The sequence below is a fragment of the Amycolatopsis ponsaeliensis genome (genome assembly GCF_030182635.1).
Classification (GTDB): Bacteria; Actinomycetota; Actinomycetes; order Mycobacteriales; family Pseudonocardiaceae; genus Amycolatopsis; species Amycolatopsis ponsaeliensis.
The window spans coordinates 1-55155 of the sequence record NZ_JAPZLD010000023.1; the positions used below are offsets into that span (position 1 = coordinate 1).

Here is a 55155-nt window from a genome sequence, read left to right on the forward strand (position 1 = left end):
CTACGTCTCCACCGTCGGCAAGAACGGCCTCAACGTCATCACCGCACTCCGCGACGCCATCACCGGAAACCCCTGGCTTCCAACCAGCCCCGCAACCACCTGACTAGTTACCACTGTTTCTCACTCACGACTCGCGTTGCCCGAGGTGTGTCTGTCTACTGTGGATCGCTACCGATCAGGAGGCGACGCCGAGGTCGCGGATCAGCTTCGCCACGTGCCCGGTCGCGCGGACGTTGTAGAAGGCGTGGGCGATCTTGCCCTCGGCGTCGACGACGAACGTCGAGCGGATCACACCCATATACGTCTTGCCGTAGTTCTTCTTCTCGCCGTACGCGCCCCACGCCTCGATGACGCCTTTGTCGGGGTCGCCCAGCATCGGGAACGTCAGCTTCTCGTTCTCGACGAACTTCGCGAGCTTCGCCTGCTTGTCCGGCGAAATGCCGATCACCTGGTAGCCCGCGTCGTTCAGCTCGGCGAGGTTGTCGCGGAAGTCGCAGGCCTGCTTGGTGCAGCCCGGGGTGCTCGCCGCCGGGTAGAAGTACACGACGACGGACTTGCCGCGGAAGTCGCGCAGCGAGACGTCCTTGCCCTCGCTGTCGGGCAGGGTGAAGTCCGGGGCTTCGTCGCCGGGGGAAAGTCGCTCGGTCATGGACCGAGCCTAACGTCAGGCCGGACCGCAGTAGGTGACGGCGGCGGCCTCGGTCGCGCTCGGGCGGATCTGCAGCCGCAGCTGCGTCGGCTCCTGCGGTACCGCGAACGCGAGGGTGACGTGCACCGTGCGGCCGGGCGGGACGTCCTTGCCCGCGTCGGCGATGCCGGTGAACCCCTGGGTCGTGTCCACGACCTGCTTGACCGGGGCACCCGCCGCGGTGGCGGTGACGGTGAGGCCCGAGAGCTTGTACGTCGTCGCGCCGTCGTTCGTCAGCTCCACGTCGAACGCCGCGCCGCGCGGGCCGCGTGGGTACGCCGAGGCGCTGGGCTTGAACGACTCCGGTGAGCCGACCGAGATGGTGACGCCGCTGGCGAACCGGTGGTCGGCGCCGAACTTGAGGTCGTTGCCCGCCTGCGCCGCGCTGGCGCCCGCCTGCCCGCCGCCCGCCCCTAGGGCCGCGGTGCCCTCCTGCGCCGAAGGGACCCCGCACGCCACCGCCAGGGAAAGCAGTCCTGTGGTGAACATGATCTTGCACGTGCGCGCGAGCGCCATCGCGGGTACTCCAGTCGGCGGGTCGGGGGTGCCGTTCGGCAACGGGGCGTGCCGGGCGAACCCGCTCCACTCTGGCCGTGATCGCGCGTGGTTACGAGCGGACACGGGGGGTTGTCGCGCACCTGGTGCCGCGCCGTGGCCAATCCGTGACCGGAAAGGCACGGGTGGTGACAATCACCGTCGATATGCCACTTAAACCGCGAGGGCGAACAGCAGGATGAAGATCGCCACGCCGACCACCCACGACGCCATCAACCAGCCGAAATCCCGGATCGGGTCGACCGCGCGGCTCTCCTCGCCGGGCACGTAGACGCCGCGCTCCTCGAACCAGTCGGCCCAGCGGGTGAACCAGCTCAACGGGTTGCGCGACGACATGCTTCACCTCCGGGCACCGGCTTCCCCGTCACAGTACGGGTACGGCAGCGCACACGGAAAGGCGCGTGACCGCTCACCGCCCGTGACACAACGTGCCACGGGCGAGTGAACGACGACGTCGCTCGTGTAGATCTTCAGCGCACTCCGTTGCGCTGCAGGATCGAGACCGCGCGGACGGTCGCGTAGCCACGCCATTCGAGCTCCGCCGCGGGCGAATAACTGGCGTAGTCGACCCGCCAGCCGCCGTCGTCCTGCTGCCCGTCGGCGAGCCGCCGCAGCTCCGCGTCGATCACGGCGTCCTTGAACAACGCGCGGGCCGGGCGGTCCGGCAGCGGCGCGAAGTCCAGTGCCCGCAACGTTTCCCCGTCCGAACCGCCGGCCACCGGGACGAGGCCGTCGGGCGAGACGTACGCGGCCAGCCGGTCCAGGAGCGGGGCCGCCTCCGCGTGGAAGTCGTGGGCCGCGTCCACGGCGCCCACCGCGAAGGACAGCGCGATCGCGTGCGGCGCCTCGGTGAGGGCGCGGATCTCGCGGAAGCAGTACTCCGTCGCCGCGGCGAGCCACGGGTGTTCGCGCACCGCCTGGTCGGTGCGGGCGACGCGCAGGGCGACGCCGGTGGCGAACGCCGTGCTCTGCAGCGTGGCCACCGCCGGGTCGGCCTGGACCCAGAAGGGCGCGCAGCCCGCCGGGTCCGCCACGGGCAGGGCGAAGGGCAGGCCGCCGTCCGGTGTGGACACCGAGGCCAGCCAGTCGCAGAGCAGGGCCGCGTGCGGGGTGGGCCCGGTCTCTTCGAACACCTCGAAGGCGTGGAGGGCGCCACCGGGCTGGCTCTCCGGCGCTCGCAGGTCGGGCTCGAGGCCCCAGCCGTAGCCCCCGTCGGGATTGCGGTAGCCGTCGACGGCGGCCAGCACGGCGTCGGCGTTCGTCGCGCCGCTGAGCAGCTCGAAGCGGCGTCGGTCGAGGAGCCGGGCGTGCGTCGCCATGAACGACGCCGCCGCGGAAAGGTTCACAGCCATGCGCCCAGCGTCGCACCGCCGCGGCCGCGGGTCTTGAACGGATCGGACCTCACGGCAGCCGTGGCCCGGCGGGGGCGGCGGCCGCACGCAGCCGCGCCGCGTCCTGGCCGGGCGGGGCGCCGAACAGGCGGCGGTACTCGCGGTTGAACTGCGACGGGCTGTCGTAGCCGACGAGGTGCCCGACGCCCGCGATGTCGCCCGCGTCGGCCAGCAGCAGCGAGCGGGCCTCCTGCAGGCGGATGCGCTTCTGGAACTGCAGCGGGCTCATCGCCGTGACCGCGCGGAAGTGCCGGTGGAACGCCGACGGGCTCATCCCGCTCAGCTTCGCGAGCTCGTCGACCCGCATCGGCTCGGCGTGGTTCTCGCGGATCCACCGGATCGCCCGGCCGACGTGGGCCAGCCCGCTGTCCGCCAGGCCGATCTGCCGGACCAGGCCGCCGTGCGGGCCGGTCAGCAGCCGCCAGAGGATCTCCCGCTCGATCAGCGGCGCGAGCACGCGCGCGTCGGCGGGGTGAGCGAGCAGCCGCACCAGCCGGACGACGGCGTCGAGCAGCTCGGGGCTCGCGTCGCCGGTCGCGATCGGCGACGCCGGCGGCGTGCGCGAGAACCGGCCGGGCGGGGCTTCGAGCAGCAGCGGGGCGATGGCCGCGGGCCGCAGGGCCAGTCCCACGCCCAGCGCGGGCGTCTCCGGCGTCGCGCCGACGAAGTGGCCGGTCACCGGCAGATCGGTGCTGACCAGCAGGTACTGCCCGGCGCGGTACTCGTGCACCTGCTCGCCGAGCAGCAGGCGCTTGCCGCCCTGGGCCATCACGACCAGGAGCGGCTCGGCCAGCGAGTGGTGCGGCTCGCTGGTGTCCACTTCGGACAGCAGCAGGCCCGGGATCGGCGTGCGCAGGTCGGCGCGTACGTGGGTGGCGACGAGGTCGCGGAGCTCGGTCAGCACTTCTCAAGAAAAGCACAGCGGTTTGCCCGTGACAATCGAAGTCGGGAGGATCGTGCAAGAGGTAGCGTCGATCGATCTACCGTCGAGCTGGGGTTCCGCGGTTTCCTGGTGGTGGTCAATCCGACACCTGAGGAGAGTTCCATGCCACTCGACCACTACGTCACCCTCGGCCGCTCCGGGCTGCGCGTCAGCCCGTTCGCGCTCGGCGCGATGACCTTCGGCGAGGACCCCGGCGGCGCCGGCTGCGGCGTCGAGGAGTCCGAGAAGATCCTGCAGACCTACCTCGACGGCGGCGGGAACTTCGTCGACACGGCCAACTTCTACACGAACGGCCACTCGGAGAAGATCCTCGGCGACTTCTTCGCGGCGCGGCCGGGCCTGCGTTCGCACGTGGTGCTCGCGTCGAAGTTCTTCGGCAACATGCACCCGGGCGACCCCAACGGCGGCGGCGCGGGCCGCGCGTCGATCATCGCCCAGCTCGACGAGTCCCTGCGGCGGCTGCGGACCGACCACCTCGACCTGTACTGGCTGCACAACTGGGACCGCCACACACCGATCGAGGAGACCCTGCGCACCCTCGACGACCTCGTGCGCGCGGGCAAGATCCGGTACGTCGGCTTCTCGAACACCCCGGCGTGGGTCACGGCGCAGGCCCAGACGACGGCGCTGCTGCGGGGCTGGACGCCGCTGGTCGCGCTGCAGGTCGAGTACTCGCTGCTGGCGCGGACGGTGGAGGGGGAGCTGGCGCCGTTCGCGCTCGACCAGGGCATCGCGCTGACGCCGTGGAGCCCGCTGAAGAACGGCTTCCTGTCGGGCAAGTACCGGCGTGACGCCGCCACGCCGGACTCGGCCCGCGCGGCCTTCGTGGGCGGACCTTCCGACGAGGAGTACGCCGTCATCGACGTCGTCGCCTCGATCGCTTCGGCGCTGGAGACGACTTCGGCGGCGGTTTCCCTGGCGTGGCTGCGGGCGCGACCCGGCACGGTGGTCCCGATCGTCGGCGCCCGGCGGCTGGAGCACCTGACCGGAAACCTGGCCGGCCTGGACGTGACGCTCTCGGCGTCGGACCTCGCGCGCCTGGACGAGGTTTCGGCCCCGACGCTGGACTACCCGGCCCCGATGCACGGCGCCCAGCGCGCGATGCTCCAGTTCGCGGGCACGACGGTCGACGGCGAACCGTCCACTGTGTACCCGCCGCTGCTGCAGAGCGACGTGCGCTACTGACCTTCGAGGCGGGCGAGGACCTCGTCGAGGCCGCGCTCGGTGGGGATGTCCCGCAGGGTGGCCCGGAACTGCTCGTTGATGCCGCCGGGCGTCATGTGCTTGGCGGCGAGCTCCTCGAGGGTCCCGTCGTGGCGGGCGAGGGTGCGGCCGAGTTCGCCGTAGACGTGGGCGATGTAGGCGTCGGCGTCCGCCGGGTCGACGCCGTGCCCGGCCATCCAGCCCGCGATGGCGGCGAGCTGCCCGAGGTGCGCGGCGAAGGTGGCGGTCGCGGCGCTGAAGGTGTCGAGGGTCGCTTCGTCCGCGGGGACGACGACGTCACCGACGCTCTCGAAGAGCGCCCGCGCGGAGGCGTCGCCGGGGTACATCGCGGTCCGGCTGGCCCGGCGGCTCGCGGTCGGCAGCGGAATGGACCGGACGATCCGCGTGGCCGGGGCGACCCAGGCCGCGAGCCGGTCGAGGTGGACACCGGCGACCGCGCTCACGACGACGTGTTCGGGGCGGAAAGCCAGTTCCGCCAGGACATCCCGGGCGACCTGCGGGCGCACGGCGACGACGACGGTGGTCGCGTTGTCGAGCACTTCCTGGTTGCCGCGGCAGACCTCGGCGTTCGGGAACCGCGCGGCGAGATCGTGCGCGATGTCGTGGTTGCGCGGCGAGAGGAAGACGGCGGGCGGCTCGGCGACGTCCGCGCTGAGGCCTTCGACGATGGCGGCGGTGAGCTCGCCGGTGCCCACGAACCCGTACGACTGCATGGCGAACCCTAACCGCGGAAGGTGCGCCGATAGGTATCCGGGGGCACGCCGACCGTCCGGTTGAAGTGCCTGCGCAACGTGGTCGCCGTGCCCATGCCGACCGCCGCCGCGATCGTGTCGATCCCCGAGTCCGTCCGCTCCAACAGGTCCTGCGCGCGGCGGATCCGCTGGACCAGCAGCCACTGCAGCGGGGTCGTGCCCGTCGCCGCGTGGAAGTGGCGGGTCAGGTGGCGGGTGCTGACCTTCGCCTGGCGGGCCAGGTCCTCCACCGTCAGCGGCTGGTCGAGCCGGGCCGTGATCCACGGGAGCAGGGCGGCGAGCGGGTGGTCGTCGCGGGCGGGGACCGGGGCCGACACGTACTGGGCCTGGCCGCCCGCCCGGTGCGGCGGCACCACCAGGCGGCGGGCGACCGCGTTGGCCGCCGCCGGGCCGTGGTCGGCGCGGACCAGGTGCAGGCACAGGTCCATCGCCGCGGCCTTGCCCGCCGACGTCAGCACGCTGCCGTTGTCCACGTACAGCACGTCCGGGTCCACCGTGACCTGCGGGAACCGGGCGGCGAGGACGCCGGTGTGCGCCCAGTGCGTCGTCGCGCGGAGGCCGTCCAGCAGACCGGCCGCGGCCAGCACGAACGCGCCCGTGCAGAGGGACGCCACCCGCGCACCGGCCGCGTGGGCCGCCTGCACCGCTTCGACCAGGTCGGCCGGTGGGTCCGCGTCGACGTCGGCCCAGCCGGGCACGAGCACAGTGCCCGCGCGCGCCAGCCGGTCGAGCCCGTCGTCGGGTTCCAGGAGGAACCGGCCGACCCGCACCGGGCCGGCGCCGCACACGGCGAAGTCGTACCGCGGATCCTCGCCGAAGACCTCGGACGCGATCGTCAGCTCGAACGACAGCATCCCGTCGGTGGCGGCCAGCGCGACTGCGTGCATGTCCGAAAGTGTACGCATCACGTCGTTCCGGACACTGTCGCCGGCGCGAAACCGTCGCGAGGATGGCTTCATGACTTCGGTACTGGTGTACGGCGCCTACGGGCACACAGGGCGTTTCGTCGTGGCTGAGCTGCGCAGACGCGGCTTCGAACCCATCCTGTCCGGCCGCGACGCGGCCCGGCTGCCGGGCGGACGGCCGGCGTCGGTCGACGACCCGGCGTCGCTCGACCGCGCGCTGGACGGCGTCGCGGCCGTGATCAACTGCGCGGGCCCGTTCGCGGAGACGGCCATCCCGGTGATCGAGGCCGCGGCCCGCGCCGGCGTCCCGTACGTGGACGTCGCGGCCGAGATCGAAGCCAACCTCGACACCTTCGCGCTGGACGTGGACACCGTGGTGGTGCCCGCGATGGCGTTCTTCGGCGGCCTGGGCGACCTGCTGGCCACCGCGGCGATGGGCGGCTGGACGGCGGCCGAGGAGATCCACGTCGCGTACGGGCTGAGCGGCTGGCACCCGACGCCCGGAACCCTCGCGGCGGGGCGCGTGTCCCGGGAACGCCGGGGCAGCAAGCGCATCCGGTTCGCGGGCGGCCGGCTGGAGCACCGCGACGACGCCCTGCCGACGCTGGAGTGGACGTTCCCCGAGCCGCTCGGCGTCCGGCCGGTGCTCGGCGAGTTCTCGATGGCCGACATCGTGACGATCCCGCGTCACCTGGCGGTTCCGTCCGTGACGTCGTACATGACGGTCGATGCGGTGAAAGGCCTGACGGCGGCCGCCGAGCGCGACTCGGCCGAGAGCTTCGTGGTCGACGTCGTGGTGCGTGCCGGCGGCGAAGAGCGCCGGGCCATCGCCCGCGGGCAGGACATCTACGCGGTCAGCGCGCCGCTCGCCGTCGAAGCGGTGGACCGGATCCTGAGTGGACGGACGACGGCGAAGGGCGTCGCGACGGCGGGGGAGATCTTCGACGCGGCCGACTTCCTGCGCGCGCTGGCACCGCACATCGAGGTCGAACTCAGCTGAGCGTGGCGCCGCGGTAGCCACCAGGAGTCGTCGCGTACTCGCGCCGGAAGGCTTTGGCGAAGGCGAACGCCGACCCATAGCCGACGGCCGTGGCCACTTGCGCCAGCGGCTTGTCGGTGTCGCGAAGCAGCCGCGCGGCGGTCGTCATCCGCCACCGAGTGAGGTAGGTCAGCGGCGGCTCGCCGACCAGGCTGGTGAACCGCCGGGCGAAGGCGGCCCGCGACAGCCCGGCGGCGGCCCCGAGCTGCTCGACGGTCCAGGCCCGGGCCGGCTCACCGTGGATGGCGGCAAGCGCCCGGGCGGTCACGGGATCGGCGAGCGCACCCGACCACCCAGGCGCCCCGGCGGTCTCGCTCAGCCAGGCACGGAGCATGTAGACGAGCAGGGCATCGACGAGCGAGGGCGCCACCACAGCGGCCCCGGGCGGACGCGCATCGATCTCGTCGCCGAGGAGCTGAACCATCGCACGCAGCCCGGGATGCCGCCCCGGCACGGCGGGCAGATGCACGACCTCAGGCAGGTCCCGCAGGAGCGGATGCGGCCGATGCCGCCGCAACCGATAAGCCCCGCAGACAATGGTCGAGCGGGCGCCAGAACCAGGAAGCGAGACGCGCCCGAAGGGCGTGGCGGGCGAAGGACGCGCAGGCCGAAAGTCGACCAGAGCAGTACCAGGCGCAGAGGTCATGGCATGCGGAACCCCACGACCGAGCAGGACAACATCACCCGCCCCGAGCTCAACCGGCTCGAACGAGGGACCCCCAGCCAGCGGAGTCAGCCAGGAGGTACCGGCCAGCACAACGTGAAAGGCGGCACCGGTGGTGTGATCGAACCGCAGCCCCCAAGGAGCAAAGGCCTCGGTATGAGCGGCAACGGGCATACCGGCCCGCAGAGCGCCAAGGACATCCGCAAGCACATCCACAGGCCCACCCTACCGAGACGCTGGGACAACACAACGCGCGTTTGAGCCATTCACCGTCTCGTCAACCATCCCTAACTTGAAGAAATGACAGTGTGGATCGAAGGAGCAACAGGCAAGGCCGGCCGCCGTGTAGCAGAGGCACTGACGGCGGCAGAGGTACCGATCCGGGCAGCAAGCCGCCACCCAGGCAAGCCAACCGGCTCAGCAACCCCGGTGCGGTTCGACTGGTACGACAAGAAGACATGGGCACCAGCGGTGGGCAACGCGGAGGCGGTGTTCCTCAAGGGCCTGGACAGCGACGACAAGGCAGCGGCAATCATCACAAGCTTCCTGGCCACGATCCCGCAGGTGAGCCACGTGGTCCTGATGTCAGCGGTAGGCGTCGACCGAACACCGGACCAAGCACCCCGCCGAGCGGTGGAGCTGGCAGTACAGAACTCAGGCAGGAGGTGGACAATCCTGCGCCCAAGCTGGTTCTTGCAGAACTTCAACGAGGACGAGTGGGTCTTCGCAAAGGCACTACGCGAGAACAACGAGCTCTACGCGGGCAGCGGCAAGACGAGGGTCGGTTTCACGGACACCCGCGACCTGGCAGACGCGGCGGTCAAGGTCCTGACCGAAGAAGGCCACGAGGGCGGCAGCTACACGATCACGGGCCCAGAGAACCTGACATTCACCGAGGTAGCAGAGGTCTTGGCAGAAGCATCAGGCCGCCCAATCCACCACATAGACGCAACAGAGGAAGAGCACCGCAACCACTTCGCAAGGTCAGGCCGCCCCGAGGCCTGGGTAAACCACATGCTGCACCTGTTCAGCCTGGTCCGAGCAGGAGTATTCAGCCCACTAACGAACGACTTCGAGCACCTGACGGGCAAAAGACCCCGCACGCTGAAGTCCTACGCCTACGAAAACTGGCAGCCGACGAACAAAAGTTGACCCCGACGGGGGTCCGGGGGCGGAGCCCGCCGGGCGGGGTCTGGGGGTTGCACCCCCAGAAGAGACGACGAAGCAAGAAGTCCGGCGGAGGCGCGAAGCGCCGAGCAGGACTGATGCGAGTGGGCCCGGAGAGACTCGAACTCTCACTGGCACGGACCTAAACCGTGTGCCTCTGCCAATTGGGCTACGGGCCCTCAGCATCCGGAAGCGTAGCGTGCGGCGTGGCCGGTGCGGCGGCGGTGGGGCGGTCGACTAAGTTGGGTTGTGGAAGTCCCTGCGGCGAGGAGGACACGTGGCCCGCGATCCCGAGACGATCGAGCGTGAGATCGAGCAGGCCAGGACGGCCTTGGCCGCGACGCTCGATCAGCTGACCGTCAAGGCCGACCCGAAGAAGCTGGCGGAGTCGGCGAAGGATGGCCTGCGTGCCAAGTTGGACAATCCGAAGGTCAAGTACCCGCTGATCGGCGGGGGCATCCTCGTGCTCGTCCTGTTGGTGCGCAAGCTGCTGAAGTAGCGCTAGGCGCGGGCCTCGGCCGCTTTCTCGGCGGCTGGGGCCGGCTCGGCGGCCGGTTTGCTCTCCTCGACTGCTTTGGGGAGCTGTTTGCTCGGGGGCAGCGCGGGCTTCTTCTCGGCGGCGGGCGGGGCCGGCGCCGGAGCGGTGTCCGGGGCCTTCTCGGTGGTCTGCTGCTTCGGCACGCTGCCGGGCGGCGGGACCTCGAGTGGTGCCTGCTTCGGGAGTGTCAGCCGGGCGGTCATGTATGTCTGGGTGAAGTCGAGCGCGCTGCCGTTGAGCAGGTGCACGACGGTGTTCCTGCCTTCGCCGCCGAGTTCCTCGACGAGCTGGTCGGCTCGGTCCCGCGCGGCGATGATGCCGGGTGCGCGGGCGGTCAGCTCCTTGCCGCGGCCGCTGACCGTGATCGCCCAGTCGGCGTCCTCCTGGACGTATGTCGCCGTGACTGCTTCCACCATCTGTCTCACGCCCCTCTCCATGCCTACACAACCGTGACGCGGTCGTCGCGATTCCATGACGCTGCTTTTCGGAACCGCGCTGCCGCGCCCCCTCTCGGCCGTGAAGGTCCAGCACACTTTCTACCGTGTCTTGAGTACCGTAGAGCAACTGTGTGTCACACGACACGACAGCGCTGAGTAACGACCGAATGGCCTAATGCACGCGCAGGTTACCGTGCACGGTGCCGGAGGCCGCTCCACAGCACGTCCATGGCGTATTCGGTGGCCATTTCGGGGCTCACCTCATCGTGTCGCTCGCACCAGATTGCGAGCCGTTCGCAGGCTCCGACCACGAATTCCGCGGCCGCTTCGGCCCGTAGGTCGTCGCCGCTGTCGAAGTGGCCGCTCATCAGGGCGGCGATCAGGTCGGTCTGCTGGCGCCGGGTCTCCTCGACTTCGTCGGCGGCCGGCGTGCCGATCAGCGCCATTTCGTGTCGCAGGAGTGACCACGCCTCGCGCCGTTCCCGGATGAAGACGAAGAAGGCCCGCAGGCCGCGGCGCAGTGCGTCCTCGGCGGTCTCCGCGCCGACCGTGGCCTGCTCGGTGACCTCGCGCAGGACTGATCGCGACTCGCGGATGCAGGCCAGGAGGAGGCCTTCCTTCGAGTTGAAGTACTCGTAGAGCATCGGCTTCGAGACGCCCACCAGTTCGGCGATCTCGTCCATGGACGCGGCCGCGTAGCCGCGCGCCGAAAACACCTGCTCGGCGACCTCGACCATCTGCCGCATCCGCTCGGCCCGGGGCATGCGCTTGCGCTTCGCGGTGGTCACGGGCGACACTCTACCGGTAGTAACCTACTCTGAGTAAGCTGGACGACGAGTAACAGGCAACCAGGAGGCGCGATGGGCAACCGCACGGAGACCGGGGTCGTCATCGTCGGGACCGGGTTCTCCGGTCTCGGCATGGCGATCCAGCTGCGCAAGGAGGGTCGCGACGACTTCGTCATCCTCGAAAAGGCGCACGACGTCGGCGGCACGTGGCGGGACAACAGCTACCCCGGATGTGCCTGCGACATCCCGTCGCACATGTACTCGTTCTCCTTCGAGCAGAACCCGGGCTGGTCGCGGGCGTACTCGCCGCAGCCGGAGATCTGGCGGTACATGCGCGAGGTCGCCGACAAGCACGACCTGCGGAAGTTCGTCCGCTTCGGCCAGGAGATGACCGGCGCCCGCTGGGACGCCGACGAGAACCGCTGGCACGTCGCCACGAGGGGCGGCGACGAGTTCGTGGCGGGCGCGCTGGTCGCCGGGGTCGGGGCGCTGCACCTGCCGCAGGTCCCGGAGCTGCCGGGGATCGAGAACTTCGCCGGCCCGGCGTTCCACTCGGCGCGGTGGCGCCACGATGTCGACCTGAAGGGCAAGAAGGTCGCAGTCATCGGCACCGGCGCCAGCGCGGTCCAGTTCGTGCCGAAGATCGCGCCGGAGGCGGGGGAGCTGACGCTGTTCCAGCGCACGCCGCCGTGGATCATGCCGAAGGCCGACCACGAGATGTCCGGGCGCACGCGTGCCCTGTTCAAGGCGTTCCCGCCGGCCCAGCGCGCCTACCGGAACCTGCTCTACTGGCTGCTCGAAGCGCGTGCGATCGGCTTCAACGGCCAGTCGTGGGTGATGAAGCTCGGGCAGCGCCTGGCCAAGCGCAACATCGACCGCGCGATCACCGACCCGGCGCTGCGGCGCAAGGTCACCCCGGACTACACCATGGGCTGCAAGCGCGTGCTCATCTCCAACGACTACTACCCGGCGCTGGCCCGGGACAACGTCGACGTCGTCACCGACGGCGTCAAGGAGGTCCGCGAGCACAGCGTCGTCGACGCCGCGGGCGTCGAGCACGAGGCCGACGTCATCGTCTACGGCACCGGCTTCCACGTCACCGACGCCTTCGACGACCTGGAGATCGTCGGGCGCGACGGGCGCAACCTGGGCAAGGAATGGGCGACCGAGGGGATGCGGACGCACCTCGGGATCACCGTCGCCGGCTTCCCGAACCTGTTCTTCCTGCTGGGTCCGAACACCGGCCTCGGGCACAACTCCGTCGTGTTCATGATCGAGGCGCAGATCTCCTACGTCGCCGAGGCGCTGCGGCTGGCCCGAGGGAAGGCCATCGAGCCGAAGCCCGAGGTGCAGGAGCGGTTCAACGTCGCCATCCAGCGCAAGCTGGCGAAGGGCATTTGGACGCGCGGGGGCTGCAAGAGCTGGTACCTGGACGCGAAGGGCGTCAACCGGACGATCTGGCCGGGCTTCACCTGGCGGTACTGGCTGGACACGCGGAAGGTGCGGCGCGAGGACTTCCTGGTCGGCTGACCCGGGTCGCGGGCGAGAGCGGGCCCGGCTCAGCCGCTCCCGGGCAGAGCGCGCAGGCTGGCGGTGTCTTGAATGAGTCATTCAGGGCGCGCGAGGTCCTGAATGACTCATTCAAGACGTTTGCCGAGCCGGGAGCCCAAGAGCCATGAGGGTGCCCTTCATGGCATCCCGGTGGGTCCCCACCGGCGGAGGAGGCCGGTGGGGACCGCGGGGATCAGCGGGAGACGTACCGGCGGAGGCGGCCGATCAGGTCCACGGTCGGCAGCCCGCACAGTTCGGCCATGCGCTCCAGGGCGGGCAGGTCGAGGGCGACCTCGGCGGCCCCGTGCTCGCCGGCCTGGCGCAGCCGGTCCTCGGCCCAGCGGCGCAGCGGCAGCAGCTCGGGGCAAGCGTCGGCGACGACCTTGCGCAGGTCGACGCGGACCCGGCCGGGCTCGTCGACGAACACCCGGCGGTGCACCTTGGCCAGCAGGTCCTGGGGCAGCTCGTCCATCGCGACGCACAGCTCGACCAGGCGCACCACGGAACACTGTCTGGTGCCCAGTTCGTAGGTGGCCAGCGTCTGCAGCGAGATCTCGCTCTGCAGGTGCTGGTTCAGCTCCTTGCGCGTCCACCCGCGGCTGCGCCTGAGCTTGCGGAGCTCGTCTCCGAGAATCCGCTGATAGTCCTCAGCGTCGATCAGCACATCAATGTCCCCTGCCGTGCTCTCCCACGGCACCCGCACGGTGGTGATGACATTCCCGTGCAGGTGCACCCTCTCCCGTATGTAAGTGCGCAGGAGCCCGGCCCTTACGCGATTCCGGGCATGTCTTTGATACCGATTGCGCGAGTTAGGCCGATCGGGTTAACGGCAGGTGACCACGTCTGCAAATTGCACTTTGCAGGCACCAAAAACAGTCTCAGTGTCCCTGATGGACGGTCGGGACCGGGCGGCTCAGTTGACGCAGGGAACGCCTTCGGCGGTGATCGGCTTGTCCTCGTCGGCGGCCGGCGGCGGGGCGGCCGCCTGCGACGACGAACCCGCGGCCGCGCCGGACCCGGCGCCCGCGTCGGAGGTCGTGCCCTCGTAGTCCGAGCCGAGGAACACCATCACGTGGCCCGCCTTGACGCTCTTGTCCTCCTGGACCGTCGGCGAGCCGCCGAGCGCGTCGGCGACGGCCTGGCCCTTGTCCTTGCCGCCCTTGGGCACCCAGATGACCGTCGTCTTGCGCGAGGTCGCGTTCGCCGTGTCGCCGGAGGTGAAGCCCTTGCCTTCGAGGGTCTTGGCGACGCTCGCGGCCAGGCCCGTCTTGCCGGAGGCGTTGCGGACGTCGACCGTGGTCGCCTTGTTCGCGGGGTCGGCCTGCTCGGCAGGCGGCGCCGTCTGGCCCGGCTGCGGCCCGGCGAGGCTCTGGACGAACTGCTTCACCTCGGCCGGGTCGACCTGGATGGCGACGCCGTCTTCGGGGGTCTTGTACTCGACGTTCTTCACCGGGATGGTGCGGAACTGGAGCTGGCCGCCGGTCAGGCCCTTCATCTGCTGGGCGAACCCGAAGATGTCCCAGTTCTGGTTGAGCACGACCGACTTCTTGATGGCGTCGATCAGGTCGGACAGCTTGCCGGGGTTGGTCAGCGTGCCGGCCGAGAGCACCTTGCGGGCCATGCCGGCCATGAACACCTGCTGGCGGACGACCCGGTCGAGGTCGCCGTTGGGCAGGCCGTGGCGCTGCCGGACGAACTCGAGCGCCTGGACGCCGGAGATCGTGTGCTGGCCCTTGGTGAAGTCCGCGCCGGAGTACTGGTCCTTGACGTTGTTGTTGAGGCAGACGTCGACGCCGCCGATGGCCTTCGTGATGTCGCTGAAGCCGAGCAGGTTGACCGCGGCGTAGTTGTCGATGGTGGACCCGGTGAGCTTCTCGATGGTCTCGATGAGCTCCTTCGCCCCGGCCTGGTTGGCCTTGACGTCGAGCTCCTTCGGGTCGGTGATGCCCTGCTTCTGCAGGTCCTTGCGGGCCTGCAGCATCGCGCGGGCGTAGGCGGAGTTGATCTTGTGCTTGCCGTAGCCGGGGATGTCGACGTAGGAGTCGCGCGGCAGCGACATCGCGACGGCCTTGCTGCCGTCGTTCGGGATGTGCACGAAGATCAGCGAGTCGGTGTTGAGCTCGCCGTCGGAGTCGCCGGCGCGCAGCTCGTCGAGCACCTCGCGCGAGAGCGGGTTGCCCTGGGCGTCGGTCCGGCTGTCGAGGCCGACGAGCAGGATGTCGCGGGCGCCGTCGGCGGGCTTGTCGCCCCCGCCGCCGTCACTGATCACGTTCGCGTAGTTCAGCCCGTTGACCAGGCCCTGCATGGCGGCCCACGCGTACCCGGTCAGGCCCATCACCAGCAGGGACACGACGGCCAGCGCGATCTTCGCGCCGCGGAAGGAGTTGCGGCGGGCCCGCGGGGCCGGGCGCGCTTCAGGACGGCGGGACGGCGGTGCGGTGCGGCGCGCGTCCACCGGCTCGCGGCGGGGCGCCGGGCGGCGCGGTGGCGGGGTACGCCGGCCTGGCTCGTCCTGCCGAGGCCGGGCGGGGCGGCGGTCGCCTTGCCCGTTCCGAGGCGGGTGATCCACGCGGGCGACTCCTCACTGCTTCGATCCGTACTGCCAAGGGATGGGACGCATGGTGCCTCCCCCGGGTTGCCGTAGCGTTACACATCCCCCTGTGAATGTGTCACGCACCACCCAGTTTCCCGCAGGTCCGCCGGTTTCGCCTGGTCAGGACGTCGCGTTCGCCGGCCTACGGGCCGGCAACAGGGTGCCCGCCGTCGCGAGCAGGGCGAACCCGGCCGTCGCCGCGTGGAGCGTGACGCCGAGGAGCTCCGACGTGCCGCCGCCGTCGGCGAACAGGAGCGAGGGTGCGCAGGCCAGCGCCGTGGTGAGCCAGGTGCCGGTCGCCGCGCCGGCCCCGAGCCGGATCGTGTGCAGCAGGAACACCCCGAGCAGCAGGTGCACCAGGCTCTGGATCGGGTCGAGCCGCAGGCCCAGCAGGTCGGCGTCGGCGGCCACCCCGCCGAAGCGGGTCAGCGCGAAGCCGAACACGCCGAGCGTCGCGTAGCCGATGCCGAACCCGGCCGCGGCCCTGGTCAGCAGCACCGTCCGGCGGCCGGGGAGCTCGGCCGCGCGGGGCCGGCTCCCGTGGTGGCCGTGCCGTTCGAACCACCAGAACACCAGCGTCGCGGGCACGGCGAGCAGCCCGACCGCGACCAGGGTGCGCGGCCGGATCAGCCAGCTCAGCCCGTCGGCGATCCGGCCGGGGAGGTAGACGACGGCGACGAGCAGCAGCATCGCGGCGAGGAACGCCAGGTAGAGGCTCATCGGCGCGCGCACGACGAACCGGCACGCGGCGGCGACGCGCGGCCGGTCGCCGAGCCTGCCGAGCGGGCCGGCCAGGAGCCCGAGCACGCCGAGCTGGACCAGGCCGAGCAGCAGCACACCCCACGGCGGCGCCGAGAACGCCGCCGGGGCGCCCGGGCTGCCGAGCAGGACGGGCGGCCCGTCCCGCAGGACACTCGCCACGGCGAGGCCCGCGACACCGGTCGCGGCGGCCGCGGCGAGCAGCCGTCGTGACGGGCGTACGCCGTCAGCGTGCGCGAAGGCGAGCTGCTGGGCGAGGAGCGCGAGAGCGAACGTCGCGGCGAAGCGGGGCAGCGGCGAGCCGGTCATGTCGGCGGCGACTTCGCCTGCGACGACCAACGCCAGCAGCCCGGCCGCCGCGCTCACCGGGGCGCGGCGGTGCAGGGCCAGCAGCGGGGGCGCGCAGACGATCGTCAGCAGGTAGACGCCGAGCAGCCACAGCGGGTGCAAGGCGATCCGCATGACCGTCGCGTTGGTCCCGGCCGGGATGCCGAGGAGCTCGAGCGCGAGCGGCGTCAGGAGGGCGACGACCGCGAAGATCAACGCCGGGCGCAGCAGCGGGCTGGCGCGTTCGGCCAGGTAGTGGCGGTAGCCGCCGCCGTGGTCCTGTTCGGTGCGCCAGCCGGCCGCGTTGGCGTGGCCGCCGGCGAAGAAGATCAGCGGGGCGAGCTGGGCGAGCCAGGTCAGCGGCCAGAGCGACTTCTCAGGTGCCCCGGCCCAGTGCGCGAGCGCCGTCACCGACTCGCCGACGAGCAGGAGGACGACCGCGCCGGCGCCGAGCAGCGCCCACCGGCCGACCGGCGCCGCGACGGTGGCGGGCGCCGGGACCCGCGGCTCGCGGCGGGCGCGCAGCCAGCCGCGCAGCCGGACCACCAGCAGGCAGGCGATGACGAGCACGCCGGCGACCATGGGGCCGATCGGGTCGCCGACCGGCGGGCCCCAGCGCTGGTGCCACGAGTTGACGACCAGGCCGGCCGAGTAGAAGGACGCGACGACCCGGCAGGTGCCCGCGGAGTCCATCGGGTTGAGGTCGCAGGCGTGGTGCATGTCGTAGGAGAGCTGGTTGTCGAGGGCTTCGCGGACCTCCGGGTCGAGCGGGTGGCCCTTGCGGTCGGCGTAGCGCAGCAGGTCGTAGCCGAGGTCGTGGGCCTTGCACGGCACGGCGTAGTCCCACTTCGTGTTGTCGTCGCCCCACGGCGTCGAGCAGCCGCCGTCGACGTGGACGGCGCGGACCGTGCCGTCGCGGGCCGGCATCGCGCCGGGGGTGACGCCGCTGAGCGCGGTGAAGTCCTTCGGCAGCCGCGCGAGCGCGTCCGGGTGCGGGCCGGGGTGGACCAGCGCCTCGATGGCGTTCTGCGCGGCGAGCACGTCCCCGGTGGGCGGCCCCTGGTCCGGCGGGGACGGCGGGCGCGAGGCGATCAGGCCGAAGGCGAACACGACGAGCAGGACCAGCAGCAGCCAGCCGGACGTCGACCAGGGTCGGCGGACACGAGACGGCTCGGTCGGGGCTGGCATGGACTCAAGGGTGCCAGCCCCGCCACGGCGGCGACACGGGGCTAACCCCCGGGATCCCGCTGCCCGATCGGGTGGCGCGCGGGGCTGCCCCTTCTTACGTTCCGCGACGGGCGTGCGGCGGCGAGAATCGGCTGCGGGGGTGCGGCGGACCAGGAGGGCGTGCAGTGGGCTCGACGGATCCCGGCCGGCGTCCGGCGCCCGTGGAAAACACGGTGTGCGCGTTGCGGCGGCTGGCTCCGGGTGCGGCGTTGCGGCCGGTCTCGCCCGAGCTGGCGGTGCTGGCCCGGGCGTTGCGTGAGTGTTCGCCCGCGGAGCTGGCCGTCCGTTGTCCCGCGGCGGTCGTGCGGGTGGTGCTGGCCGCGCAGCTGCGGGCGCTCGACCGGGCGATGACGGGGGTGTTCGGCCCGGAGGTCCGAGGTCCGGAGGCGGCCCGGCTGGTCCGGGCGGCCCGGTTCAGCGGACGGCGGCGTGGCGCGCTGCTCGGCAGGCTGAGAGCGGAACCGGGCCTGCGGGCGGCGGCGCTGGGCTGGGCTGAGGTCGTGGGGGCCCGGCTGCTCGCGGCCGAGCTGGGCGGGGTGCCGCCGGTCCCGGACGGTGAAGACGGCCACCGGGCGGCGGAGCTGGTGGTGGCGGCGTTGCTGCCGCGACCGGAGCTCGGCGAGGGTGGCCGCGAGGTGCTGCCGCGGCGGAGCCCGGCCGGGAGTGGCTTCCTCGAGGTCCGCTCGGTGCGCGTCGGTGAGCGGGGTTTCCGGGTCGGCATCCGGGCCGATCCGCCGGTGGAGCTGGTGCGCGACGGCGGGAGCCTGGCCTTGCAGGCGCTGTGGTGGAACGGCCTGGGGCGGGTCTCCGACGACCTCGGGCACGAGTACCTCATTTTGGCGAAGGATCCGGACGGTACCGGGATGGTCCGCCATTGGTGCCATCCCCGGCTGGCGGCTGGGGCGCGGGTGTTGCGGTTGGAGTCGGCGGGGTATCGCGGGGAGCGTTTGAGGCTCGATCCGGCGGCGCCTGGGACTTCCGCGGAGGTGCTGGTGAAGTTGGCGCTCACGGTCCGGTTGGGGGCATGACCGGCCCACACGGTTCCTTCCGGCGGCCGCCGCGCCTAGCGAGACGAGCGGGGCGAGTGGGCTGGCCGGGGGTGATCGGCCGCGGCCACCCTCAGCCGGAGTTCCGCTCGCTACCTCCGCGCCCTGCCGCGTGCCGGCGTCACCTCACGAAGCCGCCGAAGCCGGGAGTCCGCCATCCGGGGTGTCCGGGGCGAAACACACCTGGTCGCGGCCGTTCTCCTTCGCCAAGTACACCGCCGCGTCCGCCGACTGCAGCAGCCTCTCCAGCGTGTCGCCGTGGCGGGGGTGGCGGGCCACTCCGATCGACGTGGTCCGGTCGGCGATCGTGGCCGGGTCGCCGCGTTTGTCCGTGGTCACTATGTGCAGCTTGGCGATCGCCACCCGGATCCGCTCGGCCGCGTCCCAGGTCGAGTCTTCGTCGATGTCCGGGAGCAGAATGAGGAATTCCTCGCCGCCGAAACGGCCGACCAAGTCGCTCGGCCGAGTCACTTCGTCGAGGGTTTGCGCAACCGTCCGGAGCACGTCGTCGCCCGCCGGATGACCAAAGGTGTCGTTAATCCACTTGAAGTGATCGAGATCGACCATCAGCAGCGCCAGTTGATCACCCGATCGAGCGGTCCGTTCCAGCGCTCGCTCGGCCGACTCCGACCAGCCGCGCATGTTGAGAATCCCGGTTTTCGGGTCCGTCCGGACGTCGTTCTGGAGCTGCTCGAGTTCCGCGAGGCGATTGAAGACCACGGTGACCACGGCCATCACCGCCACCATCGGCGGCACGGTGGCGAGCAGGATCGCGGTCACCGCGCCCAGGCCGATGGTGATCGCTTCGAGCGTGTTGTCGGCGGGGCTGCCGAGGACGTTACGAACCGTGCGGCCGGCGGGGGATCCGAGCAGCAGGACCCCGCCCACGAACGCGATCTGGATCGCCTCGTAGATGGCCCCGGTGAGCACGATCGTCCCGAACTCGCGGAGGAAGCCGCTCCAGTCCGGCGGGCCCGGCAGGTGCGGCCCGAGCGACGTGTACGTGACGTGCGCGAGCGTGCCCGCGAGGCCGTGCGTGATCGACGAGAAAACGAAGTTGTGGGCCGGCCGCCGGGCGATGAACCAGTGCTGCGCCCGGATCACCGCGATGACGAACAGAATGAGCGGAACCGGCAGGATCATCGCGGCGGAAAACGTCCAGACGGCGGTGAGGTCGATCAGCACCGTTTTCGTCCGGTTGCGCCGCCGTTCTTCCTGGCGCTGGGTCAGCTGAATGTGCACCGTGGCACCCGCCGCCAGAATCGCGAAATTGATCCAGTCGTTTCCGGACGGAATCGGCGAGCGCGCGAAAGCGACGGCGAGAATCACGACCGCGACGGCTTCGGCCGCGAGCATGAACGCGACCTGCACCGGCCGGCGCCGCCACAGGGCCCAGTTGCGCGGCCGGTACGGGTGACCGCTGCGGGCGGTCGCGAGCGGACCACCGGTCGTGGTCGACGGCCCGTCCGTGGTCACACCCTGTTCCGCCACGCCCGGGGCGACGGTCTCGCCGGGGTGAGCCCGCGCCGAGGCCTGCTCGTCCGGGGCGCCGTCCGGTCCTGGATGCAATTGGTCACCTCCTTTCCGGCCCGCTTGCCGCCTTGAGTAATCTCATCGGTACCTGGCAGAGTGTTCACGCATTCCCCGGCCGGGTACCATCCCACAGCAACAGACCTGCCGGGTCCCCGGAGGAACTGCCGGGAACACGGCGCAAAAGGTTCTGCGAGACTCTCCCCGCACGGAGGTGGCCCCATGAGCAACCGCGACTTCTGAACCACCCGCGAATTGTCGCCCACGACGTCCGCGAATGCCATTCATGATCTTGCCCGCACGGAGAGGTGGCACCCGATGGCCAACCGTGACTGGTGATCCGGCCCGCCCGGGAGATCCCGTTCCCCGCTCATGACGGCGGTGACTCCGGTTCCCCGCCGCCGACCCGGCGCCACGACAGCGCGACCGGGACGGCCAGCAGCAGCCCCACCGCCCCCGCGAGCGCGATCGTCGTGTTCGCAGATCCGGCCCACTGGGCCACCAGCCCGCCGATGCCGACGCCCACGCCCTGGGCCACCCGCAGCCCGGTCCGGTAGAGCCCGCCGGCGCTGCCCCGGATGTCGTTGGGCACCCACGTGATGAACGTGGCCGAGACCGTGATGACGTACGCACCCGTCGCACCGGCCAGCGCGAGCAGGATCAGCGCGAACGCCAGGTTCGGCTGCAGCGCGAACGCCGCGAGCGCGGCCAGCGGCAGCGCGGCCAGCACCCCGAGCAGCCGGCGCCGGTGCTCCGTCGAGACGAACCGCGAAAGCAGGAACGTCCCGACGACGAAGCCCAGCGGATCGGCCGCCAGCAGCCAGCCCACCGCCGCCTCGCCCACGCCCAGCTGTGCGGCGAGCGGCGCGGCGAGACCCTCCGGGATCACCGCGAGGCCGACGAGCCACGACAGGTAGAGCAGCACGCGGAGCCGTTCGTCGCCGAAAACCTGCCGGACGGCGCCGAACCAGGGGGCGCCGCCGTCCCCCGCGGCCGGTCGCCGCAGCACCGCCAGCCGCACGGCGACGGCGGCGACCAGGAACGTCGCCGCGTCGATCGCCAGCGCCCACGACGTGCCGATCCCGGTGACCAGCAGGCCGCCGGCGGCGAGGCCGGCCAGCATCGCCGTGTTGTTCGTGATCCCGCGCAGGTCCTGGCTCTGCAGGTAGACGTCGTCGTCGGTGAAGATCTCCCGGCCGAGCGCGTTCTGCGCCGCGTTGCCCGGCGCGTTCGCCAGCCGGGCGAAGACGAAGAGGACGAACAGCCAGCCCATCGGCATCCCGGGCACGGCCATCAGCCCGATCAGCACGGCCTGCGCCAGCGAGCCGGTCACCAGCACCGCGCGGCGCGGGAAACGGTCCGCGAGCTGGGACAACCCGAGCCCGCCGGCGAGCGCGGGCAGGAACGTCAGCGAGTAGACGACGGCCGAAAGCAGGGGCGACCCGGTCCGGTCGAAGATCAGGATGGCCAGCGCGACGATGGTCAGCTGGTCGCCGAGCATCGACTGCGTTTCGGCGAACCACAGCGCGCGGAACTCCCGGTTGGCCAGGACGGCCCGGAGCCGGGGGGTCGCGCGCGTCGTCACCTCGTAACCACCGTCCCCCGATCGAGTGAATATGGACCGTCGCATTGTGCCTCGCCAGTGACGACCCCATCCGGGGGAGTCACGGCTGACCACCCGGAAGCACTGACAGTATGCCGCCGATTACGCGGCGGTGTCCCCGGAACGCGCACGACCATCCGGTTCGGAGCCGATCGGGTTACGCCCGCTCGACAGGCGCCGCGGTTGGCCGTGACCGGCGCGCGGGTACCTCCGGACTGATCGAACCGGATTCGCTCGGCGCAGAGCGGCGGCCGCTCGTCGTCGTGGCCATGCCCCACTGGACCGAATGGGCCAAGACTGGACCCAGAGCCGGCCGGGGTGGACGGACCGCGCCGCCGCCGGCGCGCCGCAGAGCGGGGAGAAGACGATGGACGGGTTGATGCAGGGCAAGGCGGTCGTGGTGACCGGCGCCGGCCGTGGCCTGGGCGAGGCGTTCGCGGTGCACGTCGCGCGCGAGGGCGGGTCGGTGGTCGTCAACGACATCGACGTCGAGCTCGCCGAGCGGACGGCGCGGAACATCCGGGACCACGGCGGCCAGGCCGTGGCCAGCGGGCACAGCGTCGCCGAGGCCGGGGAGGCGCAGGAGATCGTCGACCTGTGCGTCAAGGAGTTCGGCGGGATCGACGGGCTGGTCAACAACGCCGGCCTGAACTACGAGGCGCTGCCCTGGGAGGACGACGCCGAGCAGGCGCGCGAGCTCGTCGGGGTCAACGTCATGGGCGTGGTGAACACCGGCCTGGCCGCGATCAAGGCGATGGTCGGCGCCGGCACCGGTGGCTCGATCGTCAACATCTCCTCGGGTGCCTCGCTCGGGCAGCGCAAGCTCGGCGTGTACGCGGCGAGCAAGGGCGCGGTCGCGTCGCTGACCTACTCGTGGGCGCTCGACCTCGAAGAGCAGGGCATCCGCGTCAACGCCCTCTGCCCGCTGGCGCACACGCGGATGGTGTGGAAGTCCGAGCGCTCGCTGCGCGCCTGCCCGCCGGACCGCACGCCGTCGCGGATCGCGCCGGTCGTGCTGTTCCTGCTCGGCGAGGGCTCGCACGGCATCACCGGCCAGATGATCCGCTGCAACGGCCCGCAGCTGCACGTCATGGGCCAGCCGTTCCTCAAGCAGCCGATCCTCGAGCGCCCGGTGTGGGACACCGAGACGGTGCAGAAGGCGTTCGACGAGGTCTTCTCCGCCCACCTGGAGAACTACGGCCTGGAAAAGCGCGTCCCGCCGCGGCTGCGCAAGTGGACGGAGACGACCTCGCCCCGTACTGCCTGAGCGCACTTTCACGTGAAAGTGCGCTCAGGGAGCGGAGCTTTCACGTGAAAGCTCCGGGTGGGGTCAGGCGCCGGCGGCCGGCTCCGGGTCGCGCGTCGCCGCGTAGAGGGCCTCGATGTCGGTCGAGTAGCGGTCGTTGATGACCCGGCGCTTGAGCTTGAGCGTCGGGGTCAGCTCGCCGGATTCGGGCGTCCACGCCTTCGGCAGCACGTGGTAGCGCTTGATCTGCTCGATCCGGGCCAGCCTGCTGTTCGCCGACTCGACCGCGCGTTCCAGCTCGGCCCGCACGGCCGGGTGGTCGGCGAGCTCTTCCGGCGCCGCCTCGACGCCGTTCGCCGTGGCCCAGCCGGGTGCGATCTCGTCGTCGAGCACGATCAGCGCCGTCACGTACGGCCGGTCGTCGCCGATCGCGACCGCCTGGCCGATCAGCGGGTGCTCCTTGAGCAGGCCCTCGACGCGGGTCGGCGCGATGTTCTTGCCGCTCGAGGTGATGATCAGTTCCTTCTTGCGGTCGGTGATCGTCACGAAGCCGTCTTCGTCGACCGTGCCGATGTCGCCGGTGGCGTACCAGCCCTCGGCGTCGGTGGCGTCCTTGATCGTCCCGTCCTCCTGCAGGTAGCCGAGGAAGACGATCGGCCCGCGCACCAGCAGCTCGCCGTCTTCGGCGACCTTCACCTCGATGTCGGCGAGCGGCTTGCCGACCGTGCCCGCGCGGAACGCCTCGCCGGAGTTCGACGTCGCCGCCCCGGTCGTCTCCGACAGGCCCCAGACCTCGCAGATCTCGAGGCCGAGACCGGCCAGGAAGTAGATGATCTCCACCGGCAGGGCGGCCGCGCCACTGGAAGCGACCAGCACCTTGTCCAGCCCGAGCAGCGCGCGGATCGGGGCGAGCGCGGCCTCGTCGGTCTGCTTGATCTTCTCGGCGAGCTCGGCCGGCACCGGCTGCCCGGCGCTGCGCAGCTTGTAGCCCTGCTGCAGCAGCTCGTTCGCCTGCAGCAACGCGGTGCGCCGGTCTTCCGGCACGCCGCCGAGCATGTTCTTCAGGCCGGCGACCATCTTCTCCCACACGCGCGGGACGCCGAAGAAGCTCTCCGGGTGCACCTGGCCGAGCGCGCCGACGACCCCCGACGGGTCGGCGAGCGTGTGCACGTGGCCGGCCCACACGATCGGCAGGTAGATCGACAGCTCCCGCTCGGCGATGTGCGCGAGCGGCAGGTACGCGATGTTCGTCGCGTGCATCGGCGGGTGGTGCAGCTCCGTCACCGCGTACGCCTGGTGGATCGCGTTGCGGTGCGACAGCACGACGCCCTTGGGGTCGCCGGTCGTGCCGGAGGTGTAGATCATGGACAGCGGGTCGTCCGGCTTGATCTCCTGCCAGGACGCCTCGAACGCGCCGGGGTCGGCGGCAAGCGCTTCCCGGCCCTGGGCGCGGAGATCGGCGAAGGAGAGGAACCGGTCGTCGCCCGCCGGGATCGCGGCTTCGTCCATGACGACGATGTGGCGCAGCGCCGGGAGGTCTTCGAGCACCGGCTGCCAGCGCGTCAGCTCGGACTCGCCGCCGAGCACCACGACCGGGGCGGCGCTGTGCCGCGCGACGAACCGGATCTGGTCCGGGCTGAGCGTCGCGTAGGCGGTGCACGGGATCGCGGACAGGTGCGTCGCGGCGAGGTCGGCGACGATGTGGTCCGGGCAGCCGGGCGCCATGATCAGCATGCGGTCACCCTTGGCGAGCCCGAGCCCGGCCAGGCCGCGGGAGACCTCCGCGATCGCGGTGCGGAACTCCAGCCAGCTGAGCGTCGGCTTTCCTTCGAGGTCGAGCGAGGTGATCGCCGGCAGGTCCGGGTAGTCGACCGCGTTGCGGTGCAGCAGCCGCGGGATCGTCAGGCCTTCGGTCTGCTCGGCGACGGACGGGGTGGTCAACGCTGGCCTCCTCGGGTGCTGCGGATGGCCACACTGTATTGGCTCCCGCGCCGGGTGGATAGAGAATCGCGGCCACGTCAAACGCCCCCTTTACCCGGCCTTTCGCGGTCAGGTCCCCACGACCGTCCACAGTGCACACGAGCGGCCGCGCGCGAACCGCGCTTCAATGAACGGGACGACCGACTCCGGGGGGAAGCGATGACGCGTTCGGCACGGGCACTGCTCGACGAGATCCAGAAGGAGCTCGCACCGCGCGACGACGACAACCGGCTCGTCCCGCTGATCACCGCCGGACGCGCACCGCGCGCGGTCTTCGCCGCGCTCGCCGCCGAAGAGAAGCGGATCACGTCGAGCGACTGGCGGAGCTTCCACGCGCTCGCCGCCCGCGCCGACGAACCGAACGCGCGCACCTTCTTCGGCGGACTGGCGCCCGGAGAGCAGCAGGCGAACGGGATGCTGGACGCGTTGATCAAGGTCACTGGTCCGGACCACGGCAAGGAACTTCCGCGCGCGGGTTGCCAGGCGTACCCCGCGTACGTCGCGTGGCTCGCGCTGAACGGCGAATCGTCGGCGACGGCGGCGGGGATCTTCGCGAACTTCGCCGCGTTCGGCCGGTACTGCAAGGACGTCGCCGCCGGCATGCGCGAGCACTACGGCTTCGGTGACGATGCGTGTGCGTTCTTCGACTTCTTCGCCGCGGACGTTCCGGAAATTGAGGAACAAGCGCTCGCCGCGATCCAGGCCGGGCTCGACGCGCGCCGGCTCGACGAACGCGAAGCCCACCTCTACGCCCGGCTCTTCCAGAGCTACGAGCTGCAGTTCTGGAACACCCTCGCCGCCGAGTTCCGGGGCTGACGCCGCGGAACCGGTTCCGGGCCTTTCGCGGGTGCCACGGGGAGTGGTTGAACCACCGCGCATGCGGAATGGTGGGAATTCCGGCTCGCCGTCCGGTGAATCCGTGGCGAGGCGGTCGAATGCCGCGCAATTCCGCTTAGCGGAGACGGCAAGGCCCGGACGAAGCGGCCGACCCCGGTCGTCGTGGCGGGCTCGTGACCTTTCTCACCGAACCATCCGGCGCTCACGTACGTAGCGGCTCCGGTCCCGGCGCTTGGGTCGATCGCACCACCGGACAGCCTGCATCCAAGGCACGGAACGGAAGCAGGGCTGGGACGAACGTCACGACTTTCGGTGGTGGACTTTCCAAGCGCAGGCAGCAAGTGTGGACGGGTCACCGTTCCAAGATCACGTTATCGCCACGGACTTGACGCGCCTTGAAGGGCTGCATACCGTCGTCGCGGGCGAAGCAGACCACGGTGATGTTGATCCGGCTGGTCGGAATCCGGGTGTTGACCGCCTCGGGCGACCCGAAACCATGTACTGCCGGAAGGAAAACGGACCCAGGTGAAGCAGATTTCTCTTCGACGCAACCGGGGATCCTCGATTCGGAAGCGCGTGCTCACGATCGCGCTCATCCCCAGTGTTGCCCTCCTGCTCGTCGGCGTGGCCCTCGCGGGCTACCTCATCTACGACGCGGTGACGGGCCGTGACTACGTCAATCGGATCCGGGGCTCGGAAGCTCCGTCGATCCCGTTCTTCGGCGCGCTGCAGCAGGAACGCCAGGCGACCCTGAGCCTGCTCGCGGGCCAGGGCAACCAGCGGGCCGTGCTCGCGGCCGTCCGCCCCAAGACGGACCAGAACGCCGCGAAGACGATCGAGTACCTGAAGGACAGCTTCGCGGGCTACGACGACACCCCGCCGAGCGTCCAGAAGAACATCGCCACGTTCTTCGGGCTCTTCCAGCAGCTGCCGCAGACCCGCCAGGCGGTCGACAGCGGCCAGATCCAGATCAGCCAGGCCTACACCTTCTACAACAAGATCATCGACCAGTTCACCGACGGCCTGGCCGGACTGGCGCAGAACGCGCGTGGCGCGCAGAACGCGTTCGACCGGCTGACCGCCATCCCGATGTTCACCGCGGCCGAGTCGATGCAGCGCAGTGACGCGCTCGCCGCCGCCGGGCTCGCCGCGGGCGGGCTGAGCAACGAGGACTTCCGCACCTACGTCGGCCAGGTCGGTGCCTACCACGCGCAGCTCGACGCGTCGGCGCCGAAGATGATCCCCGAGGTCAAGGCGAAGTACGACCAGCTGCTGGCGAGCCAGCCGTGGCAGACGGTGACCCAGGTCGAGACCGCGTTCCTGCGCGGTGACCTGACCAAGCTGCCGGTGCCGCAGGACCAGTGGCGCACCAGTGCCCGGCTCGTCGGCGACGCGCTGTCGGGCATTTTCGTCCTGCAGAGCTCGAACGCCAGCCAGGCCGCGATCAACGACGCCGACTCGACGTTCACCGAGTCGCTGATCGCCGGTGTGATCGCCGTCCTGTTCGCGGTCTTCGTGGTGTTCGTCGCCGTCCGGCTGTCGAACCGGCTCATCGGCCGCCTGCACCGGCTGCGCGAGGACACCCTCGACGCGGCCGAGGTCCGGCTGCCCGAGCTGGTCGCCCGGGTCCAGGCGGGTGAGCCTGTCGACCTCGAAGAGGGCGGGCACTTCCTCGACCACGGCACCGACGAGATCGGCCAGGTCGCCGACGCGTTCAACAAGGCGCAGCAGACCGCCATCGCGGCCGCGATCGACGAGGCGAAGATCAAGGAGGGCACCAAGACGGTGTTCCTCAACATCGCCCACCGCAGCCAGGTCATCGTGCACCGCCAGCTCAAGGTGCTCGACCAGGCCGAGCGCAAGCAGGAGGACCCGGAGCAGCTGGACACCCTGTTCCAGCTCGACCACCTCTCCACCCGCGCCCGCCGCAACGCCGAGAACCTGATCATCCTCGGCGGCGGGCAGCCGGGCCGGCAGTGGCGCAACCCGGTCGGGCTGGCCGAGCTGGTCCGCGGCGCGTCCGCCGAGACCGAGGACTTCGCCCGGGTCAAGACGGCCGCGCTGCCGCAGATCGCCATCCGCGGCCCGGTCGTCGGCGACCTCGTGCACCTGCTCGCCGAGCTGATCGACAACGCGACGTCGTTCTCGCCGCCGCAGTCGCGGGTCGAGGTGCGCGGCAACGTGGTCGGCAAGGGCGTCGTGATCGAGGTCGAGGACCAGGGCCTCGGGCTCGAGCCGGACCAGACCGAAGAGATCAACACGTTGCTGGCCAGCCCGCCGGACTTCGGGATCATGGCGCTGTCCGACGAGCCTCGCCTCGGCCTGTTCGTGGTCGCGCGGCTGGCCGCCCGCCACGGCATCCAGGTGCACCTGCGGGAGTCGGCCTACGGCGGCACCCGGGCCATCGTGCTGGTGCGCACCGACCTGCTTGCCCCGCTCGCCGAGTCCGAGCCGGAGCAGCCGATCACCCCGCCGAAGCCGGAGCTCGTGCCGAACCCGGTCGAGCCGGAGCAGGTGAACGACGAGGTCGCGCCGCTGCGCCGCCCGGTCCGCCGCCCGGCGGCCCGTCACCGGACCGAGCCGCCGATGCCGGTGGCACCGCCCGAAACGGCCCCGGCCCCGGTCGCCCCGGCGCAGCCGCCGTCCGCACCGACGCCGGTCCCCGTCGGGTCCGTGTCCGAGCCGGTCAGCCAGCCGACGCAGGCGCAGCCGGCGGTCGCCCCGCTGCGCCCGCCCGTGCCGCCCGTGCGGACGTCCCGCCCGGCCCGCCCGGCCGCCGCACCGCCGGTGTGGCCGCCGTCCGAGCCGCGGCCCGCGATGCCCCAAGGCCGGCCGGAGCAGCCGCGCCGCCCGGAGGCCCCGGGCCGCCCGCCGCTGCCGCAACGGCGACGTCAGCAGAGCCTCGTTCCGCAGTTGCGGGAAGATAAGCCCGCCACGCAGGAGCGGGAGGAGGTCCGGCTGGATTCGCCGGAGGCCGCCCGCAGCCGGCTGTCCGCCTTCCAGCAGGGCACCCGCCGCGGCCGTGACGAAGAACCAGCCGAGAACGACGACAGGTACGGAGAGCACGAGTAATGGCCAACTCAGGCGTCAGTGAGCTCGACTGGCTGCTGGACGACCTCGTCAAGCGGGTCGCCGGGGCGGACCGCGCCGTGGTCCTGTCCTCGGACGGCCTGCTCATCGGCAGGTCGGGGAACCTCTCCGAAGAGGACGCCGAACACCTCTCCGCGGTCGCCTCGGCGTTCCAGAGCCTGGCGCGCGGGACCGGACGGCACTTCGGCGGCGGCAACGTCCGTCAGACGATGGTGGAGATGGACCACGCCTTCCTGTTCGTGACGGCGGCCGGGCGGGGCGCCTGCCTCGCCCTGCTGGCCCGTGAAGACGCGGACATGGGGCTGGTCGCGTACGAGATGAACCTGATGGTCAAGCGCGTCGGCCAGGTGCTCACCTCGGCCCCGCGGACGGGTGCCGGCGTCCTGCCCACGTCGCCATGAGCGGGCGGCACGAAGCCTGGTTCGACGACGAGGCCGGCCCGCTGGTCCGGTCGTACGCGGTCACGGGCGGCCGCACGCGGTCGGACACGCTCGGGCTCGACCTCATCACGCTGGTGGTCGCGCTGCGCACCGCGCACGAAGCGGGCATGCTCGAACCGGAGTACGCGCGCATCATCGCCCTGTGCCAGCGGCCGGTCTCGGTGGCCGAGGTGGCCGCTCGCGTCGACCTGCCGCTGCCCGTGGTCAAGGTGATGCTCAGCGACCTCATCGAGCAGAACCTGGTGCTGTTCCGTACCGCGGCACCGGCCCAGGAATCCCCCAACCGACACGTATTGCAGGCGGTCCTTGATGGCATCCGGAAACTCTGACCCCCGGCGGAACCTGACCGCGACCGCGGTCAAGGTACTCATCGCCGGCGGGTTCGGGGTCGGCAAGACCACGATGGTCGGTTCGGTGAGCGAAGTGCCGCCGCTGCGGACCGAAGAGGTCATCACGACCGCGTCCGAGGGCGTCGACGACCTCTCGGGGGTCGAGCAGAAGACCACCACGACGGTCGCGCTCGACTTCGGCCGCATCACGATCAACCCGGACCTGATCCTGTACCTGTTCGGTACGCCGGGGCAGGACCGGTTCTGGTTCATGTGGGACGAGCTGGCGGAGGGCGCGCTCGGCGCCGTCGTGCTGGCCGACACCCGCCGGCTGGACAGCTGCTTCGCGGCGGTCGACTTCTTCGAGCGCCGCAACCTGCCGTTCGTCGTCGGCGTGAACTGCTTCGACGGCGCGTACCGCTACGGCACGGAGGAGGTTCGGCAGGCGCTCGACGTCGGCATGGACGTCCCGCTGCTGCTGTGCGACGCCCGCGAGCGCGAGTCGACGAAGCAGGTGCTGACCAGCCTGATGGAACACGTGATGGCGCGGTCCGACCTGGCAGCCGCCCAGGGCGGCTACTGATCGGACCGCGCACCCGGCCTTTCGTCAGCGGCGGCGCTTGATCAGCGTGTCGACGGCGAACCGGCCCGGGCCGATCGCGGCGAACAGCAGGAAGACCCACGCGTAGACGGCGGCGGGCTCGCCCATGTTCTGCAGCGGCAGCAGGCCCATCGGGGCGTGCACGGTGAAGTAGGCGTAGGCCATCACGCCCGAGAGCAGGATCGCGGCCGGCCGGCTGGCGAGCCCGACGAGCAGCAGCAGGGCGCCCGCGAGCTCGAAGACGCTGCCCCACCAGCCGGGGAACGAGCCGAACGGGACGCCGCCGCCCTGGCCGTCGATGCCACCGAAGAAGCCGAATCCCTGCAAGCCGTGGAAGCCGAACAGGAACGAGATCACGATCCGCGAGGCGCCGATGACGACGCCGGTGACCGGAGCGGTCTTGGTCTCGGTGCGGGTGGCGGCGGTCTGGGTCTTGGGGGTGATCGTGGTGGTCATCGTGGGTTCCTTCCCTGGGTTCTTCCTTGCCTTCTGCCTACGCGTCGAGTGGGTTCTCCCCGGATCGACAACCCCGCCGGATCTTTTTCGGCGAGTTTCGGCAGACTGAGCTGATGGCGGGCAAACGCAGTGCCGGGCTCCTGCTCCACCGCGGGCGGGGCGAGGACGTCGAAGTGCTGCTCGGGCACATGGGCGGGCCGTTCTGGGCGAAGAAGGACGCGGCGGCGTGGTCGCTGCCGAAGGGCGAGCTGGACCCGGACGAGGAGCCGGAGCACGCGGCGCGCCGCGAGTTCGAGGAGGAGCTGGGCCTGCCCGCACCTTCGGGTGAGTACATCCCGCTGGGCGAGGTGAAGCAGTCGGGCGGCAAGGTCGTCACGGCGTGGGCGGTCGAGGGCGACCTCGACCCGGCTTCGGTGGTCCCGGGGACGTTCTCCATGGAGTGGCCGCCGCGCTCGGGCAAGCAGCAGGAGTTCCCCGAGGTGGACCGGGTCGCGTGGTTCTCGCTCGAGGTCGCGCGCGAGAAGCTGGTGAAGGGCCAGCTGCCGTTCTTGGACCGGCTGCTCGGGCTAGTGGGTCAGTAAGGCTTCGAGCGGCTTGGCGGTGAACGACGGCAGCACGACGTCGGCCTGGCCGAAGTCGAGGCTCTCGGTGATGGCGTTCGGCACGGCGACGCAGGTCAGCCCGGCGGCCTTGGCGGAGGTGACGCCGTGGGGCGTGTCCTCGAAGGCGATGGTCTCGGTCGCTTCGGCTTGCAGGGCGTCGAGCGCGGCGAGGTAGAGGTCCGGGTCGGGCTTGGCCTTGTGGAGGTCCCCGGTGAGGACGGCGTCGAAGTAGCGCGCGATGCCGAGCCGTTCGAGGTGCGGGTTCACCCAGGCCCCGGACGAGCTGGAGGCGACGGCCAGCTTGAGGCCGTGGTCCTTCGCGGTCTCCAGGTAGTTTCGGACGCCATCGCGCGGGCCGAGCGTTTCGAGGAGTTTCAGCACGCGGGCCCGGGTGACGGGCCGCAGCGCCTCGGGATCGATCCCGGGGACGCGCTCGGCGAGCAGGGCGAACATGGCGTGCGTGGTGTGCTGCGTGCCGATGACGGCGTACCAGGCTTCCAGCGGCAGCTCGACGCCGTGGTCGAGGAACGTCTCCTGCCACGACTGCAGGACGGCGGACTCGGTGTCGGCGAGGGTGCCGTCGAAGTCGAAGACCAGGGCGCGGGTGGGCACGCCTGCACCCTGCCCGGTCGGTGATCGTTCAGGCAAGGGAGTTGTGACGAGCCTGAAAGGCGGTCATGGCGGCCTCACGCGGCGGCTGGCTCCAGGGGCCAGCGGTAGATGGCGGGGAAGGCGACGGTCTTGGCTCCGAGTTCCCCGGCCACTCGCAGCGAGTTCCGGTGGCAGTCGGCGAGGAGCCCGGAGCGGTCTTCGGACGATGACCACACCGGGCCGACGGTGTGCACGACCCACTTCGCGGGCAGGTTCCCGGCGGTGGTGGCGACGGCCTGCCCGGTCTTCAGCCCCTTCCCGTAGTGCCCGGCCCGCAGCGCCCTGCCGGACGACTGGCTCGGTGTCCGGCAGGGATCGTCACTCAACTCAGGTAGAAGTCCGCCAGCACCGGGGCCAGCGCCGCGGCTTTCACGATGTGCGTCTGGCCCGGCAGCGTCCGGTACTCCGCCGACGGCAGCACCTTCGCCAGCGACGACACACCGTTCCGCATCCAGTCCGGGCTCCGGCCGCCGTCCACGGCCAGCGTCGGGACCTTCACCTCCGGCCATGCCGCCGGCAGCGGTGTCCCTGCCTGGTGGTCGACGACGAACGCCGTGTCGTACGGGATCGTGTGGGCCACGCGCTTGAGCTTCGCCCAGAACGGCATGATCCGCATCATCGCCACCATCGCGCCGCTCAACCCGACGCCCTCGGTCATGAACATCTTGACCGCAAGGCCGCGCTTGCCCGCGGCCAATGCCGCGTCGAGGCGGGCCGGGTAGTCGGCCGGGACGCGGGGGCGGGTGCCGTCGACGACGAACGGGGGCTCGTACAGCGCCAGCTTCGTCACCGGGAGACCGCGGGCCGCTTCGAGCGCCAGGGCCGCGCCCGACGAGATGCCGAACAGGAACGTCTCCCCGCCCGCCTCCTTGACCAGCGCGGCGAGGTCCTCGACCTCGCGCTCGACCGCGTACGGCCCGGTGTCGGCGCTCTCGCCCCGGCCGCGGCGGTCGTAGGTGTACACCGTGAAGCGCGTGGCCAGCGCCTTCGCGAGCGCGTCGTTCGGGGACGAGCCGCGGTAGCACATCGCGCCGTCGACGAGGACGAGCGCGGGGCCGGAGCCGGCGCGGGTGTAGGCGATCTCGGTGCCGTCGGCGGAAACCGTCGTGCTCATCGGGACTCTCCTCGCGGCATCAGGTGGACGGAGGTGGTGGCGAGCCAGATCCAGGCGATCGCCACGGCCGCCCAGAAACCGAGGATCACGGCCGGGCTCGCCGATCCGGACGCTACGCCCGCGAAGCCCGCGAGGAACAGCAACCCGCTGATCCGCGAGTACCACGCCCGCGCGGGGGTGAGGTGCGAGCCGATCGCGAAGCAGGCCGCGACCAGGGCGGCGAAGCCGATGCCGCCGACGATGAAGTGCAGTGTCCCGTGCCAGCTGATCGACGCCGGCGGACCGGCGGGGGTGCCGGCCGGGAAGCCGTCCTGCGGGTCGGCGCGGAAGACCCCCGCGCAGAGCAGGCTGACGCCGTAGACGGTCAGCAGTCTCGGCCCCCACCGCCCGGGCAGGACGCGCCGGATCCCGGCCGCGGCCGCGATCGTCAGCAAGCCGGTGACCAGGAAGTTCGTGATCTGGAGGAAGCCGAGCGAGCCGTTGGAAAGGACGCTCGCGGGGTGACGCGTGAAGTCGAAGCCGGCGCGGGTCAGGCCTTGGACGACACCGGTGAGGACGAAGACGGGCCCGGCGAGGACCCCACAGGTCAGCAGGCCGCGGGTGGTCGCAGGGGCGAGGGAGCGGGGGCGGATCGCGGTGGTGGTCATGGCGGACAGCCTGGCATCCGACGATCGAAACTGTCAAGACAAAAAAATTTGTCGGGAGGATCGATGACTGCCATGAGGGGCACCTTCATGGACTTAAGAGCCATGAGGGTGCCCCTCATGGAACGAGGGTCAGGCCGAGCGCAGGGTGAGGAGCGTGATCTCGCTGGGCGCGAAGACCCGGAACGGCGGCCCCCAGAACCCGGTGCCCCGGCTGTTGTACAGCTGGGTCGGGCCGTGCCGGGTCAGGCCCGACAGCGTCGGCTGGTCGAGCCGCACCAGGAGGTGGAACGGCCAGATCTGGCCACCGTGCGTGTGCCCGGAGATCTGCAGGTCGACGTCGGCTTCGCGGGCCTCCCGCACCTGCTTCGGCTGGTGCGCGAGCAGCACGACCGGGACGTCGGCGGGCCGGTCGGCCAGCGCGCGAGCCAAGTCCGGGCCGTGGCCGGGCAGGCCGGAGCCCGCGCCCGTCGGGTCGTCGATGCCGGCGAACAGGATGCGGTCGCCGCCGCGTTCCAGGAGCGTCGAGCGGTTGTGCAGCGTGTCCCAGCCGAGCCCTTCCATGTGGTCGAGCCACGCCTGGGCTTCGCCGAAGTACTCGTGGTTGCCGGTGATGTAGAACCGGCCGAGTGCGGCCTGGACGCCGCCGAGCGGGTCGACCTGCTTGCGGCGCTTCGCCACCGCGCCGTCGGCGAGGTCACCGGCGTGGCAGACGACGTCCGCTTCGAGGGCGTTGACCGCCGCGACGACCTGCTCCGACCACTTCGTCCGGTCGATCGGGCCGAAGTGGGTGTCGGTCAGCACGGCGACGCGCAGGCCGTCGAGACCCGGGCCGAGCCGCGGGATGACGACGTCGGTCGCCTTCACCGGCGGCACCCGCATGGCGACGCGGTTGCCGTGCACGAGCAGGCCGGCGGCGATCACGAAGGTCACGCCCGCGACGATCCGCGACCGCGCCGGATCGTCGACGCCGAGCAGCGCGGCGCGCAGCACCAGGCTCAGCACCGACCAGCTGAACAGCACCCAGATCACGGCCAGCAGCGAGTCGCCGAGGCGGGCGCCGCCGTCACGCTGGCGCCGCCCGTGGCCGCGGACCATCGCGACCGGCATGGTCACCAGGCCCAGCGCGAACACCGCGGTGCCGGCGATCGTGGCCGCCGTGCCCCAGTCCGGCGCGAGGACGAGCGTCCACCAGGGAACGGTGAACAGCAGGATCAGCGCCAGGATCGGCACGACGACGAATTGGCCTCTCATCGAACCAGGTTACAGCCCATCGGGCTGTTACCCGCGGAAGGCAGGGGTCCCGATTCCGCTACCCCGGGGTCTCGGAAAGGAAGGGGGACGACCGCCGATTCGCTTCGCCTGCGCGACCCCGGCGCCCCGGGACGCAGCAGGCCGCGAGCACCCGGTTCCCGCAGCACGGCTGCGTAGGACGACCTCCGAAACGCAGCCCGCGGCGAGTGCGCCCGGGTCGCCCTGATGCCGGAAGACCAGGCGCCGCGGACCCGGCACGGTGGGGACCCGGCACGTGGGGACCGGGAGCGGCCGGCCGCGGAGCTGCTGCGGCAGTTGCCCTACGGCACGGTGCTCACGACGCCGGCGTGGACCGCGGCGGAAGCGGGCGCCGCTACGACGCGGCTCGTGAGCGCCGCCAGTCCTCGAGGGCTTCCTCAACATCCACCAGCGCGACCGTGAGCGGCGGGCCGGTGTGGTGGTTGAGGTAGGCCTGGCGGATCCGTTCGTTGAGATCCGTCACGACCTCCCGCACCTGACGTTCGGTCCGCTCGACGGCGAGCCGCTCCGGCAGGTCCTGGACTTCGCGCTTGAGGGCGAGCGCCGGCGGCAGCAGCGCCTTCGTGTCGTGGCCGCCGGCTCGGACCTGCCGGAGCACCCAGTCGGTCGCGGCGTCGTTGCCGGTGGGCTTCGGCAGCGGCCGGCCGGTGCCGGGGAGGTCGTCGAACTCGCCGCGCTCGCGGGCCTCGCCGATCTGCCGGTCGACCCACCAGCGGAAGGAGACCTTGGGCGGTTTGCGTCCGGTCATACCTCCAGAATGCCAGGTCGGACGCCCGGCCCGGGTAGGATCGCGCCCGGAGGAGCGAGGGGAGCGCATGACCGCCGAACGCACTGGCGCCGAAGAGGTCGACCGGACGCTCGCGCTGCTCTGGCGCGCCCGCGGCGGGGCCACCGAGCCGACCCGGGGCCGCCGCCCGACGCTGACGATCGAGCGGATCGTTGCCGCGGCCATCGCGGTCGCGGACTCCGACGGGCTGTCCGCCGCGTCGATGCACCGCGTCGCCAAGGAACTCGGCGCCGGCACGATGACGCTCTACACCTACGTGCCCGGCAAGGCCGAGCTGATCGACCTGATGGTCGACGACGTGCTCGTCGAGCGGCGCCTGCCCGGGCCGGGCGAACCGCGTCCGGCGGACTGGCGCGAGCAGGTGGCGCTCTACGCGGAGCGGACGCGCGCGGCGTACCGCACACACCCGTGGCTGTGCGAGGTTTCGCGGGTCCGGCCGCCGCTCGGGCCCGGTCAGCTGGCCGGGCAGGAGTACCTGCTCTCCATCATGGACGAACTGGGCCTGCCGCCGCGGGAAGCCGTCGCGGCGGCCAACGGGATCGGCACGTACGTCGACGCGAACGCGGCGCTCGGCGCGGAGAACACTCGCCTCGAGCGCAGCACCGGGCAGTCGACCGAGGCCTGGTGGCACCAGCGATCTTCGTTCTGGGAGAACTACTTCGTGGTCGACGCGCACCCGGCGATGAACCGCATCTGGCTCGGCGGCGGCTTCGACGAGAGCGCGAAAGCCCAGGGCGACACGGCGTACGAGTTCGGCCTGAACCGCATGCTCGACGGCATCCAGGCGCTGGTCGGCTAACGGCGGGTGCGCCACCTCGACCGGCGGCGTTCCTGCCGGGGCACCGACGGCTCGGCAGGAGCGTCGCGCAGGACGTCCCGGCAGACGGGGTCGAACCGGCCGGGTGCCTCGATCATCGGCGCCGCCAGCACCACGTGCCCGCACACCGCGCGGAACCGCCCGTCGCGCCGGCCCGCCGCGAACTCGTCCTCGGTCACGGCGTGCGTGTAGCCGTCGGTGTCGCAGCGGATGTGCACCAGGAACGGCTCCACCGGGCTCACCCCGTGGTGGTGGTCGTGGTGGTTTCGGTGGGCGTGCTCGCCGAGTCGGCCGGCGTGCTGGCCGGCGCCGTCGTGCTGGTCGTCGGGGTGGTGCTCGTGGTCTCCGGCGGCGTGGACGACGACGGCGGGGTGGTCGTCGGGTCCGTGGTCGGCGTTCCCGGCGTGGTGGTCGGGGTCGACGACGACGGCGGCGTGCTGGTCGGCGACGTCACCGTGCCCGGCAGCGAGCCCGGCGGCTGGGCCGTCACCGGCGGTGCGGGCGGGGCCGGTGCGCCGACGGGCGCACCCGCGGCGGCCGCGTCCGGAGCGTCGGGCGCGCCGATCGGCACCTGGCTGTCGGGCAGCTGGGCGACGCCGCCGCGGTAGGCCGAAGCCCACGCCATGACGGTGTCCACATAGGACTGGGAGTTGTTGTAGCGGCGGACCGCGATGCGCTGCCCGGCGTCGGTCGAGAGGTCGAGCCCGCCGGAACACAGGTAGCGCGCGGTGGCCAAGGCCTCGTCGTAGATGTTGTTGGGGTTCGAGACGCCGTCGCCGTTGCCGTCGGAGGCGTAGCCCTTCCACGTGGCCGGGATGAACTGCGTCGGGCCGACCGCGCGGTCCCAGACGGCGTCGCCGTCGTACTTGCCGCCGTCGGTGTCGGGGATCGCGGCGAACGCGCCGGCGCCGTTGAGCACCGGGCCGAGGATGGGCTCGAGGGTGTCGCCGTTGGCGTTGACGTACCCGCCGCGCGCGTGGTTCGACTCGATCCGGCCGATGCTCGCGATCAGCGCCCAGTCGAGGTGGCAGTTCGGCTGTTCCTTGGCGAGGATGTCGGCGGCGTTCTTGTACGCCTTGAGCATGCTCCCCGGGATGCCGAGCGGCCCGGAGATGCCCGCCGAGCCGGCGTGCCCGCCGGGCACGACCAGCGGTGTCGGCAGCGGGGGCTGGGGGAGGCTGCCGTCGACGGCGATGGGCGGCATGACGATGTTCGGCGGCTGCAGCGGGGCGGCCTGGTCGGGCAGTGAGTCGCCGGCGCCGGCGATGACGACCGGCGTGGGCAGGCCGGTGGTCAGCGTGGGCAGCACGACGAGCGCGCCGCCGGCGAGCGCGGCCGCGGTGCGGCGGACCCCACGCGTGCCCTTGCGACGTGGCCGGTGCTTCGGCATGGTCGTCCCCGCTTCCCTCGATCTTCGCTGATCGCCTCACCCGATCGGCCCCACCCACCGGTACTGACCGGTAGGAGCAAGCTATCCGATGGAAGCGAACTTTGGCGAATGGCACAGCGAAATCGGGGCCGCGAAGAGAAGTTCGTCCTGATGGCACAAAACCTTCGTAGGGAATCTGTCACATTCACCAAGACTTAACGCAGTGCTGAGGACAGTTTGTCCAGCAGGACACCGGGTACGGCGATCCCGCGGTGCGTCACGTCCGAAGAAAACCGCCGGACGAGCGAATCCGACGGCGTCGCGGTGAACGTGACGACGTCGCGGTGCAGAGCGGGCTTCAGCCGCCGCAGTGCCCCCGCGAACGTGCGGGGCAGTGCCGTCGTCGGGACCAGCGCGACGCCCAGCCCGGCCGCCGCGAGCTGCGCCGCCGTCGCCGCCTGCTTCGTCCGCATCACCGCGCCGAGCACGGTTCCGTGCTGTGCAGCTTGCTCGTCGAGCCAGCCCCCGAGGCCGTTGTCCGGGTGGTAGTGCACGATCGGCAGCCCGGCCAGGTCGGCCATCGGTACCGCCGCCCGGGTGGCGAGCGGGTGGTCGGCGGCCAGCGCGACGACGATCTCTTCGCGTCCCACCACTTCGGCCGGCCCGGTCCAGCGGCTCGGCCGCGGCCCGACGGCGACGTCGGCTTCGCCCGCGTCCAGGGCCGCCACCAGCGCGTCCGCGCTCGTCGTCTCGGTCAGCGTGATCAGCACGCCCGGGCGGTGCCGGTGCCAGTTCCGCAGCACGGGGGCGAGCAGCCCGGCGGTCATGGTCTCCGCGCACGCGATCCGCAGCGTGCCTTCGCCGCCGCCGGCCACCGCGCGGCCGGCCCGGACCACGCGCTCGGCGGCGGCCAGCGCGGCCCGCGCGTCGGCCAGGACCGCGCGCCCGGTGGCGGTCGGCCGGACCCCGCGCGGCAGCCGTTCGAGCACCGGCGTGCCCAGTTCCCGTTCGAGCGCGCCGATCTGGTGCGACAGCGCGGGCTGCGAGAGGTGCAGCCGGGCGGCCGCTTCGGTGATCGATCCGGCGTCGAGCACCGCGACCAGGCACTCCAGCGCGCGCAGCGTAGGCATTCGCCGATTCTATCGCAGCCATCGAAAACATTCGGATCGCGACGGGATTGTTCCGGCCGCCTCGGGCGCTGACTCCCGGTGTGCGAGACGAAAGGAGCACGGAAATGTCGTTCGAAGGAAAGCGGCTGGTCGTCGTCGGCGGTGGTTCGGGGATCGCGCGCCGGATCGCGGCGGACGCCGACGCGGCGGGTGCCGAAGTCATCCTGGCCGGGCGGAATCCGGCGCGGATCGACGTTCCCGGTATTCGCGCCGCATTCGCGGATCTCGGGGATGAATCGTCGCTGAAAGCGCTTGCCGCCGAAGCGGGCGAACTCGACTATCTGGTCTCGCTCGCCGGGGCGCCGGCGAACGGGCCGGTCACCGAACTCGAGCGGGAGGCCGTCACCCGGGCGTTCGACGCCAAGGTGATCGGACCGCTGATGCTGGCCAAGCATTTCGCCCCGCGGTTGCGTGACGGCGGCGCCATCGCCTTGTTCTCCGGGGTCGCGGCGTGGCGGCCGGCCCCCGGGCGCACGGTCATGGCCACGACGAACGGCGCGGTCGCGTTCCTCGCGCAGGCGCTCGCGGTCGACCTCGCGCCGATCCGCGTCGTCGCGATCTCGCCGGGCATCGTCGACTCCGGCGCGTGGGACCGCCTCGGCGCCGGGAAGGACGATTTCTTCCGCCGGACCGCGGAAACGAACCCGGCGCGCCGGGTGGGCGCCGCGGCGGACGTCGCGACGGCGACCCTGCAGGCGCTGGCGAACCCGTTCGTCACGGGCACCGTGCTGCACGTGGACGGCGGCGGCCGGCTCGCCTGAAACTCTGGGTGAGCGAGCCTTTACAGAACCCGGGACCGTTCCTATGATCGGCCGTCCGGACGCGGTGCCCGCGGCCGGACGGCCCAAGGTGGAGGGTTTGATGGCACGCAGGGCTCCGCGCAGTGAGGCGGTCACCGTGGCCGAGCTGCTGGTCCGGTCCGCCGCGACGCACGACCGGCACCGCATGGACGACACGCGGGCGCGGCACCGCGAGAAATCGCCGGCTCTGCGCTCCTTGGCTCGGCTGAGGGTGTTCTCCGTCGTCGCCGGCGCGCTGGCGCTGACCGGCGGGGTCGCCACGGCGGTGTCGATGCCGTCCGGGCGGAGCGCTGGTGCGGACTGGCCGCCGGTCGGCCTGGAACCCGTGGCCGCTCCGCTGGTGCCGTTCCCCGCGGACGTCGTGGTCCCGCTCGCGAAGCCGGCTCCGGAATCCGTAGCGCCTTCCGTGGAACCGGGCGGAATCGTTCCGGTGGCCGGGGAGTCGAAATCGAATTCCGGAGCGTCGCCCGCTCATCGCGGAAATCTCGCGAAAGCGGTCAAGATCATCGGCAAGGCGAAACTGCCGGTGAAACCGCTGAAGCAGGCGAAGCCGCAGGGCTCGCCGAAGCAGGTGGCTCCGGTGCGGCACGAGATCCCGGACCCCTCGCTGTGGTGGCGGGGGTGGAGCGCCGGCCACGACGACGGCGGGTACCACCACGGCTGCGGCGGCGGTGGCCGCCACCGCCGGTGACCCTAGGAATCGAGGGGGATCTGGTACTGCATGAACCCCTTGTCGAGGGCGACCTGGTCGTAGAGGCGCCGGGCGGTGGTGTTCGAGGTCTGCGTGTGCCAGTAGACGCGGACGCAGCCTCGCTCGCGCGCCCAGTCGGCGACGGCTTCGATCAGTGCCCGGCCGACCCCGCGCCCGCGGGCCTTGCCGTCGGTGAACAGGTCCTGCAGGTAGCAGACGTCGGCCGACGTCGTGCTGACGTGGGTGAAGAAGTGGACGATGCCGACGAGCTCGCCGTCGAGCCGCGCGCCGAGCGCGTGCATCCGTTCGCCGGTGCCGAACTCGCGCCACGCGCGGTCCATCAGCTCGGGCGCGAGCGTCCTGCCGTAGAACGTGTTGTAGCCGGTGAACAGGTTTTCCCAGGCCGGACGGTCTTCCGCGGTGAGGCCCCCGAGAGTGATCATGCGCCGAGGCTAGCGCCGGCTGACCGGTTCGCGGGACACACTGGACACAACTCGTCAGTAAGGTGACGAACCCGAAACAGATTCATAGAATCAGCAGCCAGCAGGTCTTGGTGGGTCGAAATCAGCGGAGGTTCCCGATGGCGCGCACGGCGCACCGTGCCAGTGGCAAGCCCGTCACGGTGGGGGAGCTCATGCTCCGGCCGGACGTCCACGGCAGACGCCGGCCCGAGGACCTCGAGGTGCTCGAGCTCGCCTACCGGATGCGCCGCCGCGTCGGCCCGGAGCCGGTCGTGGCCCGGACGCCGCGGTCCCGCGCGCTGGCCGTGGTCACCGGCCTCTGGCGCCGCAAGCCGCGGTAGCCCCACCCGCGCTCTTCTCGCAGGCCACCCTCCCCGAGGGTGGCCTTTTTCGTGCCCGCTCCTGCACGCGTCTGCGCACCTACTGCGCAAACATGCGCGATACGCCGATTGACGATGCACAAAACTGCACCTACCGTGACAGCTGTTGCGCACAACCGGCACGGAGGGGGAGTTCATGAGCGGGACCTTCATGGCGGCGGAGATCGCCAGCCAGCCCGGCTGCTGGCGCGAGGCCGGCGCGTTCGCCGCCGCGAACACCGCGCTGCTGCCCGCGCCGGGGGCCCGGGTGGCGATCGTCGGCTGCGGCACGTCGTGGTTCGTCGGCCAGGCCTACGCCGTGCTGCGCGAAACCGCCGGGCTCGGCGAGACCGACGCCTTCGCCGCGTCCGAGTTCCCGTCCGGGCGCGCCTACGACCACGTGCTCGCGCTGAGCCGTTCCGGCACCACCACCGAGGTGCACACGCTGCTCGCGCAGCTGCGCGGCCGCACCAGGACGACCGCGATCACCGGCGTGCCCGCCGCGATCGCGGGCGCCGCCGACGCCGTCGTCGACCTCTCCGCGGTCGACGAACGCTCGGTCGTGCAGACCAGGTTCGCCACCACCGCGCTCGCGATGCTGCGCGCGCACCTCGGCGAGGACCTGACCGCCGTCGTCGCGCAGGCCGAGCAGGTGCTGGCCGAGCCGCTGCCGGAGTCGCTGGTCGGTGCCGGGCAGTTCAGCTTCCTCGGCACCGGCTGGTCGGTCGGGATCGCGAACGAAGCGGCGCTCAAGTTCCGCGAGGCGTGCCTGCTGTGGACCGAGTCCCACCCGGCGTGGGACTACCGGCACGGCCCGATCAGCATCAGCGAGCCCGGCCGCGTGACCTGGATGTTCAGCCGGGCGCCGGACGGCCTCGCCGACGACGTCCGCCGCGCGGGCGGCACCTTCGTCGAGAGCGGCCTCGACCCGCTCGCCGACCTGGTCCGCGCCCAGCTCGTGGCCGGGGCGATCGCCCGGCGCAAGGGCCTGGACCCGGATCACCCGCGCGGCCTCACGCGATCCGTCGTCCTCACATGATCGTCACCGTGACGCCGAACGCCGCGCTCGACGTCACGTACACAGTGGACAGCCTGGTGCCGGACGCCGTGCACCGGGCGCGCGACGTCCGGCACCGGGCGGGCGGCAAGGGCGTGAACGTCGCCCGCGTGCTGCACGCGCTCGGTGCCGACGTCCGCGCCGTCACCACGGCGGGCGGCGCCACCGGGGCCGCGTTCGCGGCCGACCTCGGTGCGGCCGGGCTGCCCGCGGACCTCGTGCCGATCGACGGCGAGACGCGCCGGACCACCACCGTCCTGTCCGCAGTGGACGGTTCGGTCACCCTCCTCAACGAGCCGGGACCCGAGCTGAGCGCGGCCGAATGGGCGCTGCTGGCCGAGCGGGTCCGGCGCCGCGAACCCGAGGTGCTGGTGTGTGCCGGCAGCCTGCCACCGGGAGCGCCGCCGGACGGCTACGCGCGGCTGCTCGCCGGCACGACGTCCGTTTTGGACACTTCGGGGCCGGCGCTGCTGGCCGGACTGGCCGGCCGCCCGACCGTCGTCAAGCCCAACCTCGACGAGCTTCGCGAGGTCACCGGCGTGGCCGACCCGGTCGCGGCGGCGCGCGAGCTGCGCAACGCCGGCGCCGGGGCCGTCGTCGTCTCCCTCGGCGCCGACGGACTGCTCGCGGTCACGGCCGCCGGGACCTGGCACGCGACGCCGTCGGCCGCGCTCGCCGGCAACAGCACCGGCGCGGGCGACGCCGTGGTCGCGGCGCTCGCGCTCGGGCTCTGCCGCCGCGAGCCGTGGCCGGAGATCCTGCGCCGCGCCGTCGCGCTGTCCGGCGCGGCCGTGCTCGGGCCGCTCGCCGGCGACGTCGACCTCGCGCACTACCACCGGGAGCTGGCCGCGGTGCGCGTCCGGCCGGAAGGGGAGTCCTGATGCCTCTGGTCGCCACCGGAGAGATCGTCGCGGAGGCCGTGTCGGCCCGGCGGGGCTGCGGCGCGTTCAACGCGATCCAGCTGGAACACATCACCGCGATCATCGAGGGCGCGGCCCTGGCCGGCGCGCCGGTGATCGTGCAGCTCAGCCAGAACGCCGTGCGCTACCACGGCGCACTGGCGCCGATCGGCGGCGCCGCGCTGGCCGCGGCCCGCGCGGCCGAGGCCCGCGTCGCCGTGCACCTCGACCACGCGGAGTCCCGCGAACTGGTGCGCGAAGCCGTCGCGCTCGGGTTCGGCTCGGTCATGTTCGACGCGTCCAAACTGGACTACGCGGACAACGTGCGCGAGACCCGTGAGGTCGCCGCGTTCTGCCACGACCACGGCGTTTGGGTCGAGGCTGAGCTCGGCGAGGTCGGCGGGAAGGACGGCGTGCACGCGCCGGGCGCCCGCACCGATCCCGGCGAAGCCGCGGAGTTCGTCGCGGCCACCGGCGTCGACGCGCTCGCGGTGGCGGTCGGCAGTTCGCACGCGATGCTGACCCGGGACGCCACTTTGGACTTCGACCTCATCGCGCGGCTGCGCGAGCGGGTTCCGGTGCCCCTGGTGCTGCACGGCTCGTCCGGGGTGTCCGACGAAGGGCTCGCCGAAGCCGTGCGGGCGGGGATGACGAAGGTCAACATCGCGACCCAGCTCAACAAGGTGTTCACCGCGGCCGCCGCGGGTGACTGGCGCGCGCACCCCGAGCGCGTCGACCCGCGGAAGTACCTGGGTGCCGGCCGCGACGCCGTCATGACCGAAGTGCGGCGATTGTTGCGGCTACTTGTGTTGACAGATGCTTGAAAGCCCATAAAACTGCGCACTAATGCGCAGAACTTGCGCGATATTCGATCTCGACCGGGTGGTGGCGGATGCGACGAAGCAAAGTCATGGCGTGTGCGGTGGGGGCCTCACTCCTCCTGGCGGGCTGCGGTGGGGGCGCCGACACGGGCAGCGGAACCGGCGAGAACGCGCTGCCCGGGGTCGACCAGTACCTCAACGCGCCGTGCCCGGAGGCCGCCGGCAAACCGGCCGCGGGCCAGGAGTTCACCTACTGGGCCATGTGGACCGCCGACGAGCCGCAGGGCAAGGTCCTGCAGAAGGCGTTCAAGTGCTTCCAGGAGAAGACCGGCGTCAAGGTGAACGTCCAGTGGCTCGGGCGCAAGGCCTACACGCAGAACCTGGTGCCGGCGCTGAACACCGACACCGTGCCGGACCTGTTCGACCAGGACGTCAGCAAAGTCGGCGCGGCGATCATGACCCCGGGCGGCACGCAGAGCGTCGACGACGTCTTCGCGATGAAGGTCGGCGAGGGCGACAAGACTGTCAAGGACGTGCTTTCGCCCAGCTCCTACGACTTCCCGCAGAACAAGGACCGCGAGGGCCACAACTTCATGGTCCCCTACACCGTGCAGTCCAGCGCCTGGTGGTTCAACAAGGGCACGGCCGGTGACGTCCAGCAGCCGAAGACGATGGACGACCTGGTCGCGCTGTTCGACAAGGCGAAGGCCGACGGCAAGGCCGCGATCAGCCAGGACGGCGACATCCCGTTCTACAACATGTACTTCTTCACCCAGCTCGCCGAGCGCTTCGTCGGGTCCGGCGGGCTGAACAAGGCGGCGTCGGACAAGACCGGGCAGGCGTGGAAGACCGATCCCGGCTTCCTCAAGGCCGCCACGGAAACCGCGAAGCTGCCGAAGTACTTCATCGACGGCTGGGACGCGGCGAAGTTCCCGCAGGTGCAGCAGCGCTGGGCCGACGGTGACTCGCGCTACCTCTACGTCGGCACCTGGGCGCCGAGCGAGACGCGGGAGTACCTGGACAAGCAGGGCGCCGGGACGAAGATCGACTACGGCTCGTTCCAGTTCCCGATGCCGGCCGGCGCCACGCACGACACCGTCGAGCAGATGTCGATCGGCTTCGCGGTGCCCAAGAAGGCCCGGCACGCCGAGGCCGCCAAGGCGTTCATCGCGTACTTCCTGAACAAGGACATCCTCTCCGGCATCCCGGCGGTCGCCGACAACCTGGTGCCGCGCGCCGACCTCGCCGTGCCGGACGACCTCAAGCAGGTCAAGGCCGCGATGGACGACCCGAAGAAGGAGCACGTCCTGCAGTACGACGGGATCGACGGCATCGCGGGCGGCAAATGGCAGACCGACGTGTTCGACCCGGCGGACACCGCGTTGCTGAAGGGGCGGATCACGCCTCAGCAGTTCGTGGACCAGCTGGCGACCAAGGGTGCCGAGTTCTGGAAGAACCAGAGCTGATGGCGACGCTCACGACGGCACCGGCGTCACGGGTTTCGGAGACCCGCGACGCCGGTGGCGCGCACCTGCGCCGCAAGAAGCGGCTGTTCTGGCCGTTCGCGGCGCCGGCTTTGGTGCTGTACCTGGCTTTCCTGGTCTTGCCGACGCTCGCGACGGTGGTCCTGAGCTTCACCAGCTGGGCCGGCGCGGGCGACACCCCGCAGCCCAACGGCGTCACCAACTACACGCGGATGTGGGCGAGCGACTCGTTCCAGTACGCGTTCCGCAACACGCTCGTGTACGTGTTCCTCGGCGGCATCGGCACGTTCGCGCTGGCGTTCCTGTTCACCATGGTGCTGCGGGACATGCGCGGCGGCAAGGTCGTCCGGGCGATCCTGTTCTTCCCCAACATCGTCGCGCCGGTGGCGCTGGGGATGTTCCTCGGGTTCGTGTTCAAGTACCAGCCCGGGAAACAGGGCCTCGCGAACTTCGTGCTGGAGCACGCCGGTGCGGACGCGGCGAAGTTCCTGGCCCCGGCCAACGTGACCGGGGTCGTGACGGCGTCGCTGATCTGGGCCAGTTCGGGCTTCTACATCACGATCCTGATGGCCGCGGTCGACCGGATCCCGCCGTACCTCTACGAGGACGCCGAGCTGGGCGGCGCGTCGCCGTGGCAGAAGTTCCGGAACATCACGCTGCCGATGACGTGGGACGTCGTCGGCGTCGCGGGTGTCCTGTGGACGATCAACGCGCTGAAGATCTTCGAGCTGGTGTTCGTGCTGGCCGGGCCGGGGACGTACGCCCCGCCGAACGAGGCGTGGACGCTCGGGGTCTACGTGTTCGACCGGACCTTCGGCTCGAACGGGACGCCGGACTTCGGGGCCGCCTGCGCCTGCGCGGTGGCGATGATCGCGCTGGTGTCGGTGCTCGTCGTGCTGTTGAGGCGGGTGATGCGCCGTGACGCTCTCCAGTTCTGAGACTCCGCGCCGGGTGCCGCGCAAGCCGCGTCCGGCACCCGGATCGCGCCGGTTCAGCCCGCTGCGGCTGCTGGGGTCGTCGATCGTCTGGCTGTTCACGGCCGGCAACGTGCTGGTGCTGTACTGGCTGCTCACGGCCGCGTTCAAGACGCCGGTGGAGATCTTCACCAAGCCGTTCGCGCTGCCGTACCAGTGGTTCCACCTCGGCAAGCCGTTCCGCAACTTCGCGTACGCGTGGAACAACGCGGGGTTCGGCGACGCGGTGCTGACGACGGTGGTGCTGGTCGGGCTGGCGACCGTGGCGACGGTGGCGGTGTCGGCGCCCTGCGCGTACGCGCTGACGAGGCTCGGCGTGCGCGGGTCCGGGCCGCTGACGAACGGGGTCGCGATCGGCATGGGGGTGCCGTTCCAGACGGTGATCATCCCGCTGTTCGTGGTGCTGAGCCGGATCCACCTGGACAACGAGTACGGGCTGTTCGTGCTGTACGTCGCTTTGTCGATCCCGTTCACGGTGTTCTTGTTGACGGGGTTCTTCCGGTCCTTGCCGGACGAGCTGGAAGAAGCCGCGGCGTTGGACGGCGCGTCGCCGATGCGGACGTTCTTCTCGGTGATGCTCCCGCTGGCCCGCGGCGGGCTGATCACGGCGTTGACGCTGAACGCGATCGGCCTGTGGAACGAGACGCTGCTGGCGATCGTGTTCCTGAAGGACCAGGCGCACTTCACGTTGTCGCGCGCACTGTTCACGTTTTACGGGGCGGCGAGCTACCAATCGGAGTACGGCGGGCTGATCGCGGGCGTGGCGATCGTGGTGCTCCCGATGCTGGTGTTGTACCTCGTGCTCGCCCGCCGGATCATCTCCGGCCTGACGCTCGGCGCAGGGAAGTAGGAACGCGATGGCCACGGTGACTTTTTCGGACGCGACCCGGTTCTACGCGGGCGTGGACCGCCCGGCCGTCGACGGCTTGGACCTTGCGGTGTCCGACGGGGAGTTCCTGGTACTGGTCGGCCCGTCCGGCTGCGGCAAGTCGACGACGCTCCGGATGCTGGCCGGCTTGGAGGGCATCGACGACGGTTCGATCCACATCGGAGCGCGCGACGTCACGGCGTTGCCGCCGAAGGACCGGGACATCGCGATGGTGTTCCAGAACTACGCGCTGTACCCGCACATGACGGTCGGGGAGAACATCGGCTTCCACCTGAAGCTGGCGCACGTCCCTTCAGCCGAGCGGCAACGCCGGGTTTCCGAGGCGGCGAAAGTGCTGGATCTGACGGCGTACCTGGACCGCAAACCGGCCCGCCTCTCGGGCGGCCAGCGTCAGCGGGTGGCGATGGGCCGGGCGATCGTGCGCGAACCTAGCGTGTTCCTGATGGACGAACCACTGTCCAATCTGGACGCTCAGTTGCGAGTCCAGACGCGAACGCAGATCGCGTCGTTGCAGAGGCGTCTGGGAATCACGACGCTGTACGTGACACACGACCAGGTCGAGGCGATGACGATGGGCGACCGGGTGGCGGTGCTGCGCGACGGAGTGCTGCAGCAGTGCGACACCCCGATCGGCCTGTTCGCCCGCCCGGCCAACGTGTTCGTGGCGGGGTTCATCGGGTCCCCGGCGATGAACTTGCTGACGACAACGGTGGACGGGCCGTGGTCGGTGCCGCTGACACCCGCGCAGCGTTCGGCTTTGACGGGGCCGGGCGTGGTGGTGGGGGTGCGCCCGGAGGGGTGGACGATCGGGTCCGGGGTCGACGCGGTCGTGGAGGTGGTGGAAGAGCTGGGGAGTGATCAGTACCTGTACTGCCGGGCGGAGTCTTCGGAGGTGCTGACGGTGCGGACACCGGGGATGGCGCCGTGGCAACGGGGGGAGACGATCAAGCTGGAGCCGAAGAGGGAGTCGGTCCACTTGTTCGACGCGGCGACGGGGGCGCGGTTGCCTTGACGGGGCGAGCCGCTCCCCACGGCGTGCCGCGGTGCAGACTCCACCTTCGATGCAGCATACTGCTCGAAACGGCGGCCAACAGCGCACCCTCGTGCGCGATAGGTCACCGAGAGTCAAGCTAGGGAGTACCGCCGATGGCCCGGCACGAACGGTTGACCACCCTGCTGGACATGCTGGGGCAGCGGGAAAAGATCGACGTCGAGGACGTCGCCGCGGAGCTGGACGTCTCCGCCGCCACCATCCGGCGGGATCTCGACCACCTCGCCGAACAGCAGCTGCTCACGCGCACCCGCGGGGGCGCCGTCGCCAACGATCTCGCCTATGACCTCCCCCTGCGCTACAAGACCGCGCGGCACGTCCCCGAGAAGCAGCGGATCAGTGCCGCCGCCGCTGCCTTCGCCGCCAAGGGGATGGTCGTCGGCCTCAACGGGGGGACCACCACCGCCGGGGTCGCGCGGGCTCTCGCCATCCGGTCGGACCTGGGCAGCCGGGGGGACTCTCCCGGCATCACCGTCGTCACCAACGCGCTGAACATCGCGCACGAGCTCGCCGTGCGGCCGAACGTCAAGATCGTCGTCACCGGGGGTGTCGCGCGGCCGCAGTCGTTCGAACTGAGCGGGCCGCTCGCCACCCGCGTGCTCAGCGAGCTCACCATCGACCTGCTGTTCCTCGGTGTCGACGCCTTCGATCCCGACGCCGGCGCCTTCGCCCACCACGAGGGTGAGGCCAGCATCAACCGGCTGATGGTGGAACGCGCCGAGCGCGTGGTCGCCGTCGCGGACGGCTCGAAGCTGGGCCGGCGCGCCTTCGCCCGGATCTGTGAGACGACGCAGGTGCACGCCCTCGTCACGGACACCGACGCCGATCCGGAGGCCGTGCGGGCTTTCGAAGCCGCCGGGGTCGAGGTTCAGGCCGTCTGACTCAGTGCGCGAACGCCAGCGCCGCCGTCAGCGCGCGGTGGCCGGCCGCTGACGGGTGGACGTCGCAGCCTCCCGTCGGCAGCTTGATCAGCAGGCCCGCCGCGCACGGGTCTCCACCCGCCCGCAGGGACGCCAGGAAGAACGCCGTGAAGCCGTCCGCGATCTTGCCGTGGTAGCGGCGGGTCACCTGCGTCAGCGCCGCGTCGATCGCCTTGACCTGCGCGACCTGGGTCGGGTCGCGGTAGTCGAGCGAGTAGTACGACACCAGCACGAGGTCGCCGCGGTAGTGGGCGCGCACCGCGGAAAGGATCGTCGCGAGATTGCGGCTCACCTGGCTCAACGCGGCCTGGAAGGAAGCGCCGGTGCAGTGGTCCGGCGTCGTGGCCTGGCACAGGAACAGGTCGTTGGCGCCGATCGTCAGCGTGACGAGCCGGGTGTCGCGGTGGGTCCGCAGGTACTGCACGGCGTAGTCGATCTGCGCGCCCGCATAACTGACGTGCAGGGGGTATGCCAGGCGGTAGCCGTTTTCGCAGCCGTTGCTCGGCGCCGTGACGACCAGCATGCTGCCCGTCGTCTCGCCGGGACAGGACGCGTTCGCGAGCCGGAGCCCGCGCAGTGACGCGTAGTTCTCCGCGTAACCGCTGAAGTTGGCCGCGTTCAGGTAGGCCGCGCCCGCGTTGGGCCGGTAACCGAACGCCACGGAGTCGCCGAGCGCGAGATACCCGCCGTGGCGGGACGACGCTTCCGCCGGTGCCGTGAGAAGAGAACTCGCCACGACGACCGCCGCGGCCATGACGAAGAATCGACGAAGCATCCTCGGCTCCTCTCCCCGCACCGTTGCGTGGCCGGGACGATTGTCCTCGCTCCGGCCACGCGACGGAAGCGTCAGAATCCGATCGCCGCCGGCGGTTTCGGCCCGGCGATCCGGGCTTCGGGCGTCCCCGGTTCGACCGCCGCGCAGTGCGTGCCACGCGCCGGGAGCTTGCCGCTGATCAGGTAGTCGTCGGTCGCCTTGATCACGCACTGGCTGTTCTTGGAGTACGCGCCGTGTCCCCAGCCGTCGTAGGTGAGCAGCGTGCTGCCGCTCTGCCGGGCCGCGGCCTGTGACCACGCGTACGGCGTCGCCGGGTCGTACTTGCTGCTCAGCATCAGCAGCGGCGGCGCGCCGTGCACCTGCAGCGGGTGCTGGGTGTTGCTCGCCTTGTTCGGCCAGCCGATGCACCCGGTGACGGCCTGCCAGCCCAGGGAGTTGACCTTGACGTCCGGCGCGAGGGCCGCGGCCGTCCGCCGGTAGGCCTCGAGCTCGGCGTAGTTGTGCACCGGCAGCTTCCAGTCGTCGCAGAACACGCTCTGGAACACGGTGTTGACCGGGATGTCTTCCTTCACCTGCGCCGCCGCGGCGGGCGGGGTGCCGTCCGCGAACGACTTGAGGACCGTTGCCAGCCTGTCCCAGCTAGGACCGTAAAAGGAGCCCTGGAACATCCCGGCGAGCGAAAGCGGCGTGACGACCTCGCCGCTCTGCGGATCCTTCAGCTCCCCGCGCGCGGCCTTGTCCTGCAGGTCGCGGGTCAGCTTCGAGACGTCCCGGCCGTGCAGCGCGCAGCTCGGCGTCCGGCCGCACCACGCCACGAACTCGCCGAACTCCGCCTGCACCGACTGCGTTTCGCTGTTCAGGAACTCGAACGCCGTGAACTGCGAGTGGTCCATGTTGCTGTCCAGCACGAGCGCGCGGACCTTGTCCGGGAACAGCTCGGCGTACTGCTGGCCCATCAGCGTGCCGTAGGAAACCCCGTAGTACGTCAGCTTCTTCTCGCCGAGCGCGGCGCGGATGGCGTCCATGTCCCGCGCGACGCTCACGGTGTCGCCGAACTGCCCCAGCGGCCCGGAAAGCCGGTTGCAGCTTTCGCCGAGCTTGCGGTTGTACGCCGCGAGCTGGTCGAACTCGGCCTGGTTGCGCGGCACCTCCGGGTGGTCGGCGATGACCTCGTCGAGCCCGCACTTGATCTGCGTGCTGTCGCCGACGCCGCGCGGGTCGAAGCCCACGGTGTCGAAGCGCTTGGTGATCTCCGGCGAGAGCGACCAGCCGCCCTTGACCTCACCGGCACCCGGCCCGCCGGGGCCGCCCGGGTCCATCAGGACCGACCCGATGCGGGCCTGCGGGTCCGTCGCCTTGAGCCGGGCGAGCGCGATGCTCGCCGTGCCGCGGTCCGGGTGCGCCCAGTCGATCGGCACGGTCACCGCGCCGCACTCGACGCCGGGCGCGTCCGCACACGGTTTCCAGTCGATCGACGGGGCGGCCGACGCGGGCGTCGCCGCCAGCAAGCTCCCCAGTACCGCCGTCGCCGCCGCGGCCGTCACCAGCCGCCTCGATACCCCCGCCATCGTCAGCCCTTCCCCTTACCGACCGTGGTTGACCGGCTCCAGGAAATCACCAAACCGGTGATCGCGCCAGGTTCCCAGGTGGATCACCCCGTGACGTCCACTGTGGACGATCGCTCGGCGTGCCGGAGCCGGCCGGCGGCCACCACACCCAGCGCGCAGACGATTCCCAGCACCCCGAACGCCCAGCCGAACCCGGTCGCCGGGCCGGTGGTGAGGCCGCGGGACAGCACGATCACGCACAACGCGCCGCCGGCCGCGCCACCCACGCGCATGACGATGTTGACCAACGCTGTCGCGTGGCCCAGTTCGGCCGCGCCGACCGACGCGTACGCCGCGGTCGACGCGGGCATGATCGACAGCCCGAGTCCCGCGCCGCGGACCACGAGCAGCGCCTGGACCAGCCACATCGGGGTGTCCGGGCCGAGCCACGGCAGCGGGACGGTGCTCGCCAGCACCACCAGCGCCCCGGCGAGCGAGACGGTGCCGCCGCCGTAGCGGTCCGTCAGCCGGCCGGCTACGAGCACGAACACCGTGGTGGCCAGCCCCATCGGCGCGAGCAGGACCCCGGCCTCGGCCGGCCCGGCGCCGAGCCGGACCTGGAACCACAGCGGCAGCAGCAGGACCGCGCCGAACATCCCGGCGCCGGCCAGCAGGACGGCCGCCAGCGCCGAGCCCATAACGGGCCGGGCGGCCAGCCGCAGGTTCAGCACCGGGTGCCGCACGCGCAACGATCGCCAGACGAATACCGCGAGCGCGAGGGCGCCGACGGCCGCCAGCACGGCGTCGAGCTCGGTGAGCGTGTAGACGAGCAGCGGCAGGCCGAGCGAGACGAGCAGCAGCCCCGGCCAGTCCATCGGCGGCGGCTGCCCGCGGTCGCCGCGCGGCACGTACCGCAGCGCGAGGCCGAACGCGACCAGCCCGATCGGCAGGTTGAGCCAGAACAGCACCGGCCACGAGAAGTGCGCGAGCAGGAAGCCGCCGACGCTCGGCCCGACGACCGGCGCCAGCCCGACGACCAGGCCCAGCGTGCCCATGGTCCGGCCGAGCCGCTCCGGCCCCACGGCCAGCCCGATCACGGTCTGCCCGGCGGTGACCATGACACCGGTGGCCATGCCCTGCAGCGTGCGGAAGGCGATCAGCGTGCCGGCGTCCGGGGCGAGGGCGCAGGTGACCGACGTCAGGAGGAACGCCGCCAGCGCCCAAAGCCACAGCCGTCCGGCGCCGAGCCGTTTCACCAGCCACGGGGTGAGGGGCAGGGCCGCCGAGAGGCCGAGCAGGAACGCCGTCGCCACCCACTGGATCTCGATGAGGCTGACCCCCAGGCGCAGCCTCATCGACTCCAGCCCGACCGCGACGATCGAGCCGTCCATGTTGCCCAGGAACCCGCCGAGCGCCATGACGCCGGAGGCGATCCAGACGGTGCGCGGGATGGGAGGAGCAGTCATGGTGGCGACGGTAAAAGCTGAAGCAAGGTCGAAGTCAAGCGTCAGTGGTGCTGGGTGTGGAAGGTCCAGGCGTCGGTGACGATGTCGTGCAGACCCGGCTTGGCGGGCTGCCACCCCAGGTCCTTCCGGGCCTTCTCGCTGCTCGCGACGGTGACCACCGCATCGCCTTCGCGCCGAGGGGCGAGCACGACCGGGATGGGGTGCCCGGTGACCTCGCGAGCCGCTTCCACGACCTGCAGGTTGGTGTAGCCGTTGCCGTTGCCCAGGTTGTAGATCTCGTGACGGCCGGGCTCGATCGCTTCCAGCGCGAGAACGTGCGCCGTGGCCAGGTCCGCGACATGGATGTAGTCCCGCACGCAGGTGCCGTCCGGGGTCGGGTAGTCGTCGCCGTACATCTGCAACCGCTCCCGCTTGCCGGCCGCGACCTGCAGCACGATGGGGATGAGATGGCTCTCCGGGTCGTGCCGCTCACCGAGTTCGCCGACAGCGCCTGCCGCGTTGAAGTAGCGCAGGCTCGTCGCGCCGAGGCCGAACGCCGCGGCTTCCGCGGACAACATCAAGTCGACCATGAGCTTGCTGGCCGCATAGGGATTGCGCGGTTCGACCCTGGCGGTCTCGGCGAGCTTCTCGTCGTCCTCGCCCCGGTACATCGAACCGGTCGACGAGAAGATCATGCGCCGGACGTGCGCCGCGCGGGCGGCCTCCAGCAGCGCGAGGGAGCCGCGCACGTTGACGTCCCAGTAGATGTCCGGCCGGGAAACGGACTCCGCGACCTCGATCCGCCCCGCGAAGTGAAGCACGCCGTCGAAGCCTGCTTCGGAAGTCAGCACTCGAGCCGCGTCATGCACGGACATGTGGTGGAACGCCACGCTGTCCGGCACGCTCGCGCGGTGACCGGTCGACAGGTCGTCCAGCACCTCCACTTCGTGCCCGGCCGCCAAGAGTGCTCGGGTCACGACGCTCCCGATGTAGCCCGCACCGCCCGTGACCAGCAGCTTCACCGTGAGATCCTTCCTCGCTGAATGATCTCGGCAGCTTAGCGATACAGCGCCTGGCCAGACGGCCGGCGTCCGCTCAGCCGCGGGTGAACTCGTCCAGGGTCATCCCCAGCAGCTCACAAACCGCCCGCAACTCCGCCCGCCGGTCACCGGGCACAGCGTGAATATGGTTGGCCCCGAACCGCGAAAGGAACGTCGACGCCGTCGCGTCCAGCCGCGCGAACGCGTGCGGCCACTCCGGGGGTCGACTGCGCCTCCAGCGCCGATGTCGTTTCCGGGGAGTAGTTCTCGAACGAGCCCAGCATCAGCTGCAGCCTGTAGTGCCCGTCGAGGCGGGTGAGGCGGGCCAACGTCATCTGGCCGGGCGCCGCGATGTGGTGCACCGATGCGCCGCCCGCGGGGAAGAAGAACACCGACGGGTGCAAGGTCACGCGGGCCAGGTTCTCCGCCGGGTCGTCGCTGCGCGCGGCGAACCACGTCGCGTGCTGGCCGGAGTTGCACAGGTCCCAGATGTCGCGGTCCGCGTGGTAGTGGCGGACGTCGGCGAACAGCACCGGCGTCCCCGACAGGTGCTTCATCAGCTGCATCGTGAGCGCGCCGTCCATGTCGGCCTCGGTCGCGCACACGTGCGTCTCCTTGGGCCCGTTCCAGTCGTACGGGTCGTTCAGGAACGCCTCGGCGACGTCCATCGTCGCGAAGTGCTGCGTCAGCTCGGGCTGGCCCTTGATCCCGGTGAAGTCCAGGCTCCACTCGTCGATCAGCGACCGCATCGCGAGGTACGAGCCGACCTGGCGTTCCAGCAGCTCCGGCG

The 55155-nt window shown here is 71.2% G+C and carries 56 protein-coding genes, 1 tRNA gene and 2 pseudogenes (1 of these 59 only partly in view); 25 read left to right on the forward strand and 34 right to left on the reverse strand.

The window, feature by feature from the left end; all coding sequences use genetic code 11:
- Positions 1-175: 175 nt before the first annotated feature.
- From bcp to QQ657_RS30495, 5 genes are all read right to left on the reverse strand, one after another.
- On the reverse strand, positions 176-649 hold the full coding sequence (gene bcp, locus QQ657_RS30475) for a thioredoxin-dependent thiol peroxidase (protein WP_284745710.1): 474 nt from the start codon (positions 647-649) through the stop codon (positions 176-178).
- A gap of 15 nt (positions 650-664) precedes the next feature.
- The gene (locus tag QQ657_RS30480) at positions 665-1204 is read right to left on the reverse strand and encodes a hypothetical protein (RefSeq protein WP_284745711.1); all 540 of its coding nucleotides are present in this window, start codon (positions 1202-1204) and stop codon (positions 665-667) included.
- 192 nt (positions 1205-1396) lie between these two features.
- On the reverse strand, positions 1397-1579 hold the full coding sequence (locus tag QQ657_RS30485) for a hypothetical protein (protein WP_284745712.1): 183 nt from the start codon (positions 1577-1579) through the stop codon (positions 1397-1399).
- A gap of 134 nt (positions 1580-1713) precedes the next feature.
- Positions 1714-2595 (reverse strand): hypothetical protein, encoded by an 882-nt coding sequence (locus QQ657_RS30490; protein ID WP_284745713.1) that lies wholly within the window; start codon positions 2593-2595, stop codon positions 1714-1716.
- 49 nt (positions 2596-2644) lie between these two features.
- Positions 2645-3538, reverse strand: a complete 894-nt coding sequence (locus QQ657_RS30495; protein WP_284745714.1) for an AraC family transcriptional regulator — start codon at positions 3536-3538, stop codon at positions 2645-2647.
- A gap of 141 nt (positions 3539-3679) precedes the next feature.
- Between QQ657_RS30495 and QQ657_RS30500 the strand changes: the two genes are divergently transcribed.
- Positions 3680-4762, forward strand: a complete 1083-nt coding sequence (locus QQ657_RS30500; RefSeq protein ID WP_284745715.1) for an aldo/keto reductase — start codon at positions 3680-3682, stop codon at positions 4760-4762.
- Here QQ657_RS30500 and QQ657_RS30505 read toward each other — a convergent pair.
- Together QQ657_RS30505 and QQ657_RS30510 are read right to left on the reverse strand one after the other, a co-directional pair.
- Positions 4756-5514 (reverse strand): NAD(P)-binding domain-containing protein, encoded by a 759-nt coding sequence (locus QQ657_RS30505; protein ID WP_284745716.1) that lies wholly within the window; start codon positions 5512-5514, stop codon positions 4756-4758. The two genes, QQ657_RS30500 and QQ657_RS30505, sit on opposite strands and share 7 nt — an antisense overlap.
- A gap of 8 nt (positions 5515-5522) precedes the next feature.
- Positions 5523-6440 carry a helix-turn-helix domain-containing protein gene (locus QQ657_RS30510; protein WP_284745717.1) on the reverse strand — a complete coding sequence of 306 codons (918 nt, stop codon included), beginning with the start codon at positions 6438-6440 and terminating at the stop codon, positions 5523-5525.
- 70 nt (positions 6441-6510) lie between these two features.
- Between QQ657_RS30510 and QQ657_RS30515 the strand changes: the two genes are divergently transcribed.
- Positions 6511-7458: a saccharopine dehydrogenase NADP-binding domain-containing protein gene (locus QQ657_RS30515; RefSeq protein WP_284745718.1), complete on the forward strand. Its 948-nt coding sequence runs from the start codon at positions 6511-6513 to the stop codon at positions 7456-7458.
- Here QQ657_RS30515 and QQ657_RS30520 read toward each other — a convergent pair.
- Positions 7451-8377, reverse strand: a complete 927-nt coding sequence (locus QQ657_RS30520; RefSeq protein WP_350310711.1) for an AraC family transcriptional regulator — start codon at positions 8375-8377, stop codon at positions 7451-7453. The genes QQ657_RS30515 and QQ657_RS30520 overlap by 8 nt on opposite strands.
- Positions 8378-8461: 84 nt before the next feature.
- On the opposite strand from QQ657_RS30520, the gene QQ657_RS30525 reads away from it, so the two are divergent.
- Positions 8462-9313 (forward strand): NAD(P)H-binding protein, encoded by an 852-nt coding sequence (locus QQ657_RS30525; RefSeq protein WP_284745719.1) that lies wholly within the window; start codon positions 8462-8464, stop codon positions 9311-9313.
- A 120-nt stretch (positions 9314-9433) separates the two neighbouring features.
- On the opposite strand, the gene QQ657_RS30530 is transcribed toward QQ657_RS30525, so the two are convergent.
- Positions 9434-9507: transfer RNA gene (locus QQ657_RS30530), tRNA-Leu, on the reverse strand.
- Positions 9508-9605: 98 nt separating this feature from the next.
- On the opposite strand from QQ657_RS30530, the gene QQ657_RS30535 reads away from it, so the two are divergent.
- Positions 9606-9827: a DUF3618 domain-containing protein gene (locus tag QQ657_RS30535; RefSeq protein WP_284745720.1), complete on the forward strand. Its 222-nt coding sequence runs from the start codon at positions 9606-9608 to the stop codon at positions 9825-9827.
- A gap of 2 nt (positions 9828-9829) precedes the next feature.
- On the opposite strand, the gene QQ657_RS30540 is transcribed toward QQ657_RS30535, so the two are convergent.
- Positions 9830-10282: a hypothetical protein gene (locus QQ657_RS30540; protein WP_284745850.1), complete on the reverse strand. Its 453-nt coding sequence runs from the start codon at positions 10280-10282 to the stop codon at positions 9830-9832.
- A gap of 209 nt (positions 10283-10491) precedes the next feature.
- Positions 10492-11091 (reverse strand): TetR/AcrR family transcriptional regulator, encoded by a 600-nt coding sequence (locus tag QQ657_RS30545; protein WP_284745721.1) that lies wholly within the window; start codon positions 11089-11091, stop codon positions 10492-10494.
- Positions 11092-11163: 72 nt separating this feature from the next.
- Between QQ657_RS30545 and QQ657_RS30550 the strand changes: the two genes are divergently transcribed.
- Positions 11164-12621 (forward strand): flavin-containing monooxygenase, encoded by a 1458-nt coding sequence (locus QQ657_RS30550; protein ID WP_284745722.1) that lies wholly within the window; start codon positions 11164-11166, stop codon positions 12619-12621.
- A 214-nt stretch (positions 12622-12835) separates the two neighbouring features.
- Here the strand turns inward: QQ657_RS30550 and QQ657_RS30555 are convergent, their stop codons facing one another.
- From QQ657_RS30555 to QQ657_RS30565, 3 genes are all read right to left on the reverse strand, one after another.
- Positions 12836-13306: a helix-turn-helix domain-containing protein gene (locus tag QQ657_RS30555; protein WP_284745723.1), complete on the reverse strand. Its 471-nt coding sequence runs from the start codon at positions 13304-13306 to the stop codon at positions 12836-12838.
- Between the two features lie 249 nt (positions 13307-13555).
- Entirely contained in the window at positions 13556-15211 is a 1656-nt protein-coding gene (locus tag QQ657_RS30560) for an LCP family protein (RefSeq protein WP_434056796.1), read from the reverse strand.
- 144 nt (positions 15212-15355) lie between these two features.
- Positions 15356-17509: a phospholipase A2 gene (locus QQ657_RS30565; RefSeq protein WP_284745724.1), complete on the reverse strand. Its 2154-nt coding sequence runs from the start codon at positions 17507-17509 to the stop codon at positions 15356-15358.
- A gap of 164 nt (positions 17510-17673) precedes the next feature.
- On the opposite strand from QQ657_RS30565, the gene QQ657_RS30570 reads away from it, so the two are divergent.
- Positions 17674-18576 carry a hypothetical protein gene (locus tag QQ657_RS30570; RefSeq protein WP_284745725.1) on the forward strand — a complete coding sequence of 301 codons (903 nt, stop codon included), beginning with the start codon at positions 17674-17676 and terminating at the stop codon, positions 18574-18576.
- A 144-nt stretch (positions 18577-18720) separates the two neighbouring features.
- Here the strand turns inward: QQ657_RS30570 and QQ657_RS30575 are convergent, their stop codons facing one another.
- On the reverse strand, positions 18721-20163 hold the full coding sequence (locus QQ657_RS30575) for a sensor domain-containing diguanylate cyclase (RefSeq protein ID WP_284745726.1): 1443 nt from the start codon (positions 20161-20163) through the stop codon (positions 18721-18723).
- Between the two features lie 331 nt (positions 20164-20494).
- A complete protein-coding gene (locus QQ657_RS30580; RefSeq protein WP_434056797.1) occupies positions 20495-21754 on the reverse strand; it encodes an MFS transporter in 1260 nt (419 codons plus the stop codon).
- Positions 21755-22094: 340 nt separating this feature from the next.
- Between QQ657_RS30580 and QQ657_RS30585 the strand changes: the two genes are divergently transcribed.
- Positions 22095-22994: an SDR family NAD(P)-dependent oxidoreductase gene (locus QQ657_RS30585; protein WP_284745852.1), complete on the forward strand. Its 900-nt coding sequence runs from the start codon at positions 22095-22097 to the stop codon at positions 22992-22994.
- Positions 22995-23057: 63 nt separating this feature from the next.
- Here QQ657_RS30585 and QQ657_RS30590 read toward each other — a convergent pair whose 3' ends face one another.
- Positions 23058-24914, reverse strand: a complete 1857-nt coding sequence (locus QQ657_RS30590; RefSeq protein WP_284745728.1) for an AMP-dependent synthetase/ligase — start codon at positions 24912-24914, stop codon at positions 23058-23060.
- A 198-nt stretch (positions 24915-25112) separates the two neighbouring features.
- On the opposite strand from QQ657_RS30590, the gene QQ657_RS30595 reads away from it, so the two are divergent.
- From QQ657_RS30595 to QQ657_RS30615, 5 genes are all read left to right on the forward strand, one after another.
- Positions 25113-25769 carry a transcriptional regulator gene (locus tag QQ657_RS30595; protein ID WP_284745729.1) on the forward strand — a complete coding sequence of 219 codons (657 nt, stop codon included), beginning with the start codon at positions 25113-25115 and terminating at the stop codon, positions 25767-25769.
- Positions 25770-26366: 597 nt separating this feature from the next.
- Positions 26367-28862, forward strand: coding sequence for a sensor histidine kinase (locus QQ657_RS30600; protein ID WP_284745730.1), 2496 nt, complete (start codon positions 26367-26369; stop codon positions 28860-28862).
- Complete coding sequence (locus QQ657_RS30605; RefSeq protein ID WP_284745731.1) at positions 28862-29281, forward strand: roadblock/LC7 domain-containing protein; 420 nt, start codon at positions 28862-28864, stop codon at positions 29279-29281. The genes QQ657_RS30600 and QQ657_RS30605 overlap by 1 nt, the downstream gene beginning before the upstream one ends.
- Complete coding sequence (locus QQ657_RS30610; protein WP_155541361.1) at positions 29278-29649, forward strand: DUF742 domain-containing protein; 372 nt, start codon at positions 29278-29280, stop codon at positions 29647-29649. Before QQ657_RS30605 ends, QQ657_RS30610 begins: the two co-directional genes overlap by 4 nt.
- A complete protein-coding gene (locus tag QQ657_RS30615) occupies positions 29630-30232 on the forward strand; it encodes a GTP-binding protein (RefSeq protein ID WP_004561734.1) in 603 nt (200 codons plus the stop codon). The genes QQ657_RS30610 and QQ657_RS30615 overlap by 20 nt, the downstream gene beginning before the upstream one ends.
- Before the next feature lie 24 nt (positions 30233-30256).
- Here QQ657_RS30615 and QQ657_RS30620 read toward each other — a convergent pair whose 3' ends face one another.
- Positions 30257-30706, reverse strand: a complete 450-nt coding sequence (locus tag QQ657_RS30620; protein ID WP_284745732.1) for a DoxX family protein — start codon at positions 30704-30706, stop codon at positions 30257-30259.
- A gap of 113 nt (positions 30707-30819) precedes the next feature.
- Between QQ657_RS30620 and QQ657_RS30625 the strand changes: the two genes are divergently transcribed.
- A complete protein-coding gene (locus QQ657_RS30625) occupies positions 30820-31287 on the forward strand; it encodes an NUDIX hydrolase (protein WP_284745733.1) in 468 nt (155 codons plus the stop codon).
- On the opposite strand, the gene QQ657_RS30630 is transcribed toward QQ657_RS30625, so the two are convergent.
- The 6 genes and pseudogenes from QQ657_RS30630 to QQ657_RS30655 all read right to left on the reverse strand — a co-directional run bounded on the left by QQ657_RS30630 (position 31273) and on the right by QQ657_RS30655 (position 35758).
- Positions 31273-31920, reverse strand: a complete 648-nt coding sequence (locus QQ657_RS30630; protein ID WP_284745734.1) for an HAD family hydrolase — start codon at positions 31918-31920, stop codon at positions 31273-31275. The genes QQ657_RS30625 and QQ657_RS30630 overlap by 15 nt on opposite strands.
- An 80-nt stretch (positions 31921-32000) precedes the next feature.
- Positions 32001-32243 (reverse strand): annotated as a pseudogene (locus QQ657_RS30635) (macro domain-containing protein); the annotation flags it as partial.
- 38 nt (positions 32244-32281) lie between these two features.
- Complete coding sequence (locus tag QQ657_RS30640) at positions 32282-33073, reverse strand: alpha/beta fold hydrolase (protein WP_284745735.1); 792 nt, start codon at positions 33071-33073, stop codon at positions 32282-32284.
- Entirely contained in the window at positions 33070-33720 is a 651-nt protein-coding gene (locus QQ657_RS30645) for a DUF998 domain-containing protein (protein ID WP_284745736.1), read from the reverse strand. The genes QQ657_RS30640 and QQ657_RS30645 overlap by 4 nt, the downstream gene beginning before the upstream one ends.
- Positions 33721-33849: 129 nt before the next feature.
- On the reverse strand, positions 33850-34971 hold the full coding sequence (locus tag QQ657_RS30650; protein WP_284745737.1) for a metallophosphoesterase: 1122 nt from the start codon (positions 34969-34971) through the stop codon (positions 33850-33852).
- Positions 34972-35344: 373 nt separating this feature from the next.
- Positions 35345-35758: a DnaJ family domain-containing protein gene (locus QQ657_RS30655; RefSeq protein WP_284745738.1), complete on the reverse strand. Its 414-nt coding sequence runs from the start codon at positions 35756-35758 to the stop codon at positions 35345-35347.
- Positions 35759-35825: 67 nt separating this feature from the next.
- Between QQ657_RS30655 and QQ657_RS30660 the strand changes: the two genes are divergently transcribed.
- Complete coding sequence (locus tag QQ657_RS30660; protein WP_284745739.1) at positions 35826-36596, forward strand: TetR/AcrR family transcriptional regulator; 771 nt, start codon at positions 35826-35828, stop codon at positions 36594-36596.
- Here QQ657_RS30660 and QQ657_RS30665 read toward each other — a convergent pair.
- The 3 genes from QQ657_RS30665 to QQ657_RS30675 all read right to left on the reverse strand — a co-directional run bounded on the left by QQ657_RS30665 (position 36593) and on the right by QQ657_RS30675 (position 39113).
- Positions 36593-36847 carry a hypothetical protein gene (locus QQ657_RS30665; protein WP_284745740.1) on the reverse strand — a complete coding sequence of 85 codons (255 nt, stop codon included), beginning with the start codon at positions 36845-36847 and terminating at the stop codon, positions 36593-36595. The genes QQ657_RS30660 and QQ657_RS30665 overlap by 4 nt on opposite strands.
- Before the next feature lie 5 nt (positions 36848-36852).
- A complete protein-coding gene (locus tag QQ657_RS30670) occupies positions 36853-38004 on the reverse strand; it encodes a lytic transglycosylase domain-containing protein (RefSeq protein ID WP_284745741.1) in 1152 nt (383 codons plus the stop codon).
- A 194-nt stretch (positions 38005-38198) separates the two neighbouring features.
- Complete coding sequence (locus tag QQ657_RS30675; RefSeq protein WP_284745742.1) at positions 38199-39113, reverse strand: LysR family transcriptional regulator; 915 nt, start codon at positions 39111-39113, stop codon at positions 38199-38201.
- A 104-nt stretch (positions 39114-39217) separates the two neighbouring features.
- Here QQ657_RS30675 and QQ657_RS30680 point away from each other — a divergent pair, with 104 nt between their 5' ends.
- On the forward strand, positions 39218-39913 hold the full coding sequence (locus QQ657_RS30680) for an SDR family oxidoreductase (RefSeq protein ID WP_284745743.1): 696 nt from the start codon (positions 39218-39220) through the stop codon (positions 39911-39913).
- 100 nt (positions 39914-40013) lie between these two features.
- Positions 40014-40643 carry a hypothetical protein gene (locus QQ657_RS30685; RefSeq protein WP_284745744.1) on the forward strand — a complete coding sequence of 210 codons (630 nt, stop codon included), beginning with the start codon at positions 40014-40016 and terminating at the stop codon, positions 40641-40643.
- 2 nt (positions 40644-40645) lie between these two features.
- Here the strand turns inward: QQ657_RS30685 and QQ657_RS30690 are convergent, their stop codons facing one another.
- The gene (locus tag QQ657_RS30690) at positions 40646-41086 is read right to left on the reverse strand and encodes a GNAT family N-acetyltransferase (RefSeq protein ID WP_284745745.1); all 441 of its coding nucleotides are present in this window, start codon (positions 41084-41086) and stop codon (positions 40646-40648) included.
- 137 nt (positions 41087-41223) lie between these two features.
- Here QQ657_RS30690 and QQ657_RS30695 point away from each other — a divergent pair, with 137 nt between their 5' ends.
- From QQ657_RS30695 to QQ657_RS30735, 9 genes are all read left to right on the forward strand, one after another.
- On the forward strand, positions 41224-41445 hold the full coding sequence (locus QQ657_RS30695) for a hypothetical protein (protein ID WP_155541377.1): 222 nt from the start codon (positions 41224-41226) through the stop codon (positions 41443-41445).
- A 175-nt stretch (positions 41446-41620) separates the two neighbouring features.
- Positions 41621-42502: an SIS domain-containing protein gene (locus QQ657_RS30700; RefSeq protein ID WP_284745746.1), complete on the forward strand. Its 882-nt coding sequence runs from the start codon at positions 41621-41623 to the stop codon at positions 42500-42502.
- Entirely contained in the window at positions 42499-43401 is a 903-nt protein-coding gene (locus QQ657_RS30705) for a 1-phosphofructokinase family hexose kinase (RefSeq protein ID WP_284745747.1), read from the forward strand. Before QQ657_RS30700 ends, QQ657_RS30705 begins: the two co-directional genes overlap by 4 nt.
- Positions 43401-44243, forward strand: a complete 843-nt coding sequence (locus QQ657_RS30710; protein WP_284745748.1) for a class II fructose-bisphosphate aldolase — start codon at positions 43401-43403, stop codon at positions 44241-44243. The genes QQ657_RS30705 and QQ657_RS30710 overlap by 1 nt, the downstream gene beginning before the upstream one ends.
- 86 nt (positions 44244-44329) lie before the next feature.
- Positions 44330-45706, forward strand: a complete 1377-nt coding sequence (locus QQ657_RS30715) for an ABC transporter substrate-binding protein (RefSeq protein WP_434056799.1) — start codon at positions 44330-44332, stop codon at positions 45704-45706.
- The gene (locus tag QQ657_RS30720) at positions 45706-46662 is read left to right on the forward strand and encodes a carbohydrate ABC transporter permease (protein ID WP_284745750.1); all 957 of its coding nucleotides are present in this window, start codon (positions 45706-45708) and stop codon (positions 46660-46662) included. Before QQ657_RS30715 ends, QQ657_RS30720 begins: the two co-directional genes overlap by 1 nt.
- Positions 46643-47548 carry a carbohydrate ABC transporter permease gene (locus QQ657_RS30725; protein ID WP_284745751.1) on the forward strand — a complete coding sequence of 302 codons (906 nt, stop codon included), beginning with the start codon at positions 46643-46645 and terminating at the stop codon, positions 47546-47548. The genes QQ657_RS30720 and QQ657_RS30725 overlap by 20 nt, the downstream gene beginning before the upstream one ends.
- A gap of 7 nt (positions 47549-47555) precedes the next feature.
- Positions 47556-48599 carry an ABC transporter ATP-binding protein gene (locus QQ657_RS30730; RefSeq protein WP_284745752.1) on the forward strand — a complete coding sequence of 348 codons (1044 nt, stop codon included), beginning with the start codon at positions 47556-47558 and terminating at the stop codon, positions 48597-48599.
- A gap of 134 nt (positions 48600-48733) precedes the next feature.
- Entirely contained in the window at positions 48734-49519 is a 786-nt protein-coding gene (locus QQ657_RS30735) for a DeoR/GlpR family DNA-binding transcription regulator (protein ID WP_284745753.1), read from the forward strand.
- Between the two features lies 1 nt (position 49520).
- On the opposite strand, the gene QQ657_RS30740 is transcribed toward QQ657_RS30735, so the two are convergent.
- The 6 genes and pseudogenes from QQ657_RS30740 to QQ657_RS30765 all read right to left on the reverse strand — a co-directional run.
- Positions 49521-50333, reverse strand: coding sequence for an SGNH/GDSL hydrolase family protein (locus QQ657_RS30740; protein ID WP_284745754.1), 813 nt, complete (start codon positions 50331-50333; stop codon positions 49521-49523).
- Between the two features lie 71 nt (positions 50334-50404).
- Positions 50405-51901 (reverse strand): alpha/beta hydrolase, encoded by a 1497-nt coding sequence (locus QQ657_RS30745; RefSeq protein WP_284745755.1) that lies wholly within the window; start codon positions 51899-51901, stop codon positions 50405-50407.
- A gap of 83 nt (positions 51902-51984) precedes the next feature.
- Positions 51985-53346, reverse strand: a complete 1362-nt coding sequence (locus tag QQ657_RS30750; protein WP_284745756.1) for an MDR family MFS transporter — start codon at positions 53344-53346, stop codon at positions 51985-51987.
- A gap of 41 nt (positions 53347-53387) precedes the next feature.
- Positions 53388-54347 carry a UDP-glucose 4-epimerase GalE gene (gene galE, locus QQ657_RS30755; RefSeq protein ID WP_284745757.1) on the reverse strand — a complete coding sequence of 320 codons (960 nt, stop codon included), beginning with the start codon at positions 54345-54347 and terminating at the stop codon, positions 53388-53390.
- 73 nt (positions 54348-54420) lie between these two features.
- Positions 54421-54558: a hypothetical protein gene (locus tag QQ657_RS56995; protein WP_434056800.1), complete on the reverse strand. Its 138-nt coding sequence runs from the start codon at positions 54556-54558 to the stop codon at positions 54421-54423.
- Positions 54559-54637: 79 nt separating this feature from the next.
- Positions 54638-55155: pseudogene (locus QQ657_RS30765) on the reverse strand (L-fucose/L-arabinose isomerase family protein) (its annotated part continues 673 nt past the right edge of the window); the annotation flags it as partial.

Coding starts and splice junctions, on each gene's coding strand:
- QQ657_RS30625 (WP_284745733.1), top strand. CDS start 30,820: ATGGCGGGCAAACGCAGTGCCGGGCTCCTGCTCCACCGCGGGCGGGGC.
- QQ657_RS30685 (WP_284745744.1), top strand. CDS start 40,014: ATGGCACGCAGGGCTCCGCGCAGTGAGGCGGTCACCGTGGCCGAGCTG.
- QQ657_RS30675 (WP_284745742.1), bottom strand. CDS start 39,113: ATGCCTACGCTGCGCGCGCTGGAGTGCCTGGTCGCGGTGCTCGACGCC.
- QQ657_RS30595 (WP_284745729.1), top strand. CDS start 25,113: ATGACGCGTTCGGCACGGGCACTGCTCGACGAGATCCAGAAGGAGCTC.
- QQ657_RS30480 (WP_284745711.1), bottom strand. CDS start 1,204: ATGGCGCTCGCGCGCACGTGCAAGATCATGTTCACCACAGGACTGCTT.
- QQ657_RS30740 (WP_284745754.1), bottom strand. CDS start 50,333: ATGCTTCGTCGATTCTTCGTCATGGCCGCGGCGGTCGTCGTGGCGAGT.
- bcp (WP_284745710.1), bottom strand. CDS start 649: ATGACCGAGCGACTTTCCCCCGGCGACGAAGCCCCGGACTTCACCCTG.
- QQ657_RS30660 (WP_284745739.1), top strand. CDS start 35,826: ATGACCGCCGAACGCACTGGCGCCGAAGAGGTCGACCGGACGCTCGCG.
- QQ657_RS30700 (WP_284745746.1), top strand. CDS start 41,621: ATGAGCGGGACCTTCATGGCGGCGGAGATCGCCAGCCAGCCCGGCTGC.
- QQ657_RS30540 (WP_284745850.1), bottom strand. CDS start 10,282: ATGGTGGAAGCAGTCACGGCGACATACGTCCAGGAGGACGCCGACTGG.
- QQ657_RS30650 (WP_284745737.1), bottom strand. CDS start 34,971: ATGAGAGGCCAATTCGTCGTCGTGCCGATCCTGGCGCTGATCCTGCTG.
- QQ657_RS30505 (WP_284745716.1), bottom strand. CDS start 5,514: ATGCAGTCGTACGGGTTCGTGGGCACCGGCGAGCTCACCGCCGCCATC.
- QQ657_RS30720 (WP_284745750.1), top strand. CDS start 45,706: ATGGCGACGCTCACGACGGCACCGGCGTCACGGGTTTCGGAGACCCGC.
- QQ657_RS30730 (WP_284745752.1), top strand. CDS start 47,556: ATGGCCACGGTGACTTTTTCGGACGCGACCCGGTTCTACGCGGGCGTG.
- QQ657_RS30715 (WP_434056799.1), top strand. CDS start 44,330: ATGGCGTGTGCGGTGGGGGCCTCACTCCTCCTGGCGGGCTGCGGTGGG.
- QQ657_RS30490 (WP_284745713.1), bottom strand. CDS start 2,595: ATGGCTGTGAACCTTTCCGCGGCGGCGTCGTTCATGGCGACGCACGCC.
- QQ657_RS30500 (WP_284745715.1), top strand. CDS start 3,680: ATGCCACTCGACCACTACGTCACCCTCGGCCGCTCCGGGCTGCGCGTC.
- QQ657_RS30745 (WP_284745755.1), bottom strand. CDS start 51,901: ATGGCGGGGGTATCGAGGCGGCTGGTGACGGCCGCGGCGGCGACGGCG.
- QQ657_RS30605 (WP_284745731.1), top strand. CDS start 28,862: ATGGCCAACTCAGGCGTCAGTGAGCTCGACTGGCTGCTGGACGACCTC.
- QQ657_RS30670 (WP_284745741.1), bottom strand. CDS start 38,004: ATGCCGAAGCACCGGCCACGTCGCAAGGGCACGCGTGGGGTCCGCCGC.
- QQ657_RS30525 (WP_284745719.1), top strand. CDS start 8,462: ATGACAGTGTGGATCGAAGGAGCAACAGGCAAGGCCGGCCGCCGTGTA.
- QQ657_RS30620 (WP_284745732.1), bottom strand. CDS start 30,706: ATGACCACCACGATCACCCCCAAGACCCAGACCGCCGCCACCCGCACC.
- QQ657_RS30515 (WP_284745718.1), top strand. CDS start 6,511: ATGACTTCGGTACTGGTGTACGGCGCCTACGGGCACACAGGGCGTTTC.
- QQ657_RS30580 (WP_434056797.1), bottom strand. CDS start 21,754: ATGCGACGGTCCATATTCACTCGATCGGGGGACGGTGGTTACGAGGTG.
- QQ657_RS30485 (WP_284745712.1), bottom strand. CDS start 1,579: ATGTCGTCGCGCAACCCGTTGAGCTGGTTCACCCGCTGGGCCGACTGG.
- QQ657_RS30510 (WP_284745717.1), bottom strand. CDS start 6,440: ATGCACGCAGTCGCGCTGGCCGCCACCGACGGGATGCTGTCGTTCGAG.
- QQ657_RS30640 (WP_284745735.1), bottom strand. CDS start 33,073: ATGAGCACGACGGTTTCCGCCGACGGCACCGAGATCGCCTACACCCGC.
- QQ657_RS30690 (WP_284745745.1), bottom strand. CDS start 41,086: ATGATCACTCTCGGGGGCCTCACCGCGGAAGACCGTCCGGCCTGGGAA.
- QQ657_RS30710 (WP_284745748.1), top strand. CDS start 43,401: ATGCCTCTGGTCGCCACCGGAGAGATCGTCGCGGAGGCCGTGTCGGCC.
- QQ657_RS30695 (WP_155541377.1), top strand. CDS start 41,224: ATGGCGCGCACGGCGCACCGTGCCAGTGGCAAGCCCGTCACGGTGGGG.
- QQ657_RS30565 (WP_284745724.1), bottom strand. CDS start 17,509: ATGCCAGCCCCGACCGAGCCGTCTCGTGTCCGCCGACCCTGGTCGACG.
- QQ657_RS30705 (WP_284745747.1), top strand. CDS start 42,499: ATGATCGTCACCGTGACGCCGAACGCCGCGCTCGACGTCACGTACACA.
- QQ657_RS30610 (WP_155541361.1), top strand. CDS start 29,278: ATGAGCGGGCGGCACGAAGCCTGGTTCGACGACGAGGCCGGCCCGCTG.
- QQ657_RS30655 (WP_284745738.1), bottom strand. CDS start 35,758: ATGACCGGACGCAAACCGCCCAAGGTCTCCTTCCGCTGGTGGGTCGAC.
- QQ657_RS30750 (WP_284745756.1), bottom strand. CDS start 53,346: ATGACTGCTCCTCCCATCCCGCGCACCGTCTGGATCGCCTCCGGCGTC.
- QQ657_RS30585 (WP_284745852.1), top strand. CDS start 22,095: ATGGACGGGTTGATGCAGGGCAAGGCGGTCGTGGTGACCGGCGCCGGC.
- QQ657_RS30680 (WP_284745743.1), top strand. CDS start 39,218: ATGTCGTTCGAAGGAAAGCGGCTGGTCGTCGTCGGCGGTGGTTCGGGG.
- QQ657_RS30550 (WP_284745722.1), top strand. CDS start 11,164: ATGGGCAACCGCACGGAGACCGGGGTCGTCATCGTCGGGACCGGGTTC.
- QQ657_RS30615 (WP_004561734.1), top strand. CDS start 29,630: ATGGCATCCGGAAACTCTGACCCCCGGCGGAACCTGACCGCGACCGCG.
- QQ657_RS30735 (WP_284745753.1), top strand. CDS start 48,734: ATGGCCCGGCACGAACGGTTGACCACCCTGCTGGACATGCTGGGGCAG.
- QQ657_RS30645 (WP_284745736.1), bottom strand. CDS start 33,720: ATGACCACCACCGCGATCCGCCCCCGCTCCCTCGCCCCTGCGACCACC.